The organism is Mesorhizobium waimense, from assembly GCF_003601975.1.
In the GTDB taxonomy this organism is placed as follows: domain Bacteria; phylum Pseudomonadota; class Alphaproteobacteria; order Rhizobiales; family Rhizobiaceae; genus Mesorhizobium; species Mesorhizobium waimense.
In genome coordinates, this window is record NZ_QZWZ01000033.1 from 1 (window position 1) to 57671 (window position 57671).

A 57671-nucleotide genomic window follows, 5' to 3' on the forward strand; every position below is an offset into this window, starting at 1 on the left:
GATCGGCATCCTCACTCATGGCGCGGCTGTGACCTTTATGACCCGCCTTAGCGCCGCCAGGCTTTGCCCTGTCCCGACGCGCCTTGCGATCGCTCGAAGGTGGCTTGGACGACGTGCGCGATGTCTTCTCTGGCCGCTGTATCCGCAGCACCAGATCGATCAACTCTTCCTTCGTCAGACGCTGCAAATCAGTGCGATCCATATCCCCATAGATTCAGGGATTCTTGCCCCTGACAAGGGCGTGAGTAATTACGGGAAAACGAACCCGAGGCAGTTGTGGAGCAGCGCCATCTTGCGCGGCTCGGTCACCTCGCCAAGAAAGATCACATTGTCACGGCGCAGTGTCTCAGCCTGGAGCTTGAGTTGCCGTTCAATCGGCCCGGATCCGGCGATGACGATCTTGCTTCGCACCTGGTCGGCAGCCTGGATCAGGATATCCAGTCCCTTGTAGTAGCGCAGGACACCGACGAACAGCACGAACGGTTCCGGGATCATCGATCGGCACCAGTCGTTGTCGGCTTCGGTTGGCGCAGGATAGGCGTCTTCGTCGATGCCAATGGGAATGACTTTCGACTTTGCCTTGAATGCCCTGAGAACCGGGCTCGATTCCAGGTAGTCGGGCGATGTCGCCACGATCGCATCGACATCCCTGAGGAAGCGCGTCATCAGCGGTCGGTAAAAGGGCAGGATGAGCTTCTGCTTGACGATGTCGGAATGATAGGTGACGAGCGTCGGCTTGCCGTGACCGGACTGAAAATGGACTACGTCCATGAGCGGCCATGGAAAATGATAATGGATCAGGTCGGCTGTCTTCGCTAGCGCGGCGAATTTCCGGAAAACGTCGCGAGAAAACCCGGTCGACGCCAGCTCGAAATCCAATTTGGCTTTTCGGGCTAAATGTCCGTCGAGGTGTTGAGTGGCCTCTTCGGGCGTCCGGCTCAGCGAAAGCACTTCGGTTTCGATGCCATGGCGGGCCGTGCTTTGGGCGATGGCGTGTATTGTCCGCTCTACGCCGCCAAAGGAATCCGGCCAGTATGTCTTGAAGAAGTGCAGGACTTTCAAGCGAGGGTCTTTCGTCTTTGCTCGATGGCCCGTTCAAAAATATGAAGCATGCCCTTGGCGTGATTCTCCCAGGTGAAGCGTTCCGCGTTTTTGCGCGCTCCGGCCGCGATCTTCTGGCGCAATTGCGCATCGACGCAGAGCTGATCGAATGCGCCGGCGATTGCCTCGGGGCTGCCCGGGTCGACAAGAATGGCACTGTCGCCGGCGACTTCCGGCATCGACGATGTGTTCGATGTCAGAACCGGCTTGCCGAAAGACTGCGCCTCGACGATCGGAAAGCCGAAGCCTTCATAGAGCGACGGCATCGCCAGAAAAAGACAATTCGAATAGAGCGTGGCAAGCTTTGCGTCGTCGACGAACCCGGTGAAGATAATATTTTTTTCGAGCCCGCCGAGACGCACATCATCGGCTAGGCTCGTTTGCTTCCAGCCGCTGCCGCCGACGATGACCAGGTCGCAGCCCGACCGGGTGCTTGCCGGCAGCAGGCCGTAGGCCTTTATCAGATTGCGCAGGTTCTTTCTTGGCTCGAGCGTGCCGACAAAAAGCGCATAGGGCCTGGTGATGCCGAGATGCTCCAGGCTTGAAAAACTGCCCGGAGCGGGCAGGGGGGACGTGCCGGGGGCAATCGTCTTGATCGGCGATCTCAGCCAGGGAAACTCTGTCGTCAGCGCGGTTGCCATGGCAGTCGAATCCGTCGCCACGACGTCGGCTTTTCGCAAAGCAGGTTTCATCAGCAGGCGTTCGCCGACCCAGGTCCGGACGCGCATGGTTTCCGGCGCGTGCATCCAGACAAGATCGTGGATTGTGACCACGCGAGCTATCCGGTCATCCAGGATAAGGGGCAGGCGGTGCGCCGGGCCCCACAAGACCTCCACCTCGTCGCGCGCGGCCCAGGAAGGCAGCACGGCTTGCCCCCACAGCGCGCGCGCAGGCAGCGCCTTGAAGCTGCCTGTTCGCAAGGCTACGTCGCGCGGGAACTCATAGTTGGCGTTGATCTCAGCGGGAGCGTAGACCAACACCTCGGCGCCGAGCGCCGAAAGTGCTTTGATCGACTTGTGAACGAACCTGCCGATCCCGTCAGTGGCTGATCCCAGGTTCCTGCCGTCGATCCCGATTCTCAACCTTTTTCTCCAGAAGTGGATTTAAGCAAAGGATTCCGGACTTTTGTAGGGTGAGGCAGGCAAGCGCTTCGATGCGTGATCGGCCTTCAAAAGTAACCTATCACGCGTTTCGCCAACTCGGGAATTCGTAGTGGGAAAGACTGTGTTGCGCCGGGAAAACCGCTTGCACCTTAGCCTGATGATGGTAGATGCACGGAAGTGTCAGACCTCCCTATTTCGAGAGAGAAAGCTGCTGCCAAAACTGTTTATCCAGATTCCTTGCTATAACGAAGCGGAAACGCTCGCGATAGCGCTGAATGATCTGCCGCGGACCGTCACTGGCTTTGACAGCGTCGAGTGGTTGGTCATCGACGACGGAAGCAGCGACGAAACGGTCAGGGTCGCCGAGGAAAACGGCGTCGACCATATTGTGCGTCATACAAGCAATCGTGGTCTTGCCTACGCCTTCATGACGGGTGTCGAAGCCTGTCTCGCACGCGGCGCAGATGTCATCGTCAACACCGATGCCGACAACCAGTATCAGGCAGCCGACATTCCGGCCCTGACCAGGCCGGTTCTGGAGGGGCGTGCGGATATGGTCATCGGCGCCCGGCCGATATCGGAAATAGAGCATTTTTCCCCGGTCAAGAAGCTTCTGCAGAAGCTCGGCAGCTGGGTGGTTAGGGTCAGCAGCGGCACCGATGTACAGGACGCGCCGAGTGGATTTCGCGCCATCTCGCGAAACGCGGCCCAACGGCTGATCGTGTTCAACAGCTACACCTATACGCTGGAAACCATTATCCAGGCCGGCCGCAAGAACATGCGCGTGGTTTCGGTGCCGATCCGCGTCAACGGCGATCTGCGGCCGTCGAGGCTGGTCAAGAGCATTCCTTCCTACCTCAAGCGCTCGATCTTCACCATCGTTCGCATCTTCGTCATCTACCAGCCGGCGCGGTTCTTCGGCGCGCTCGCGGCTCTTTTGTTCGGCCTTGGTTTTCTGATCGGCCTGCGCTTCCTCTATTTCTTTCTGACTGGAGAAGGCAGCGGCCACGTACAGTCGGTGATCCTGGCGGGTGTGCTCATGTCGATGGGCTTCCAGACCTTTCTGGTCGCCTTTCTGGCCGATGTGATAGCGGCCAACCGCAAGCTTCTTGAAGATATTCGCTATACGCAGCGTGCGACGCAGGGAGAGGCCGTCAAATACCCTCCCGCCCTGACCAGCAGGAAAGCAGGATAAGCGGATGAGGGTAGCTCGCGGACAGGCAGAGGACGGCATTGTCATAGGCAACACCTATGACAAATACGGCACGCGAAACCCGATCGCCCGCCGGATGGTCGAGGGCTTCGAAAGCGCACTGTCCGGTCTGGTGGCAAAGGTGAATCCATCCACCATCCACGAGGTCGGCTGCGGGGAAGGGTACTGGGTCATGAGCTGGCTTGGCCAATCCATCGACGCGCGCGGCACGGACTTCTCGACGCAAGTCATAGGCATGGCAAAGGAGAACGCCAGCGGGCGCGGTATGGACCCTGGGCGTTTTGCAGTCCGCAGCATTTATGAAGTGACGCCGGAACGCGACAGCGCCGATCTCATCGTATGTTGCGAGGTGATGGAGCATCTCGAGGAGCCGCAAAAGGCGTTCCAAGCCCTGCAACGCATCGTAACGTCGGACCTTATCCTCAGCGTGCCGCGGGAGCCGCTTTGGCGCGTGCTCAACCTGGCGCGCGGGAAGTATATTTCGGCCCTGGGAAACACGCCCGGTCATCTGCAGCACTGGTCGCAGCGCGGAATCGTCTCGCTGGCCTCGCAGTTTTTCGATGTGGCTGAGATACTGTCGCCGCTGCCGTGGACCATGTTGCATTGCAAGTCGATGAAAAGAGGCTGACGATGGCGCTCGGCCCGGGCGCCAGGACCTGGCTCAATCGCATGGGAACTCTCTTGGGATTGGCTGGCGTCGTCTTCGTGGGGACTAGGCTCCACGTCTATGCCGGCGAGATCGATTTCCGCCGAATGGGGGCCGGCGGCTACGTCGCAATCGCAGTCCTGGCCGGCCTGTATGGCGCGTCGAACCTGTTGCTGGCTCTCGGCTGGCGGCGGCTCCTGGCTCATCTTGGGGTTCCGGTTTCCTACTCTTGGGCGGTCCGCGCCTATGCAATTTCGCAACTCGCCAAATATGTCCCCGGCAACATCTTCCAGTTCGCGGGGCGGCAAGCCATTGGGCTGTCGGCTGGAATCGGCAACGCTCCGCTTGCTAAGTCGACGGCTCTTGAACTGGCTCTTCTCGTCGTAGGTGGGGCTCTCTTTTTAACGCTTCTGTTGCCCCTGATTGCGGCCGGCATTCCGGACTGGGTCGGTTGGATTTCTTTTGGCGCGGCAGTGGCTGTCGCGCTTTGGTTGGCCACCATTCTAGGCGCGAACTTCGGCGTGGCTGCTGTTTTCTACATCGCCTTTCTGATGTTCTCTGGTCTGGTTTTTGCGGGAGCTTATGATCTCGCCGGCGGTTCCGGCGATTTCGCGCTCTATCCGGCAATTGCTGGCGCCTACGTGCTGGCGTGGCTCGTGGGGCTTGTGACTCCAGGTGCCCCCGCCGGCATCGGTGTCAGGGAGGCCGTCCTGCTTTTCTTGCTTGGCGGGCTCAGCCCAGGCCCGATCATACTGCTGGCGGTGGTGATCGGACGGACGATCACTGTTCTGGGCGATCTTCTCTTTTTTGCTGGCGGGCAGATCGCCGGCCGACCTTTGGACAATCAATGAACGAGACTGACGGGACCACATTCTACAAGACAAGCCTTCGTCTACTTGCGGCGGCTGCGCTACTTATCGTGCTATTTGTGAATGGCGCACTTCCCGGCTTTATGGTGCCTACGACAGGCCAAGCCATCTGGACATTGGGTTTCGCGCAGTCCTTCGCCAATGGTTTCTCGATTTATGCGACAAATTTTGGCTTGCCGGCCCCTGCTGCAATCTCATTCGGACTTGCTGCGGCCTTGCCAACCGCACTTTTTCTAAAGATCGGCGTCCCACCGGCCGACGCATATGCACTGGCATTCGCGCTATGGTTCACCGTTGCATTTTACGGCGCGTACGGGTTTGTGCGCCTTATCGGAGGCAGGGGCGGGATTTCGCTTCTGTGCGCCCTGCTATGGCTCACGCTACCCGTCATATGGCAGCACGCAGATTATTCCATGGTATCCCTCGGATTCGCGCTTTTGCCGGCGTATTTCTACGCGGCATTGCGGTTGGTGCGCTACGAGCGAAATCTGCCATCATCCATCTTGTTCTTCGCAGCCACTCTGTCCGCAGCCTTCATGGATGGCTATAGCTTCATGATGTTTGCCTCGGGAGTGGCAATTTTGCTCCTCGTTAGTTTTGCGATCAGTTCGACTGAACGCAAGGAAATATTGTATAAATGTTTTCCAGTCACAGGAGCGGCATTTGCAATTTCTTATTTATTGTACACGGCCTACATCGGAAAGACGAGGTTTGAGGCGGAGGATTTAGATTTTTTCCGAGCGTTCGGGTCAAATATAGAATTCTTTTTCGTTCCTACTCAGGGGGGGCTATGGCTTCCTGATTTTGTCGGCCTCAGTGCTGTTCGCCAGGAGATCAACTATTTCGGCGATGGCTCAGTATTTAACGCCTCGTTCGCATTGGTGTTAATCATAGCTGCGATCTATGCCTTGGCGACTAGGTCATCCGACGTCAGGTTGAAGGTTGCATTCCTGCTTGTCGGCTTGTGCGGTTTCTATATGGCTTTGGGACCATCGTTCAAATGGAATGTGCTTAGGCCTGAGGGCGACTTCGGCCCCTTGATGCCTCTCCAGTACGCACCGTGGCGGACTGGGACGGAACTCCTTTCGACATATGTCCCTGGGTTTAACAACATGCGGGCCAGTTATCGTTGGGTGGCGCTTGGCATGTTTGGAGCATGGGCACTGCTCGCTCTGCATGTGGCAAGTCATCGCGTGCAGTCGGGTACTACAATTGCAATCATTTTGGCTGGTATCGCTTTCAACATGCCGACGCGTGCCGTTATTGCGGCTAACGTTCAAGCCCGAGAGACGACCGTCGAGATCGATCGCTACGTTGAAAGTCTGCGGCCAATCTTTCGGCCGGGGGAAAGGGTCGCCTTTGTGCCGTTTCGAAACGATTTTTTTGCCAACTATATGGCTAGCAAATTAGATATTCGGACGTACAACATTGGTGGTGACAAGAACCTTGCTGTCGCGATGGCCGGTTGGCCTGACACAATGCTTGCCTTTGAGCCCGGTAAGGCAGGACCTGAGTTCGGAAAGAAAGTTTTGCGGCTGCTCACGGAGCAAGACGCCGAGGTCGCAGCGATCCCATACATGGATCTGTTGTGGGCTGCGCATCAATGGCCGCGGGCGACTGAGTACTTCGATGAGATGCAACCCTATGTAGACGCGATCCAATCGTCGGGGGTGGTCGACATCATACGCAGTGAGAACTTCGCTTTTGTTCGTCTCAAGCCCGCGCCTCCTGTCTCTCCACCGATGCCATAAGCATAGTAGCATCCACCTTCGGATTCAGACGAGCGCCGGCGTTGCCTCTTGGAGTTCTGAAGATGTTGCGAAGCAAGACCCCCTATGCAAGGGATTGTCGCCCGACTGCGCGAAAAGGCAAACTTAGGGGGACGGAATGAACTGGCATCCTAAATCTTGGTGGTCAAAGCAGCCCCGTCAAATACCACTGGATGGCCCGACCCTGAAAGGTCCCGTGTGGCAGATGTGCACGGCGGCACAATTCGAAGAGGATGCGTACACTGAGGCATCGCAGGCCCTCTTCCTTCCAGCAGGGGTGAAGCACAGGAAACTATGGGAATGGGCCTACATCCGCTCTGCCCTGCTTTCTCACTTCGGGTCCCTTGAGGGCAAGCGCGGTCTTGGTTTCGGAGTGGGCCGTGAGCCTCTAGTAGCAAACTTCGCAGGCGCGGGGGCCTCAATTGTCGCCACGGATCTGGGCGGAGAAGAGGCGGCTGCTGCGGGGTGGATAGAAACTGATCAACATGCTGCGTCCCTCGAAGCACTTCGCTATCCGGGGCACTGCCCAGCCGACCTGTTTAGCCAACGTGTCGCATTTCGTGCTGTCGATATGAACGCAATACCAGTCGACCTTGTGGGCTTCGACTTCCTTTGGTCAAGCTGCAGCTTGGAACATCTAGGCAGTCTGCAGCATGGAATGTCTTTCATAGAGAACTCAATGAGGTGTTTGCGCCCTGGCGGGTTGGCAGTACACACAACGGAATTTAATGTCTCATCGAACGGCGCAACCATGGAGAGCCCGACCCTCTCTATCTATCGTCGCCGCGACATCGAGGCGCTCGCTACGTCGCTTACATCCAAAGGTCATAGCGTCCCCGCCATAAACTTTTCCCCTGGCGATCAGCCGCTGGACCTGCATATCGACTTGCCCCCGTACTCTTCAGACCGGCACCTAAAGCTCCGTGTGGCGAAGTTTGATACCACCTCGTTTGGAATGAACATATGTGCGGCGCGCTAAACTAATTGTTGGCAACCTTGAGCTGGTCCTCCAGTTCATGAACCAAGCCAACTGTCGTGATGGTGCTTGTTGTGAAGTGCCTTGAGCATCCCCTCCAGCCGCGCCGACAAGCGTTCTTGTTGGTGCGCCGCGCGCCAACGCTCCGCATCACTGGCTTTCTGTTTGGCCGAGTTAGAATTCGTGGAAAGCTCGCCGAGAAGGTTTCGAATTCCGAGCGAGATCGAGGCGGGATCGTGACCAGGCAATTCAAATACCGCCTCACGCACGTCATCGAAAATTGGGAGCGGAGTAACGGCCACCGGCCGCTTCGCCGCAATTCCATGACGAACGGCCGCACTTGAGGATTCGCCAGTATTCTCGTACGGAAAAACAATTAGATCCGAGTCGGCCAAAAGTGCGAGGCTTTCTTGGTCATCCAGGAACTTGGTATGAAGTTCCACGTGCTGATCCAGTCCCAAGTCGTTGATCAATTCCCGTGCTTGATCAATGAGCTGGCGCGATTGTGGATTGGCGTACTCTGCATTCACCATCCGGAGTTTCACATCGACACCATTCTTTCTAAGTAGCCCTACAGCTCGGATAAGAGTGTGAAGCCCTTTGTGTGGCAGGAAAAATCCATATGAGGCGAGGACATACGACCGACTGGAAGCGCGATGAGACTTATGGCGTGTAGCCCCTTCGGACATCTCGATCAGCCCGTGCGGAAACAGTGTGACATTGTCGACTAAGCCAACGTCCTTTAGACGGTTCATGTCGTCTACAGAATGAACGAGAATTCTATGGCAGCATGACAAAGCTTCAGAGATGAACATAAGTTTCTTATCGGGAGTCAAAGAATTATCATGAGTTGAGTGAAGTACAACAACAACGATCATTCCACTCGCAATTTGCTCGTTGATGAATCTTGAAAATTCGGCAAATTCAAAAAAAGCATAGTTAAATTGAACAACGAGTACATCTATCCTATTCTCTTGGGCTGCCCTGGATACTTCGTCCAAATTTCCGCCTTCTGACCAGCAGCGAATTATGTTTTCGCCTGGAGCATTGATGGCTGAATCGATCGTGCCGAAGATGATTGGCATCTTCGAGAATTCCGCCAGTAGGTGCTCCGAGTATCCTGCAATACCGCAGGTTTTTTTCCACGTGGACATCCACCCGATCGAGGGCTCCGTCCGCTTTGTCCCCGCTAAGGATCGGCCAGCACCTTCCACGAGCCGTTGAGCAACTCCTGCCCATCGAAATTCGCGTAGGAGTTTGTTCCGGCCGAGGGCGGCACGGTGCCTCAGTTCTTCCTTCGGAAATTCGAAGGCGCCGCGCATCGTATCGGCCAAATGATGAATATCCGCAGTGGCCCAAACGGAATCACTCAAGCCGAAATGCGTTTGTGTTCGTTCGAATTGATAGTCGACCAGCCAAGCTATTTCCGGTTTGCAAAAATCAAGTTGCCCGCCCCAGGCCGTCGTAATCACGGGGAGCCCTGACATCATGGCCTCGGCCATAGGCAGCCCAAACCCCTCGGCGCGACTTGGGGCTACCAGCACGTCGCAGGCTTCATACAGCGCCTTTAGACGCGAGTTATCAAAATCCTCGATGATTATTTCAACTCTCGGAAAGTCAGTGCGATCGCCAACCGCCTCTCGAAGCCAGCGGTCAATCTCATTGTGCGGATTTGGGAACGTCTTTATGATCAGGACGACATTGTCGCGGGGCGAAAAGGCTCGACCGTAGGCCTTCAACAACAGATCTGCGCCTTTCCTAGGAAAGCAAGATGAGACGTGTAGAAACTTGAAGCCTGTCTGTGGCAGCCGAAATGTCGGATCGGCGACGATACGATCCCAATGATCTATACCGCACCCTGAAACCGATAGTGGCACTATGACGCCGTGATCGATTAGGATTTTTTCCACATGAGGCGATAGACACGTGATCGCCTGCAAATGTCTGTTGAACTTTTCGACCCATTCAAGAGGGAAGCCCGATTCCTCCCAAGCATAGTGGTGAAGCATGTTGATGGGGCTTGCCATGTCGTCGACACGTGGCGGATAGAGAATTCGGCTGGTTACGTCGGCATCGCGTTGGCCGAGTTCTTGGGATCGAATCCACATCGCATTGAGATCCGGATTCTGGCCCAGGTAATGTGGGTTTGGCGGGAAGTCACCCGGTCCTTCTGTCGAGAACAATGCAACATCGTGACCCAATTCCGCTAGCGCGCGCGCCGTTTCGCGATTGAGTAGCGCCAAACTATAGCTGCTGTCGAACGGTCCTTCGACGCGCCACTTTAGCTTCTTCGACAAATCGAAAGATGATTCACGCCTTTTTGTCTCTCGGAAACTGACCTCTATAGCTTCTGCAGTAGACAAAAGGTCCTCGTCCGTAGCGCCGTCTACCGACGCAATTGAGTCGATCAAAGCCCGATATTCAGCGTTAGTCCCAACCCCACCCGCGGCTCGGACTGAATGACTCGATACGGTCTCGAATGCTTTGATCGCTTTTTCCGCAGATTGATCCCAGGAAAATAAGCGCGCACGCTCCAATCCGCGCTGTGATAGCTCCGCGCGAAACTCGTCGTCAGTGAGAGCGGCCAGCATCTTGTCGGCAATGGACCGTTCATCCATCGGGTCGAAGAGTGCTTTATCCCAACCTACCACTTCCGGAATACTGGTTGTTCCTGCGGCGATCGTTGGCGCACCGCATTTCATCGCCTCCAGAGCGGGCAGGCCGAACCCCTCGTGCCAAGACGGAAATACAAAGAGCCGGCAACTATTGTAAAGCTCAACAAGGTCGTGATCGCTCACATATCCAAAAAGTCGGAAATCTGCGTCGTTTAGGCCTAAAGATTTAGCTTTCGCTTTTATTTGTATTGCAGGTATTTCTCCAATTTTTCCAACGATACCCAAGACGTGACGGCGACGGACGTCCGGCGGAAGGTTAGCAAAGGCGCCAAGCAAACGATCAATATTCTTACGGAAATCGATGCCGCCAGTATACAGGATCAACTCTCGATTTAAGGAAAATTTCCTAGCCGCTTCCCTCCTATCGAAATGAGGAATTGGTCTGAATTCGTCTGAGGTGGATCCTGATATATTGAACACATTATTCTTATTTAGTGAAAGAAGAGAAACAGCCTCTTCGGCCGTATAATCGGATATAGCCAAGCATATATCAGATCTCTTAAGGTAATCTATCTTCTCAAGGTAGAATTTCTCCGAAGGTGTGCCGGACGGAAGGTACATATCTCTATAAATAAAGGGGATTAAGTCATACAGAGTAGTGGCTATAAGAGACGATCTTGGAAGCTGGCCTATGCTTGAAGCAGAATGATCGCTGAAACCCTCAAACAGGCTGCTGATGTGGACAACGTCCGCGTGGAGTGACTCGGTGAAGGCTTCAAATATCTTTTCGCTGGCTGACTTTCGCCATCCGATATCATACCAGTCGTCGCCGAGGCGGCGATCGGGGCCGTTCCAGACGTGAAAAGAGTGAAGCGGCGCCACATTGCTTAGAGAGTCAAATATAAGGTCAACCGTTTCCGGCATGTTTCCGTTCAGGACAAAGCACACCTCATGATGCCCACGGTTTCGATAGATGGCCTCTGCAAGGGATATGGTATAGCGGCCAATCCCACGAAATCGGCTTTCGGTTTGCGCTCCCTGGAGATCTAGGGCTATACGCATCAGATTTCTCTTCTTCTTTTTGAATACTGTTCAAGGTCCAGGAGAATTCTGTTAATGTCAGAAGAAGTCAATATCCGTTTGTCGACGTTGGAATTGGTCCTGGACCGATATAAATGGTGTTTAGAGGAAGTCGGAGAGGAGAAAAACGTGTTGCGTGAGCGATTCTCAGATAAAATTTTTGCGATAGTGAAATCGCGGAAGCGATTGAATAAGGTGGGGTAGCGCCTCATCTGTTGAGATAAGAAACTCTTCAATCGTGGCCGCAATATAACAAATTTTATTGCATGAATAACAAGAGAGTCCCTTCTTGATTTAAAGTTACTAAAATTTGCGCTAGCAATAGCGCGTCTCGATATTCTACCAATTCGGCGATAGGGGCCCGTAAGTTTCCATGATCTGCTCTTATAAATTTCTTCAATTCGCTTCCGGTGAGTTTCGGAATGTAGCCACCATTCGTGAGAGCGCGATTTTTCTAGCCACAACTCATATTTCAAGTCTGATATAGAGTTGCTGTTTTCCAATGCGTTGGAAACGAGGCGAGCGATTTCAGTATCCCGCGCCTCAATAGCAGCTTGTTTATCAGCCAGCTGCTTCGTGGCTGCGGCATCTGCGTCGGCTATGCGTTGGTGGAGGCGAGCAATTTCGGCATCACGCTCCTCGACGGAAGCTTGTTTAACAGTCAATTCCTGCCGCATCGGAGCAAGCATATCAGATCTGCTGAAAGCCGAAAAAACGAACTGATCGAAATGGTTCGGCCCCGGTCCGAATGAATCTTTCAGCTCCGGATGTTCTTCGCTGACATAAAAGCGATTCAAACCGTCGAAATAGACGAATTCATAACCGCGCGCTGTGAGATGGGGTTGCCATTCGCTATGACTCTTTTCCGTCGAAAGCGGCAAGGTGCTTTCCACTACCACGATCCACGGGCGCACCGCGGAAGTCCCCCAGCTTTCAATGACTGCAGTTTCCATGCCCTCGACATCGATCTTGAGCCAGTGAACCTCCCTCTCGACGTAACTGTCCAAGAGGCTCTGAAGGCTAACGAGCGGAACAGGTCGCTCCTTCATTTCGAATCCAGCCTCGACATGCTGCTTGGCAATGGCAGGGTCCCCGGTGCTGAGGCCCGTTCCTGGAAATTCATGAAGAGTTAGGAGGCCTGTGTCCGTACCGATTGCTGCCTCGATCACTTCCTCGTCCGGTCGCGCATCGCGAATTTTGGCGGCATAGGTGGGTGTAGGCTCAACGTGTACTCCGCGCCAGCCTTGCTCGTAAAAGGAGAGACTTACGGAACTCTCAACCGGATCCTGGGCCCCGATGTCTATATAGAAGCCGTGCTCAACGGATTTGAGGGCGCGCCACAGTATGACGTCTTCGAAATTCTGCGCGTATGAGGTGATCATCAGAGTTCAGGAAACAGTGAGGAATGAGCTTTGTTCAGCGACACAGGCGGGAGTTCGATGCGCCGATCTTCGGGAAAGAAACTCGCCGCGATCAATCCATCGCCGCTGTAAGACTGCTGCACGTCATGCTCGGCCAGGATGATGGCTCCCAACTCCAGCAACGCTTGCCTGCAATCAGCATGCGTGGTTCGCGAGCCGGATATGCTGCTGTGGTGAGTCGACACGATCACAAATCGCAACTGGTTGCGCTGCGCCGCTGATGCCATCGAGCGAATGAAGGGCAACTCTGCTCCCTGTACGTCTAGATGCAGGACTTCGATGGTCCGCTCGTTGGCCAATTTGGACACCGCAGCCATATCGAAACAAGGCAACGATCGAATCTGTCCGTCTGATTCGCAACGCAATTCCAAGCTTTCGAGCGGCTGACCCCCGACACAGCCATTGTGAAAGCTGATTCGATTTTCCAATTGGTTCAGGCTCGCATTGTCCCGCCCCAATTGAAGATTGTTCGGGTCTGGTTCGATGCAGATCGCCGAAGCATTGGCAATTTCATGCAAGTACCACAGCGTATAGTAGCACCAGAAAGCGCCCACCTCCACGACCAGCGAATTGTGGCGCACGTAGCGCAGGATATGGTGAAAGACCAATTCTTCCTGCGGCTCATGATGCCCCTGCAGCGCGCGAATGATCTGCGCCATCCAGTCGCCATGATATCCGCCCGCCTTTACCCGTATGCCATTGTGCATGATCTGGATCGGGCCGTTGGGTGTATCCAGAATGCGACCAGCATCCGGCACTTTCGCTATGCCGGCACAGTCCATGCAACTGCTCGTCATTATGGCTCGTTCCAGTTCGTTCATGCACCAACCCCACGGATGACGAACCGCGCGTCAAGCGCGGATGTCCCGATGAAAAACGGTTGGGTCGCATTTATCACATCGAACACCAGCGCATTGTCCTGCCACTCATAGTTGTCTTCGAGATGCGTGTCCGAACTGGCAAGCGAGGGTGAGAAGGAATATGAGCCTTGGCCCAAGGTGCATGTGAAGGGCAGCTGAAATTCAATCTCTTCGCCTGCTTTCACGTTCTGGAGGGCCTGCTGCGTGTGCCAAGTGTTTGTACCCCAGACGATATGGCCGGTGCGGTCACGCAGCATAAAGCCGAGCACCAGGCGGGACACATCAGTCTCGGCTTTTGCCACCAGTCTTAGCACCAGGGACTGCCCTATGCTGGCGACCTTGACCGGTTCGCCGCTCTCGGCATCGAGAAGTTCCAGCGTTGACGCCTTGACCTGAAATGTCCCCGACCTGGTGAACGCCCAGCCGTCTTTTTCCCGCCGCTGCTCCACTTTCAGCTTCTCGTTCTCCTTAGTCGCGATCATGGCGTTGTAATAGTCGACCACCTCATCGGGCGACCCGTCTTTGAGCACATGGCCTTTGTCCAGCAGGATCACCCTGTCGCACAGTGATCTGACGTCGCCCAGGCTGTGGGTGACGAGAATGATCGACGTGCCCGCTGCCTTGAAGCTGCGTATCCGGTCGAAGCTCTTATGCTGGAAATAGCTATCGCCAACCGAAAGCACCTCGTCGACGATCAGCACCTCCGGCCGTTCGGCGGTGGCAAGCGCAAAAGCCAAGCGCGCCTGCATACCGCTCGAATAGGTTCGAACCGGCTGGTCGAAGAACTCACCGATTTCGGCGAAATCCTCGATATGCGGCATGAGTTCGGCTAGGCGCGCTTGTGAAAGGCCCATCAGCCCGCCGGCATGGTAGGCGTTCTGCCGTCCGGTAAATTCGGGATTGAAGCCGAGTCCGAGTTCCAGGATGGCGCTGATACGACCGCCGACATGCGCCGTGCCCTCGGTCGGCCGCACGGTGCCGGTGATCAGCTTCAAAAGGGTGCTCTTGCCGGCGCCGTTCTGCCCGATCAGCCCGAGCGCCTCTCCGGCCGCCAATGAGAACGAGATATCCTTGACCGGCCAGAATTCGTCGGTGGGCTTGACCGGCGCGCCGAACCAACCCGCAAATCTCTCGAGGCTGCTCGCATAGTTTGCATAGCGTTTCGACAGGTGACTGACGGAAAGCACGGTCATGGCTACAACACGTCGATGAGTTCAGGGCTTGCGCGACGAAAGAAAATCATCGCGAAGGTCACGCTCAGGAGCCCCAAGACCGCCGGCATGACCAAGCTTTCCGGGTTCGGCCAGCGGTTGAACAACAGCGCATCCTGATACAGCGCCACCAACGGCGCAACCGGATTGAGACCGATCACAAAACTGTACTTTTCAGGCAGTACATTGGCCGGGTAGACAATTGGCGTCAGCCAGTACCAGAGCTGCAGCATGATCGTCATCACCTGCGCGATGTCTCGGATGAACACGTTCATCACCCCGAGGATGACGCCGAGACCGAAGCCGATCGCCGCAATCAGGACGATCCCAATCGGCAGCAGGATCAACGCGCGGCCCGGAATATGTCCCAGGAAGATGAAGATGATGAACAGGGCGACGAGCAGCAGCAGATGATTGATCAACGCCGTGCCCCCCACGATCACGGGCAGGCACAGACGCGGAAAGGCGATCTTCTTCATCACCGATGCCTGCTCGATGAAGACCGTCATGCTGCGAGTGAGAATCTCGCTGAACAAATTCCACGCGGCCATGCCGGACAGAAGATAGATCGGATAGGCTGCTGGGCTGTCCGTATCCGGAAGCCGAGCCTTGAGAACTTCCGAAAGGACAATCGAGAAGATAAGCGCCTGTGCAAGTGGATGAAGGATGAACCAAAGGCCGCCCAGGCGTGAGCGCACGAAACGTCCCTTCAGCTCGCCTCTGATGGAGGAAATTATAAAATGGCGATACTGCCATAAGCTTCGGAACATGTGCTCGGTCCTTTGCGCCCTGCCGCGACGGAGTCAGCGGGCGTTACATAGCCGGTGCCAATATCCGAAAACTTCGGCGATTGTCTGCTCGAATGGCACCAAAGGCTGCCAATTCAGCTTGGCGCGCGCCTTTGACGCATCACCCCAGGCAACAGGGATGTCGTTGGAGCGGAATTTTTCCGGATCGGCACGGACTTCGATGTCGATGCCCGACTGCGCAATAAGCGCATCCAGGATATCCCGGATCTTCCGCGGCTGTCCGGATGCCAAGTTGTAAACATGGTCCGGCCCGGCATCCAGATCGAGAATCGCGGAACTCGCATATGCGCGCACCACGTCGCGAACATCCAGGAAATCGCGCTCGGCTTCAAGATTTCCTACGTGAATGATCGGTTCGCTTTTGCCGGACACGATCTCGGCGATCTGGCGTGCGAAGTTGGAGACCACGTAGGTATCGGACTGACCAGGGCCGGTGTGATTGAACGGGCGAAAGCGGACAGCGCGCAGACCGTCATATGCCATTTGCCCGATCATCAGGTCTGCGGCCGCCTTGGTGGCGCCGTAGACGTTCATCGGCCGAAGCGGCGCGCTTTCCGTCACCGGGCCGGCTACGTTGAGGAACGAAGCGCCATAGGCCTCCGAACTCCCAACGTAAATGAACCGTGCCGTCGGCGCGTGTCGCAGCACAGATTCGGCAAGATTCATCGTTCCCGTAACATTGACGTTCCAGGCGTGTCGTGGCGCGTTGCGTGCATCGGAAGGTGCGGCGACCGCTGCCAAATGGATAAGCGCAGTCGGCTGTACCTCGCGGACGGCGGTGTCAACCGCTTCCCGGTCCAGCAGGTCGATTGCGTTTTGTTGCTCTTTGCCGTGACCAAGCGCGAACACCTTGCAGTCGCCGTGGTCCCGTTCCAGCAGCTGCAACAGTGCCGAGCCGACGAACCCGCTTGCCCCGGTTATGAGGATGCGATGCGTGAACCTATCGACCATAACGCAAATGCGGCTTTCTGCTCAACTCAGCCTCTCGACGGGTTGGTATGGCGTTCGAGGTCGGCGTCCACCATCTCACGGATCATCTCTTCCAGCGAGATCGTCGCTTCCCAGCCCAGCTTCTGCTTTGCCTTTGCCGGGTTGCCAAGCAGAATTTCCACTTCCGCCGGCCTGAACAATGCAGGATCGATGACGAGGTGATCCTCGATGTTGAGCCCGACATGGTCGAAGGCAATGCGGCACATGTCGCGCACGGTTGTTGTCCTGCCCGTGGCAATGACATAGTCGTCTGGCTGGTCCTGCTGCACCATCAGCCACATGGCGCGGACATAGTCCTTCGAGTGGCCCCAGTCGCGCTTGGCGTCGATATTGCCGAGCCGCAACTCCTTGGACATGCCCTTCTTGATGCGCGCAACCGCATCCGTGACCTTGCGGGTCACGAACTCGATGCCGCGAAGCGGTGATTCGTGATTGAACAGGATGCCGCTCGAGGCATGCAGGCCAAAACTCTCGCGATAGTTGATGGTGATCCAATGGCCGTAGAGTTTCGCCACAGCATAAGGCGAGCGGGGATGGAAGGGGGTGGTTTCCGACTGCATCGGCTCCTGGATAAGACCATACATCTCCGACGATGAGGCTTGATAGAAGCGCGCCTCTGGGGCTTCGAGCCGGAGAGCCTCCAGGACATTGGTCACGCCTATGCCGGTAACGTTGCCCGTCAGGATCGGCTGCTGCCATGATGATTTGACGAAGGATTGGGCCGCGAGATTGTAGACTTCGTCCGGCCTTATGTCGCGCATGGTTCGAGCCAGGCCGGACAGATCCGTCAGGTTTCCATCAACGATCCGGACGTCCTTCTCGATGCCAAGCCATTTCAGGCGCGTGGTGTTGACGTCTGCGGTGCTCGATCGCCGCGCCAATCCGTGGACTTCATAGCCCTTGGAGAGCAGCAGCTCAGCCAGGTAGGCGCCGTCCTGCCCGGTAACGCCGGTTATCAGTGCTTTCTTTGTCATCAATTCTCTCGATTGTGTCTGATGATTGCCCCGCCCCAGCCCAGAATGAATTGTCAGGTGCGACCGTATACGTCGTCGAACCGCACGATGTCATCCTCGCCTAGATACTCGCCGCTTTGGACCTCGATCATCACCAAGCCGATATTGCCGGGATTCTCCAGCCGATGCTTGTGGCCGCACGGGATATAGGTGGATTGGTTGGTGGTCAGGAGCAATTCCTGGTCCCCGTTGACTATCTTCGCCGTGCCGCTGACCACGACCCAGTGCTCCGAACGATGATAGTGCATTTGCAGGCTCAAGCGCCCACCCGGCTTCACCTCGATGCGTTTGATCTTGAAGCGTTCGCCTTCCTCCAGGACCGTGTAAGTGCCCCACGGTCGGTGCACGGTGCTGTGAAGCAAATGCGCCTCATGTCCGGAAGCCTTGAGGGACTCGAACAACTTCTTGACGTCCTGAACGCGGTCGCGGGACGCCACGAGCAAGGCATCCGGAGAATCCACGATCACCAGGTCGCTGATGCCGACCGTGCCGATGACGCGTTTGCCCGAACTTATGTAGCTGCCCGTGGTGTCCACCATGCGAACGTCGCCGCGAATTCTGTTCCCGCTCTCGTCGGGGGCGACCAGTTCGGCCATCGCGTTCCACGATCCAATGTCGTTCCATTCCATGTCACAGGGGACGACCGCCAGGTTTTGGGCCTTTTCCATCACCGCGTGGTCGAGCGAAATACGCGGAGCCAAGGCGAAATGTTCTGATGAGAGTTCGATGTTCGCAAAGCCTTCGCCATGGCTGACGCGACCGTCCTCGTAACTGGCGAGAACGGCCTCGATCACGGCAGGACAATGCGAAGCCATTTCATCAAGCATGACCTGCGCTCTGAAGCAGAAGATGCCGGCGTTCCAGAAGAAGCGCTTGGACGCGACATAGGCCTTGGCCGTCTCGATATCCGGTTTTTCGACGAAGCGGACAACTTTTTCGCCGTCTGCCTCGATATAGCCGAATGCCGTGTCCGGCCGGGTCGGGTTTATGCCCAGGGTTGCGATACGTCCTTGTTTCGCATGTTCGATGGCCCTGGCCATGACGCTTAGAAATGCCGGCACGTTCCCGATCATGTGATCGGCGGGAAAGATGCACAGAATGGCGTCGGGACCTTGCGTTGCCTTGGCGTGGATCGTGGCCGCTGCCACAGCGGCGGCAGTATCGCGCCCCTCTGGTTCAAGCAGAAAGGTGCGCGGCAGGATGACTGATTCCAGCTCGTCGAAATCGTCTTTCGTGAGGAAAATGTGTTCCCTGGACGTCACGGTGACAAGCTCGACGACATCCGGGATCGAGGCAGCGCGCAACACAGTATGCTGTATGAGCGAATGTCCGTCCGCCACCTTGAGGAAGGGTTTGGGATGCGACTGCCGGGAGGCCGGCCATAGTCGCGAACCAGCTCCACCGCTGATGATGACCGGAACAACTTTCATGGAACGACCTCAGTGTCCGTGGACGCGGTTGCCCGCAGCTTCTCCAGTGTCTGCGCTACGAGCGCAGTCGCCCTGTCGAAGTCCGCGGCCTCCGAATAGCAGCGCAATTCCGGCGCATTTCCGGACGGCCGCAAGTGTATGATCTCGCCTGTATGCATCCGCGCCCTGATGCCGTCGGTTTCATCGACGTCGGCAACAGTGCCAAACGGGGCTAGAAACTGCTGAAGCGAATCCAAGCTCGCGAGCTGGCGCATCAGTTTGCGGGAGCTCTCAAGCGGAAAGTTCTCGAGACGTTCGCTCGCGCAGAATGGAAGCTTCCACTTCTCGCGTAGGCGGGACAGGGGTCTTTTTGTCGATGCCACGGTGCCGAGCACGGCCAGGATCGGGAGGATGGCGTCCCGTGTCGGCAGCGCCGCCAATGTCTTCCCATTCAGCCGGCAATCCGTCCCCAGGAGAACGCCGCCATTAGCCTCAAAGCCGACGACAATCTTGCCCTCGCGGTACGACGCTTCCATGGCTTCGATGACAAATGGGGACCCGACCTTCGTTCTCACCACCTCAAAACCCAGAGCACCTGAAATACCCGAATTGGAGGTCACCGGCGTGACGACAGTATCTGCGGCTACGAAAAGAGCCGTGGCGAGCCCGATCAGGTCGCCCCGAAATAGATCACCGTTGTCGTCGGTGATAAGGGGGCGATCGGCATCGGCGTCCGTGGACACAATGGCATCGAGCTTGAACTCGTGAGCCCAACCCTTCAGCTTCGCAAGCGTGGCCTTATCCACGGCTTCGGTGTCGACGGGCACGAAGGTTTCAGTTTTGCCGACGGGAACTACATCGGCCCCGTAGGATTGAAGAACCTCCACCAGCAGCTCCGCTGCGACCGAACTGTGCTGATAGACGCCGAGCCTCATATCGGAAAGAGCGCCCGGCTCCAATATCTCATTGGCGCGGTCTCGATAGGCCGCGACCGCCTTGTCATGACAAACCGGCCACGTTCCGCGAGCAGGCGGCCAAGGGTACACATTTGACCGTTCGGCGACATAGTTCGTGATCGCTGCCTCGTCCGCTTTGTCGATCTCACCTTTCAGGCCATAAAACTTGATACCGTTGCGATCTGCAGGGATATGCGAACCCGTCACCATGAGGGCCGCGGCCCTGTACTTCCGGGCATACAGAGCGAGGGCAGGCGTAGGGATGGTGCCGCAATCCATGGGCCGAAACCCGCTTGCGACCAAGGCTGCCATGCAGTCGTCGGCAATTGCTTGACTGCTATCGCGCCGATCTCGGCCTACGAAGACCTGACCATTCGGCTGAAATCCACTAGAAACCAAACGTCGAGCAAAGGCTTCGGTATAAAGTCCGCTTGGCTTTCCAACCAATTCCGAAGCCAAACCTCGGACGCCGCTTGACCCGAATTTCATCATTCTGCTTTTGCCGTTGGAAAGTCGGGCTGCTACTTATTGGAGTGAGCCCGCCTGTCAACAGGCAAAATGGCTTCGAAATCTACATCCTTCCTAATATCCCCATACCGCCATCCCATTGCCGGCCGGATCGACGAAATGGAACTGCCGGCCTCCTGGGAACGAAAAAGATCGGCCTGACGATCGTACCGCCGGCATTTTTCGACGGCATCCAGGGTCTCTTCCAGATCTCGGAATCAAGCACGGGCAGCAGCTTGGCGGGCGCTTCCGCGGCGTCCGCCTGAAAGCCTCCGTCGAGCCCCGGAAATAGGTCAGCCCGCCATCGGTGAACCACCATGAAAAGGCAGCTGTAGAACGCCTTGAACCTGTCCAATGTCGCACCCGTTGCCGGCTGGCCGCCAGTGCTCCTGGATCGCCAATGGCTTGTAACATCGGATGGAATCCATTAGAGCAGCCGCCATTCGTCTCTGCCAAATGCCCGGCCGCTGGGCCTTTCCTGTGCTACCTTGACTGGACTGCGGGAGGCTGGCTGACTTGGGTAACTCAAGGAGATTAGGTTGAAGGGGATTATCCTTGCTGGAGGCAGCGGAACCCGCCTTTATCCCATAACATTAGCGATATCTAAGCAAATCCTTCCGATACATGACAAGCCGATGATCTACTATCCGCTGAGCGTATTGATGCTCGCCGGAATCCGCCAGATCCTGATCATTTCAACGCCTCGCGACTTGCCGATATTTCGCGATTTGCTCGGCGACGGTTCCGAGTTCGGGCTCGACTTCTCCTATGCAGAGCAGCCGCATCCCAACGGCCTTGCCGAAGCCTTCATCATCGGCCGCGACTTCATCGGCAAGGACAGCGTGTCGATGATCCTTGGCGACAACATCTATTTCGGCGAAGGGCTGTCGCAGCTCTGCCGCACGGCGGCAGCCCGCGATAGCGGCGCGTCGGTGTTCGCCTACCATGTCGACGATCCGGAGCGCTATGGCGTGGTGTCGTTCGACAAGCTCACCGGCACCGCTCTGACGATCGAGGAAAAGCCGCAGAAGCCAAAATCCAACTGGGCCGTCACTGGCCTTTATTTCTTTGACAATGACGTCGTCGATATCGCCTCGACGATCCGACCCTCGGAGCGCGGCGAGCTCGAGATCACGGCGGTCAACAATGTCTATCTCGAACGCGGGCACCTGCACGTCCATCAGCTCGGCCGCGGCTATGCCTGGCTTGACACCGGCACCCATGACAGCCTGCATGAGGCCTCATCCTTCGTGCGAACCATCGAACATCGCCAGGGCATCAAGGTCGCCTGCCCGGAGGAGATCGCCTTCGAACAGGGCTGGCTGACGGCGGACAAGGTGCTGCAGCGCGCCGCCCGCCTCGGAAAGAACGAATATGCCGCCTATCTGCGCAGGCGCGTCACCGAACTGACGGAGAACTAGGTGCTGGAGGTAAGGCAACTCGGTCTCGACGGCGTGCTGGAGATCGTACCGAAGCGGCACGGCGACGCGCGCGGTTTTTTTGTCGAAACCTGGAATGCCGAGCGCTTCGCCGAGGCCGGCATCGACCTGCGCTTCGTGCAGGACAATCATGCTTATTCCGCCGCCGCGGGCGTGGTGAGGGGTTTGCACTACCAGCTTCCGCCGCGTGCCCAGGACAAGCTGCTTCGCGTCATCAAAGGCAAGATCCTCGACGTCGCGGTCGACATCCGCCGCGGCTCGAAAAGCTTCGGAAAATGGGTCGCCCTCGAAGTCTCGGCCGAGAAGGGCAACCAGATCCTGGTGCCGAAAGGCTTCGCCCACGGCTTCATCACGCTCGTGCCGGACACCGAGGTTCTCTACAAGGTGACCGATACCTATTCGCCCGGGCATGACCGGTCGATCCGTTTCGACGACGCCGCGATCGGCATTGAATGGCCGGCGATATCGGGCGGGTTCCAGCTTTCGGACAAGGACCTCAAGGCGCCGCTGCTTGCTGGCGCGGAGGTGTTCCCGTGAGAACTGTTCGCGTAAGGAGGGCGGCATGAATTTCCTGGTGACTGGCGGCGCCGGCTTCATCGGCTCGGCCGTGTGCCGGCATTTGTGTGCCAATCCGGCCTACCGGGTGACCAATCTCGACAAGCTCACCTACGCCGGCAACCTCGCCTCGTTGCGGCCGATCGAGAACGCGCACAATTACCGCTTCGAGCAGGCCGACATTTGCGACGAGCGGGCGGTGCTCGACATATTGCGCCGCGACGACATCGACATCGTCATGAACCTCGCCGCCGAGAGCCATGTCGACCGCTCGATCGACGGTCCGGGCACCTTCATCGAGACCAACATCGTCGGCACCTACCGGATACTGAATACGACCCTGGAATACTGGCGCGGCCTGCCGGAGGACCGCAAGACCAGCTTCCGCTTCCATCATGTCTCGACCGACGAGGTGTTCGGCGATCTTCCCTTCGACGGCGGCATGTTCGTCGAGGAGACGCCCTATGCGCCGTCCTCGCCATACTCCGCCTCCAAGGCGGCCTCGGACCATCTGGTGCGGGCCTGGTACGAGACCTATGGCCTGCCGGTCGTGCTTTCCAACTGCTCGAACAATTACGGGCCCTATCACTTTCCCGAAAAGCTCATTCCGCTGGTCATTCTGAACGCGCTCGACGAAAAGCCGCTGCCGGTCTACGGCGCCGGCGCCAATGTGCGCGACTGGCTGTTCGTCGAGGATCACGCGCGCGCGCTCGAGCTTGTCGCGACAAAGGGGCAAGCGGGCGAGAGCTACAATGTTGGCGGCAATTCCGAGCGCACCAATCTGAGCGTCGTCGAGACCATTTGCGATCTTCTCGACCTGAGAAGGCCGCGCGCTGGCGGCAAGCGCTACCGCGACCTGATCTCCTTCGTCACCGACCGCCCCGGCCACGACCGCCGCTATGCCATCGACGCCTCCAAGATCAGCCGCGATCTCGGCTGGTCGCCAAAGGAGAATTTCGACAGCGGCCTGGCAAGGACGGTCGACTGGTTCCTCGACAACAAATGGTGGTGGGGACCGATTCGCGAGCAGCGCTATGCCGGTGAGCGGCTGGGCCAGAGCCCGCTTGAAGACAGGCAGGGCGCCGCATGAGGCTTGTCGTCACCGGGCGCGAGGGCCAGGTCGCTGCCAGCCTGCTGGAGGCCGGACGAGTGCTGGCGGGTATCGACGTCGTCGCCGTCGGCCGGCCGCAGCTCGATCTGGCGCGGCCCGAGACGGTGTTCAAGGCGCTCGAAGCATCGAGGCCCGACATCATCGTCTCTGCAGCGGCCTACACCGCCGTCGACCAGGCGGAAGACGAGGCGGACCTTGCTTTTGCTGTGAATGCCGAAGGCGCCGGCGCGGTCGCCGAAGCCGCCGCGCGGCTCGGCGTTCCCGTCATCCATCTGTCGACCGACTATGTCTTCGACGGCACCAAGGACAGCGCCTATGTGGAGACCGACCCTACCGCGCCGCTCGGCGTCTACGGCGCCTCCAAGCTCGCCGGCGAATTGGCGGTGGCGGCAGCCAATCCGCACCATCTGATCCTGCGCACGGCCTGGGTCTACAGCCCCTTCGGCAAGAATTTCGTCAAGACCATACTCGGGCTAGCCGCTGATCGCGACGAGATGAAAGTGGTGGCCGATCAGTGGGGAAATCCGACGTCGGCGCTGGATATCGCCGCTGCTATCCTGCATGCCGCCGCCATGCTCGATCGCGACAAGGGTTTTGACGCCTGCGGCGTCTACCATCTGGCAGGGACGGGCGAGACCAATTGGAGCGGCTTTGCCCGCCATATCCTGGATATCAGCCGGGTGCTTGGGGGGCCGCATGCGCGAATACGCGACATCGCCACCGAGGACTATTCGACCAAGGCGCGGCGCCCCTGCAATTCGCGCCTGTCGACTGTGAAATTCAGGAGCGCATTCGCTTGGCAAGCCCCGGATTGGCGCATCTCCACGCAAAGGACGGTATCTCGACTGTTGGCCAAGGAAACAGTAATTTTGGCAGGTCCTTCGCAGACTCGGAATTGCAGCAGCGATCGCTAATGTATTATGCCCGCTCGCCAGTCTAGCAGGGTTCGTGCGCGCAAAACAATTGGCCGGCTGAAAAGTATGTGATCGCCCAACCACGTGCGGTTCCAAAAAATCTCTGGCGATGCCCCCAACTCCGCGCTATGCGATAGGAGGCGGCAGGGTTGAAGATTTGGCACTCTAACAGGTGGCCGGTCACGGTTGAAAGTCGATCTGGCGCCACTTTAGCGTTACTATCTTCGCGCCTGGAGTTCAGTACTACCCAATGACCTCATACGTAGAAGCCGTGTCCGGACTTCGGCCGAAGATACGGCGCGCCATCATAATGCTTCAGGACATCGTCATGGTCCTGATCGCGGTGGCGCTCAGCCTGGTTTTGTCGCGCTCGGGCCTGTCGTTCGGGGCGCTGTCTCCCACGGGCCTGGCATGCTGGGCGAGCATCGTCGTTCTCAGCCATCTGCTGTTCAGATATTGCGGTCTCTACAACACAGTGTGGCGGTTCGCCTCGACGCCCGACTTCTTCAACATCCTGAAGAGCTGCGCGACTTTGACTGTGCTGCTCTATGGCGCCTCGCTGACGTTTCGTGCCTTCCAGCCGGTGATCGGCCTTAACGAGCGCCAGTTCATCGTCTTCTTCCTGGTCTCCTTCACCATCATATCGGCGCCTCGGCTCTACTACCGGTTCCTTCGCGACGGCGCGAGCTGGCGCATCCTGGGCCGCGGTACCAACGACGAGCTGATCAAGCAGGCACTGTTCATCGGCAGGCTGAGCGAGGCCGACGTGATCATCCGTTTCACGCGCACGGCGCAGCCGGCCGAGTATGCCATCGCCGGCATCATGGCCATCGAGAGCGAGGCGCCGCGGGGTACGCGGATCCAGGGCGTTCCGGTGGTGGCGCTCCGCCCGCGCCTTGTCGAAGTGCTGGAGGAATACGTCAAGGGCACCGAGAATCTCGACCTGCTGATTTTCGGCAACGGCGTCGAACGCGAGATCGAGGAGTATTCGGAGCTGGTTCGCGTCGCCCGCCACAGCGGCATCGCCGTCGTGCAGTTCTCCGGCTTCTCGGAGCTTGGGCAGGGCAGCAAGCTGGTTCTCGACGCCGTCGAGATGGAAACGATCCTGCGCCGCTCGACCGTACCTCCCGACATCGAGCGCATCGGTGCTTTCGTCAGCGGCAAGCGCGTCCTGGTGACCGGGGGCGCCGGCTCCATCGGCCGCATCCTGGTAAAACGCTCGCTGGAGCTCGGCGCCGAGGCCGTTCTGGTCGCCGACATCTCGGAGTTCGGCATTTTCCAACTCGACCAGTCCATCGACGAAAAGGACCATGATCGGCTGAAGTGCCGCATCATCGATGTCACCGACCGGCGACAGATGACGCGCATCGTCAGCGATTTCAAGCCCGCCATCATCTTCCATGCCGCGGCGCTGAAGCACGTGCCGCTGCTCGAGGAAAACTGGGAATCGGCAATCCAGACCAACATTTTCGGAACGCTCGCCTGCGCCGAGGTCGCCGCCAAATGCGGAGTGCCGCAGTTCCTGCTTATTTCGAGCGATAAGGCGGTGGACCCGACCTCGGTGCTCGGTATCACGAAAAGGGCCGCCGAGCAGATCGTCAGTTCCTTGCACGAGACGCACGCTGCCGGGCTCGGCGGGCGCCGCTCCGGCACCAAGTTCATCGCGGTGCGGTTCGGCAACGTGTTTGGCTCCAACGGCTCCGTGGCGACCATCTTCCAGGCGCAGATCGAGGCAGGCGGCCCCGTCACCATCACCGACCGGCGCATGACGCGCTATTTCATGACCGTCGCCGAGGCCGTCGACCTTGTCATCATGTCGGCCGCCGATTCCGAGCGGCGCGAGGGCAAGGACGACTATGCCATCTATATGCTCGACATGGGCAAGCCTGTGCCGATCCTCGAGGTCGCCGAAACCATGATCCGCATGGCCGGCAAGAGCCCATACACCGACATTCCGATCCGTTTCACCGGCATCAGGCCCGGCGAGAAACTGCACGAAACGCTTCAGGGCGAGAACGAGCAGATCGTCACGCTCGACATCGCCAAGGTTTTTGGCCTGGGGACCGATATCGTGGAATGGTCGAGGATCCAGGCCGCTCTGACGGCGTTGCAGGCGGCGATGCGGTACCAGGACAAGGCTGCCGCGCTTGCCGTGTTGGCGGGACTGCATGAGGCTAGAAAGCCTCCGGTCGAGGCACTGCAGGAAAACAGCCCGAAAACAGTTGGACAAGTAGGTTAGACCTGTTCCGCGCGACGACGATTGGCTATTGAAGCGCGCATTGGTTTCTATCTGGCATTCGATTGCGCCGGATCTCTCGGCTATCGACCGCGGAGCAACATCGAATGACCCTGAAAGTGCCAAAGCGGGTCTTCGATCTCGTGATTGCAGCCTCGATGCTGGTGGCGACATCCCCTGTCCTGCTTATCGCCATGCTGGCTGTTAAGGCATCGTCGCCAGGGCCGGCGCTGTTTTCCCAGGTCCGGGTCGGGCAGGGCGGTACGCCTTTTCGCTGTCACAAGCTGAGAACGATGCATCAGGGAACGCCGTCCTTACCCACACATGAGGCGCCGGCGCATTCCGTCACCGCCGTCGGCAGGATTTTGCGCAGGACCAAGATCGACGAGTTGCCGCAGCTCTGGAACGTGCTGAAAGGCGAGATGAGCCTGGTCGGGCCGCGCCCGTGCCTGCCCACGCAGACGGAACTGATCGGGCACCGCGAGGCGTTGGGCGTGCTGCAGGCGCTCCCCGGCATAACCGGCCTCGCCCAGGTCATGGGCATCGACATGTCGGACCCGAAGCTCTGCGCCGAAACCGATGCAGCCTATCTCGATACGGCCTCGATCGGCGGCGATCTCGGGATATTGTTTCGGACGATCTATCGGGGCTGATCACCAACGCAGGTTTGGATCAGGCTCCGAACCTGCTGCGCCTGGCCATCTCGGCCAGCTGTTCGAGCGTGTCGGTTTCCGGCGCCCAGCCTTGCGAAACAAGCAGCGACGGATCGCAGATCTGCGTTGCGGTCATGGTCTCCCAGGCGTTGCCCTTGCCCAACAAGGACTCGGCCGCCCGCATCGGCGCTCCGGGCATGGAAAACAGGCGCACCGGCCGTTCGAAGCCTCGCCGAAAGGCGGTGATGATCTCCGAAATCCGGCTGGGGCGGTGATCGCCGGCGACATAGATGGGGTCAAGCGGTGTGTCCCTGGCCAACAGGTGCAGCACCGCACGTGCGGCCGCTTCACAGGATATCAGCGAGCGGACCCCCGTCAGTGCGGCCGTTGGCAGCGGCAGGGCGGTGTCGGCCAGCCGCATCAGCGCCGCCAGGTTTCCCTTCATGCCCTCGCCATGGACGGGCGGCAGGCGCAGCATAGCGGCGTCGGAGCGGCCTGCCGACCTATAGGCGTCCAGCGTCCTGATCTCGCCTTCGCGTTTCGAACGCCCATAGGCGCATTGCGGGGCAGGGGTTGTTGTCTCGCCTATGGTGCCGCTGAAGCCGGGACCAGCCACCGCTCGGATCGACGACAGATAGATGAAGCGTCCGCCGGCCTGAAGGGCCGCGGCGCGCGCCAGCCGTCCGGTCAGTTCCGCGTTGGCCTTCAGGTAGTCGGCATCGCTTGCGTTGCGGTCATTGTTCAGGGCGGCACAATGAACGACATGCGTGACGTCCTGCATGATGGCCAGGAACGCTTCGGCCGGCGCGTCAGGGTCCGGCAGCAGGACGGCATCGCTTGTCGGTTCGCGATGACGGGAGGCGATCCGCACCTCGAACCCGGCTTCGCGTAGCTGTTGCACGACGGGGCGTCCGATAAACCCCGTCGCGCCCGTGACCAGCACTTTCATTGCTTTGTCCGAAATTTGTCAGCCAACTGCTGTTGCCGCGGAAAGCGCAGGTTCCTCGGGCAATGCCTGCTGGCGCCCCGAGGCAAGATATGTCCCGCAGACCAGGAACACCATCAAGGTCGAATCGAGGATATCATGGCCGATCAGGATGCCGGTCAGCCCGCCGATCAGATAGGTGATCACGGTAACAACGATCATCGTTGCGCCAAAGCGCTCCAACGGATCGGTGCTGATGCGCAACACCCTCGCCGCATTTCTTGCGGCAACCACGAATATGGCCGCGAGCGCGATGGCGCCCAGAATTCCAGCCTCGACCATGACCGTCAGGAAGCCGTTGTGGAAATGGCTGAAGCCGCGGTCCATGCCGAACTGGTCCTGGAAACCCTGATGCATGAGGTCACGGCTGGCGGCGATGCCATGTCCGAAAATCGGCATCTCGCGGAATGCGCCAAGGCCGATCTGCCAAAGCGCCACGCGCAGCCCAAGCGCCGTCGAGTGGTCGCCCTTGGTGTTCAGCGCATCCCAGTCGCTGAACAGGAAATCGGTGCGCTCCAATATGATGGGAAAGCCGACCACCACGATCACCAGGCCGATCCCGGCGGCGATCAGCAGCAGGCGCATCGAATTCTTGCCGGTGAGCTTGCGCCGGTTGATCAGAAGTACGGCAATGCCGGCTATCAGCATGGCCAGCCAGATGATGCGCGAACCCGAACAGACAATCGCGACAGCGCCAGCCAGCGCCGCTAAGATCAACGACTTCCAAGCCCTCTCTATGCCCGACACGGCGCCGGCCAGGCACATCATGACGCTGAGACAGGCGACGGTCGCGAATACGATCGCATTTCCCGCCCCGCCTTCAGCCCTCATGCCAAGCCAGTAATATTGCACGATGGCCAAGGCCAGGGCGCCAAAACATGCCGCCAGGCTGGCCAGCACGACAATGCGCACAAGCGTGGCTTTTTCGGTAATGCTCCAGGTCGAGTAGGAGATGGGGAAAAACAGCAAGGTTATCAGCGGCAGGAAATAGACCGCGTCGGCCCTGAGCGTGTTGTTGACGATCGAAGCGAGGATCATCGCAGCGCAATAGGCATAGATCGCTACGGTCATGGCCAGCATCGGCCGGTCGACGTTGAAGCGCCGACGCTTCACGGCGAGCAGCGGGACGGACCACAGGGCGCCGCCGCTGAACACGAAGCTGACCACCGATCCCAGAACCGGCGGAGAAAAGAAGCAGACGATGGAGAAGTAGATGTTGATCTGCGAAGGCGTGAGGTGACGTCTTATGGATGAAAGCCGGTTCAATGCTCTGGTTCACAATTGCGGGGGTTGGGGAACGCTGCTTTCTGGTGGCAGCAAACAAGATCACCTTCGAAAATCCACGCGCCACGGGGCGGCCGCTGGCCATCTTCTACGTCCGGTATAGCGGCTGGGTCCGATCTTCGATAGTGCGGCGAGGCCCGGCTCCTCATCAAAAATCGCCTGCATGGCCTTTACGCCCCGTGACATCAGCCTGTCGCCGGGTGGCATCTTGCGGCGGCAATAGTTTTTCGCTGCCTTTCAGGCTCATCAACCAGTTAGGCAGGAATTTCCGGTTTTTAAGCTTTGTGTGGAAAATTCATTCTCTATCCGCCCGGTAGCGGACCTCTACGGCATTGTTCCCGGCAATGGCGATCTGCTAGAACGCCGGCACGAAATCATAATGTCCAGACGTGAAGCTTGAACCGGGCTGTTGAAAAACTGCGCCTGACGCGTCGATGCAAGGTCTGGATGGCACGAGAGAACGCTCACAGTCCATGAATATCACGCTAACGCACCTGCAGCGGCTTGAGGCCGAATCCATCCACATCTTCCGCGAGGTCGCGGCGGCGTTCAGCAAGCCGGTCATGCTCTATTCGGTGGGCAAGGATTCCTCGGTGCTGATGCATCTGGCGATGAAGGCGTTCTATCCCGCCAAGCCGCCTTTTCCTTTTCTCCACGTCGACACGACCTGGAAGTTCCGCGAGATGATCACCTTTCGCGATCAAATGGCGCAAAAGCTCGGCTTCGACCTTCTGGTCCATGTCAACGAAGACGGCGTGCGCGACAACATCAATCCCTTCGACCATGGCTCCAACACCCACACCCATGTGATGAAGACCGTGGCGCTGCGCCAGGCGCTCGACAAATACGGCTTCGACGCGGCCTTCGGCGGCGCCCGCCGCGACGAGGAGAAGTCGCGCGCCAAGGAGCGCATCTTTTCCTTCCGCAACGCCCAGCATGCCTGGGATCCGAAGAACCAGCGGCCGGAGATGTGGAAGATATTCAACACCCGCATCGCATCAGGGGAATCGATCCGCGTGTTCCCGTTGTCGAACTGGACCGAGCTCGATATCTGGCAGTACATTCTGCAGGAAAACATCCCGATCGTGCCGCTCTATTTCGCCAAGGAGCGCCCGGTCGTCGAGCGCGACGGCATGCTAATCTTGAAGGACGACGACCGCATGCAATTGCGACCGGGCGAAACCGTGGAGAACCGGCTGGTGCGCTTCCGCACCCTTGGCTGCTATCCGCTGACCGGCGCCATCGAATCCGACGCCGACACACTGGAAGCCATTGTTGGCGAGATGCTGACGGCGCGTACCTCCGAGCGCCAGGGCCGCCTCATCGACCGCGATGAAGCCGGCTCCATGGAAAAGAAGAAGCGCGAAGGGTATTTCTGAGCATGCGCCACCTCCTGGCCAAGAGCCTCGCCGCGACCGACAGCATCCGCGAATACATGGCGGCGCAAGAGAAGAAGTCACTGCTGCGCTTCCTCACCTGCGGCTCCGTCGACGACGGCAAGTCGACCCTGATCGGCCGCCTGCTGTCCGACACCAAGCAGATTTTCGAGGACCAACTCGCCGCTCTCGAGCGCGATTCGCGCAAGCACGGCACCACCGGCGACGACATCGACTTCGCGCTCCTGGTCGACGGCCTCGAGGCCGAGCGCGAGCAGGGCATCACCATCGACGTTGCCTATCGCTTCTTCGCCACGCCGAAGCGCAAGTTCATCGTCGCCGACACGCCCGGCCATGAGCAATACACGCGCAACATGGCGACCGGCGCCTCGACCGCCGATCTCGCCATCGTGCTGATCGACGCACGCCAGGGCGTGCTGCGCCAGACCAGGCGCCATTCGATCATCGCCTCGCTGCTCGGCATCCGCCACATCGTGCTCGCCGTCAACAAGATCGACCTCGTCGGTTTCGACCACGGCGTCTTCGATCGCATTGTCGAAGACTACAGGCAATTCTCGCAAGAGCTCGGCTTCCAAACGATCGTGCCGATCCCGATGTCGGCGCGCTACGGCGACAACGTCACCGGCCGCTCCGACAAGACGAAATGGTATTCCGGCCCGACGCTGATCGAGCATCTCGAAAACGTGTCGGTCGACGAAGCCGCCGCCGAACTGCCGTTCCGTTTCCCGGTGCAGTACGTCAACCGCCCCAATCTCGACTTCCGCGGCTTTGCCGGTACCATCGCGTCCGGCACGGTTGCGCAGGGCGACGAGGTCGTCGTCGCCAAATCCGGCAAATCGTCGCGTGTCAGGCGCATCGTCGCGCATGGCGGCGATCTCAGCCAGGCGGTTGCCGGCCAGGCCATCACCTTGGTTCTCGACGACGAGGTCGAGGTCTCGCGCGGCAACATGCTGGTGTCGCCCGCGGCGCGGCCGCAGGTCGCCGACCAGTTCGCCGCCAACATCGTCTGGTTCGATGAACACGCTCTGCTGCCCGGCCGCTCCTACATCCTGCGCACCGAGACCGACCAGACCAGCGCCACCGTCACCGACCTGAAGTACCGCGTCAACGTCAACGATTTTGCCCATGAGGCGGCGAAGTCGCTGGAGATGAACGAAGTCGGTATCTGCAACATCTCGACCCGGTCACCGATTGCCTTCGACACCTTTGCCGAGAACCGCACCACCGGCGCGTTCATCCTGATCGACCGCATCACCAACGCCACCGTCGGCGCCGGCATGATCCTGCATTCGCTGCGCCGCGCCGAAAACATCCACTGGCAGTCGCTCGATGTCGGCAAGCATGGCCGCTCCGACCTGAAGAACCAGCGCCCCGCCGTGTTCTGGTTCACCGGGCTTTCTGGCTCGGGCAAGTCGACCATCGCCAATCTGTTCGAGAAGAAGCTCTTCGCCTCGGGCCGCCACACCTACATCCTGGATGGCGACAATGTTCGCCACGGCCTCAACCGCGATCTCGGTTTCACCGATGCCGACCGCGTCGAAAACATCCGCCGCGTCGCCGAAGTCGCGCGCCTGATGGCCGACGCCGGGCTGATCGTCATCGTATCCTTCATCTCGCCCTTCAGCGCCGAGCGGCGCATGGCGCGCGAATTGATGGCCGACGGCGAATTCATCGAGGTGTTCGTCGACACGCCGTTCGAGGAATGCGCCAGGCGCGATCCGAAGGGCCTTTACGCGCGGGCGCTGAATGGCGAGATCAAGAATTTCACCGGTGTCGATTCACCGTATGAAGCTCCGGAAAAACCCGAAATCCATCTCAAGACACTCGGCAAGTCGGCCGAGGAGATGGTAGAGGCCCTGGAACTCTGGCTGAACGAGCGCGACATTGCCGAAGACCAATACGACAACGGTGGCGGTATCTGACGACGAAGCAATGCTCGGCGTATTCGAGCGCCTTGCGCTTGCAGCCGGTCGCGAGGTTATGCGCGTCTTTCATGAGGGCTGCGCCGTCGATCGAAAGTCCGACAGTTCGCCGGTGACCGAAGCCGATCGCGAGAGCGAGAAGATCATCCTCGCCGGCCTGCGCGCCGCATTTACGGAAATTCCTTGCGTGGCCGAGGAGGAAGCCTCGGCCGGCGTCATGCCGGGCGATCTCGGCGACGCCTTCTTCCTGATCGATCCGCTCGACGGCACCAAGGAATTCGTCAACCGCAGGACCGATTTCACCGTCAACATTGCGCTCATTCGCCACGGCGTGCCGGAAGTCGGCGTCGTCTTCGCGCCCTGCACCGGGCGCTTCTTCTCGGGACGGCCGGGCAGGGCGGAAGCAATCGAAGTCGATGGCGACTACAAGATCGTCGGCCGCCGGCCGATCTCGGCACGACCGGCCGCTGATCCGCCGGCCGTCGTTGCCAGCCGCTCCCACAACACGCCGGAAACCGACGCCTTCATCCGTGATCTCGGCGCCGCGGAGATCGTCTCGGTCGGCTCGTCGCTGAAATTCTGCCTCGTCGCGGCGGCCGAGGCCGATATCTATCCGCGCTTCGGCCGCACCATGGAATGGGACACGGCCGCGGGCGATGCAGTGTTGCGCGCCGCCGGCGGCGTGACGCGTACGCTGGACGGCAAGCCGCTGGCCTATGGCAAACGCAGGCAGGCTGACGACGCTGATTTCGCCAACCCGCATTTCATCGCCAGCGGGAAGGGCGCCGGCGCAGCCTGAAGGTTAGGCCGCGGCGACGTGCGCCGAATTCGAGCCGATATAGTTGCGGATCGTCTCGATGATCCGGTCCTGATCGGCTTCGCTGAGATAGGGATGCATCGGCAGGCACAGGATGCGCTTCGGCAGTTCCTCCGAAACGGCAAGGCCGGTCGGCGTGCGCGGATAGTCGCGATAGGCGATCTGGCTGTGCAGCGGCTTCACGTAATAGATTACCGAGGGGATGCCCTTTTCGCCCAGATGCGCCTTCAGCCCGTCGCGCTTCGGCGTTTCGATGGCATATTGCGCCCAGGCCGAGCGGCTGCCATCAAGGTTGCGCGATGCCTTGACGATGTCGCCTAGGCCCTCGGCGTAGCGCTTGGCCACCGCTTGCCGGGCAACCATCTCATCCTCGAGGATGGCGAGCTTCTCGATCAGGATCGCCGCCTGCAGCGTGTCGAGCCGCGAATTGATGCCGACGCGGACATTGTCGTACTGCGTCTCGCCCTTGCCGTGGAAGGCGAAGGAGCGGAGCTTGTCGGCCATCGCGTCATCATTGGTGAACATCGCGCCGCCGTCGCCATAGCAGCCGAGCGGCTTCGCCGGATAGAAGCTGGTCGAGCCGACATGGCCGAACGCGCCGCACATCTTGTCGTCGAGCGAGCCGCCCATCGACTGGGCGGCATCCTCGATCACCAGCAGCCCTTCACGGTTGGCGATCGCCATGATCGCCTCGTAGTCGGCGGCGAGCCCGAACAGGTCGACCGGAATGATCGCCTTCGGCTTCAACCGGCCTTCCTTCTTGATCATGGCGATCGCCGCTTCGAGGCTGGCGATGTCGATGTTGTAGGTCTCGGGATCGACGTCGACGAACACCGGCTCGGCCTTGGCCAGCGCCACCACTTCCGCCGTCGCGGCAAAGGTGAAGCTCGGCACGAACACGGCATCGCCCGGCCCGATGCCGGCGGCAAACAGTGGCAGCAGCAGCGCGTCGGTGCCGTTGGCGCAAGCCACGACATGCTTGGTGCCGACATAGGCGGCGAGCTTGTTCTCGAATTCGGTGACCTGAGGCCCGAGGATGTAGCGGCCATCCTCGACGACATGGTCGATCGCGGCTTTCAGCCGGTCGCGGATTCGTTCGCGCTGCGCGCCAAGATCGATGAATTGCATGTCGGCCTCAAACGGGTTGGTGTGTGTCGCCCAGACTCATGCAACAGTTTTGGGACAACGACACCCACAGAAACAACAACTTAACCGGCCGCTGGTACCAGACTTGGGCCAGCCGAGAAAGCCGGGCCGGCCAAACTGCGACCTGCGTAGGTGTCGCAGCTTGTTACCGCCGATATGAAGTGCATTGCCGGAAGATGCCGGAAATCCGGCCTTCACGGAACGCGATCAGGGGCCATCTTCGCGCCTTGGAAACATAAAGTGATCGGCCCGCGGAGCGGCTTTCCGGCCAGATGGACAACGGATCAGGCGATTTCATGCCGCCAGGGCGGATTGGCGCCGGCCCGCGATACGGTTACCGCCGCGGCCTTGGCGCCGAGCGCCAGCGCCTGGCGGATCGCGTCCTCGGGCAGGCCGCCGATCGCCGCCTTGGTGAGCAGGCCCTGTTCGTGCAGCGAGGCGAGGATGCCGGCGTTGAAGGTGTCGCCGGCGCCGACCGTGTCGACCACCGTGACTTTCTGAGGCATGACCGTAACCTTGTGCTCCCGGCTGTAGCCGACAGCGCCTTCGCTGCCATGGGTGACGACGATCAGCTTCGGCCCGCGATCGAGCCAATTGCGGATGACGTCCTCATGCGAGCCGGCTTCGCCGAACCAGTTCAGGTCTTCGTCCGACAACTTTACGATGTCGGCCATCGCCATCATCGAGCGAATGCGCCTGAGGTGCTTGGCCTTGTCGGGGATGAAATTCGGCCGGATGTTGGGGTCGAGCATCATGACGCGGCGCTCTTGCTCGCGCCGCATGAACTCCTCATAGGCCGATCCGGCCGGCTCCGAGATCAGGCTGATGGCGCCGAACAGCATGGCCTCGATCTCGGCGCCGAGTTCCGGCAGATCCTCGATGGTCAGCATGCGTCCAGCGGTGTTTTCGTCATAGAAGGTGTAGGTCGCCTGGCCGTTGTTCAGGCGCACGAAGGCAAGCGTCGTCGGGCGGGGCGAGGTGTGCGCGTAGGTCGAGCTGACCTTGCTTGCCCCCAGCGCCTCCCGGAACTGGCCGCCGAACAGGTCGGACGACAGGCCGGAAAAGAAGCCCGCGGGCGCGCCCAGCCGGCCGAGCGCGATGGCCGTGTTGAACACCGCGCCGCCGACATAGGGCGCAAAGGCCGGCTCGCCCTCGGTCGTCGTGCGCGGCAGCATGTCGATCAGGGCTTCGCCGCAGCAGAGGATCATTGTTTCTTGGTCTCCGGCGGATAGATCACGCCCTTGCGGATGATGATGTTGGCGTAGAGCCTGGGTTCGCTGGTCGCCACGATCGCGTGCGCGGCCTTGACCCGTGAATAGAAGTCGGGCCCGGCCAGCGCAACCACCTTGCGGCCCGGCACGCACCTGGCGCAGACCGCCTCGATCTCATGATGAACCGGATCTGCCAGCGCCGGGTCGCCCTTGACCGAGGCGCGAAACAGCGCTTCCGGCACGGCATCGTCCACCGGCAATACGCTCAATATGGCCTCGAGCACCGGAACCAGATGATGACCGTCGGCGCGGATCAGCCGGTTCGCCTGTTCCTCTGCCGGGTAGTTTCCGTCGACAAGCGCGATCTCGTCGCCGTGGCCCATGGCGCGCAATGTCGCCAGAAGCTCCGGGCCGAGCAGCGCCGGGATGCCGATCAGCATTCAGGTGCTCCTGGAAATCGTGGTCGAGCCGATCAGGAAACGCTCGGACAGCGGCAGGCTGGCGCCGCCCAGCGCCCGCGCATGGATGCCGACGGTCCCTTCGCGCACGGCGGGAAGCTTGAGGCCTTCGCCGTCGATCATGCCGATCGCCTCGATGACGGCATCGACGAGACGGCGCCGTACGGTGAGTGGCATCCAGCCGTCGATCACCGCCGCTTCGAAATCGATCACCGAGGATGCCGCGACGATGGCATAGGCGAGAGCCTGGGAGGCGGTGGCGATCCACGTGTCGAGTTGGTCGCCGATGTCGCCCCAGTCCTGCGGCGAGGTCCACAGATGCGAGGCCTCGACGCCGCGCGCGTTGAGTGCCTTTTCCAGAATGGCGATAGAGGCGACGTCGATCAACTGCGTCGGCTTGCCATCCGGCCCCGGCACCGGCATCGAACCCAGCGCGCCGGCGTTGCCGGTCGGTCCACCGAAGAGCCGGCCGTTGAGCACGATGCCGCCGCCAGCAAAGGCGCCGATGTAGAAATAGACGAAGTCGCGCGCCGCCGCCTGGCCGAAGACGAGCTCGGCGCCACAGGCCGAAGTGGCGTCGTTCTGCAGATAGACCGGAAAATCGCACTGCGCCTGGATGTCGGCGCGGATGTCGCGATGGCGCCATTCGTCCATGATCTCGCGCGGCGCACCCGCCGTGTCGGCCCAGTTCCACAGTTCGAACGGCATGGCGATGCCGAGCCCGGCAATGCGCTTGTCCTGCGCCGTCGTCAGTTCGCCGCGCATCGTCTTCATGCCGGCGCTGACGAATTCCACCGTCTCGCGCGGCGCTGGATAGCGGTAGGAGTGCTGCAGCATCGAGCGCACAGTGCCGAGGAAGTCGATCAGCACCAGCTCGGCGCTGCGGCGGCCGATCTTGAGGCCGATGAAGAAGGCGCCTTCGGGATTGAGCGCCATGGGAATCGAGGGTTGGCCGATCTTGCCGCGCAGCGGTGCCTGGCGCACGAGCAGGCTGTCTTCCTCCAGTTCGCGCATGATCACCGAGACGGTCTGCGCCGAAAGGCCGGTCATGCGCGCTATGTCGGATTTGGCCAGGCTGCCATGCTGGCGCACGAGCGACAGCACCAGCCGCTCATTGTGGTCGCGCATGCCGCTCTGGTTGGTGCCACGGTGCAGACGACTCTCGGCTGCCTCGGGCGAACCGTGCCTCGCAATGCCGGTCTCCACCCTTGTTCCTCCCGTCGTTTCCCCACACTGCTTTTGGGCCAGAATGAGCGAACGAGGCAAGTGTGTCAATAATAAATAAGAGTGATTTAATTATTGACACACCGCGCGGACTGGTGTCTGTTGTTCCGGCGTCCACGCTGGGAGAATATCGTTGGATGCGCTTGAGATGCCGGTTGGCCGGCATCCTGAATGGTTCCCATGGGAGGAAGATCGTGACCAAGTCGAAACTGTTGAAATCCACCGTGTTTGCCGCGGCCGGACTCGGCCTGATGGCATTTGCCTCGACGGCATCGGCCGCCGGTGTCGGCGCCTGCCTGATCACCAAGACCGACACCAATCCCTTCTTCGTCAAGATGAAGGAAGGTGCCGCCGCCAAGGCCAAGGAACTCGGCGTCGATCTCAAGACCTACGCCGGCAAGATCGACGGCGACAGCGAGAGCCAGGTGGCGGCGATCGAGAGCTGCATCGCAGACGGTGCCAAGGGCATTCTGATCACCGCTTCAGACACCAAGGGCATCGTGCCGACGGTGAAGAAGGCACGTGACGCCGGCCTGCTGGTGATCGCGCTCGACACCCCGCTTGATCCGATCGATGCGGCCGACGCGACCTTCGCCACGGACAATCTGGAAGCCGGCAAGCTGATCGGCGCCTGGGCCGCCGCGACACTCGGCGACAAGGCCAAGGACGCCAAGATCGGCTTCCTCGACCTGACGCCGTCGCAGCCGACTGTGGACGTGCTGCGCGACCAGGGCTTCATGATGGGCTACGGCATCGACGTGAAGGACCCCAACAAGATCGGCGACGAGGACGATCCGCGCATCGTCGGCCATGACGTGACGAACGGCAACGAAGAGGGTGGCCGCAAGGCGATGGAGAACCTTCTGCAGAAGGACAACACCATCAACGTCATCCACACCATCAACGAGCCAGCCGCTGTCGGCGCCTACCAGGCGCTCAAGGCTGTCGGTCTCGAAAGCCAGGTGCTGATCGTCTCGGTCGACGGCGGCTGCCCCGGCGTGAAGTCGGTGACCGAAGGCGTGATCGGCGCCACCTCGCAGCAATATCCGCTGCAGATGGCGGCGCTCGGCATCGAGGCGATCGCCGCTTTCGCCAAGGACGGCACCAAGCCGAAGCCGACCGAAGGCAAGAACTTCTTCGACACCGGCGTCAACCTCGTCACCGACAAGCCGGCCAACGGCGTGAAGTCCATCGACACCAAGGAAGGCCTCGCCAAGTGCTGGGGCTGATGCTGGCCTGACCGGCTAATAAACCGTGCGGTCGGGGGCTTGATCCCCGGCCGCATCAGGTGGACGATGTATCACTGTAAACGCGAATAATCCCGGCAGCAGACCGGAAAGGCGTGGACGCGCGTCGGCATGTGGCCGAAGCCCAGGGGAGAAAACATGGCTCAAGCTCAGGAATTCGAGAAGGTCCTCTCGGGCAGCGACACAAGCGTTGCCGCCTTTGACGAGCATAAATCTGCCGTCAAACGCGCCCAGCATTTCCTGCATTCCACGCCGGCCGCGGTGCCGCTGATCGTGCTGGTCCTGTCGATCATCATTTTCGGTATCACCATCGGCGGACGCTTCTTTTCATCCTATACGCTGACGCTGATCCTGCAGCAGATCGCCATCGTCGGCATTCTCGGCGCGGCGCAGACGCTGGTCATCCTGACCGCCGGCATCGACCTGTCGGTCGGCGTCATCATGGTGATTTCGGCCGTCATCATGGGCAATTGCGCGGTCACCTACGGCATGCCGGCGGTGCTCGCGGTAACCATCGGCCTTGCCGCCGGTGGCGCCTGCGGGCTGCTCAACGGGGTGCTGGTCGCCTACATGAAGCTGCCGCCTTTCATCGTGACGCTTGGTACCTGGAACATCGTCATGGCCACCAACTTCATCTATTCGGCCAACGAGACGATCCGCGACACGGATGTCGACGTCCAGGCGCCGCTGCTGCATTTGTTTGCCCTGAGTTTCAAGGTTGGCACGGCCGTGCTGACGCTCGGCGTCATTGCCATGGTCGTGCTGGTGATGGTCCTCTGGTACGTGCTCAACCACACGGCCTGGGGCCGTCATGTCTATGCCGTCGGCGACGATCAGGAGGCCGCGAAACTGTCGGGCATCCAGACCAAGAAGGTGCTGATGACGGTCTACGCCCTTGCCGGGCTGATCGCCGCCTTCGCGGCCTGGGTCTCGATCGGCCGCAATGGCTCGATCTCGCCCTCCGCCGCCGTCACCGACTACAATCTGCAGGCCATCACCGCGACGGTGATCGGTGGCATTTCTCTGTTCGGCGGACGCGGCTCGATCCTCGGCACGCTGTTCGGCGCCATGATCGTCGGCGTCGTCTCGATGGGTCTCAACATGCTCGGCGCCGATCCGCAATGGAAAGTGCTGCTCACCGGCGTGCTGATCATCGGCGCCGTGGCGATCGATCAATGGATCAGAAAGGTTTCGGCATAACCATGACCCAGGAACCCATCCTCACCGCGCGCGGTCTGGTCAAGCGCTATGGCCGCGTCACCGCCCTCGACAATGCCGATTTCGACCTCTATCCGGGTGAAATCCTGGCCGTCATCGGCGACAACGGCGCCGGCAAGTCATCGCTCATCAAGGCGATTTCCGGCGCGGCCGTGCCCGACGAAGGTGAAATCCGGCTTGAAGGCAAACCCGTTGCTTTCAAGTCGCCGATGGAGGCCCGCGAAGCCGGCATCGAGACCGTCTATCAGAACCTGGCGCTGTCGCCGGCACTGTCGATCGCCGACAACATGTTCCTCGGTCGCGAGATCCGCAAGCCGGGCCCGCTTGGCAGCTGGTTCCGCATGCTCGACCGTCCGGCCATGGAAAAACGCGCCCGCGACAAGCTGACCGAACTCGGCCTGATGACCATCCAGAACATCAGCCAGGCGGTGGAAACGCTGTCGGGCGGCCAGCGCCAGGGCGTGGCGGTGGCGCGCGCTGCTGCCTTCGGCAGTCGCGTGGTGATCATGGACGAGCCGACGGCTGCCCTTGGCGTCAAGGAGAGCCGCCGCGTGCTGGAACTGATCCTCGACGTCAAGAAGCGCGGCCTGCCGATCGTGCTCATCTCGCACAACATGCCGCATGTCTTCGAGGTCGCGGACCGCATCCACATCCACCGGCTCGGCCGACGCCTTTGCGTCGTCGACCCGAAGCTGATTTCCATGTCGGATGCCGTGGCCCTCATGACCGGCGCAAAGAAGCCGCCGGAGGACGCGCTGGCGGCCTGATCTGCCTCGACGGGTAAAATTGCCGCAGGTGAACCGGGTGGCGTCCCGATCTAAATCGATTGAACATATGCTGCAATGCACTAGGATGGGCTGGGAGTAGCGGTGAAAGCCGGTATGATCGCGGCACGATCACGAGAGGCATTATGACGCGTACGATGACATCCGAAGCCCCCGTCCTCGAAATCCCCGACCCCAAGACGCTCGCCGACGAAGTCTTGCTGGCCCTCAAATACAGGGTCGGCAAGGGCACCAACGTCGCTACGCAGTACGACTGGCTCACTGCTTCGATCAAGGTCGTGCGCGACCGCATCGTCGATCACTGGATGCAGGCGACGCAGGAGGCCTACGCCCAGCAGGAAAAGCGCGTCTACTATCTGTCGCTGGAATTCCTCATCGGCCGCCTGATGCGCGATGCCTTCTCCAATCTCGGCCTGATGGACAATATGCGCGAGGCGCTCAAGTCTCTCGGCGTCGACCTCGACCTCATCGCCGGGCTCGAACCGGATGCAGCACTTGGCAATGGCGGCCTCGGCCGGCTTGCCGCCTGCTTCATGGAAAGCATGGCCACCGTCGACATTCCCGCGCACGGCTACGGCATACGCTATGCCAACGGCATGTTCCGCCAGGAGGTACACGACGGCTGGCAGGTAGAGCTGCCCGAAACCTGGCTCGACCACGGCAACCCCTGGGAGTTCGAGCGCCGCGAACGCTCCTTCGAGGTCGGCTTCGGTGGCTCGGTGGAGTCGATCACCTCGAAGGACGGCCGGCTCGAGCGCCACGTCTGGAAACCGACCGAGCATGTGCTGGCTGTCGCCTACGATACGCCGGTCGTCGGCTGGCGAGCCAACCGCGTCAACACGCTGCGCCTGTGGTCCGGCATGCCGATCGATCCGATCCTGCTCGACAAGTTCAATGCCGGCGACCACATCGGCGCGCTTGCCGAAAGCAACAAGGCCGATGCCCTGTCGCGCGTGCTCTATCCGGCCGATTCCCACAAGGCCGGGCAGGAACTGCGGCTGCGGCAGGAGTATTTCTTCTCCACCGCCTCGCTGCAGGACATTCTCCAGCGTCATCTCAGCCAGTATGGCGATCTGCAGTCGCTGCCCGACAAGGCGGCGATCCATTTGAACGACACCCATCCGGCCATCGCCGTGCCGGAACTGATGCGCCTCCTGATGGATGTCCACGGCATGGATTTCGACCAGGCCTGGGACATCACCAAGCGCACTTTCGGCTACACCAACCACACGCTGCTGCCCGAGGCACTGGAAAGCTGGCCTGTGCCGCTGTTCGAGCGGCTGCTGCCGCGCCACATGCAGATCGTCTACGCCATCAACGCCGAGGTGCTTCTGGAGGCGCGCGCCACCAACAAGTTCTCGGGCGACCAGATCAGCCGCATCTCGCTGATCCAGGAAAACGGCGACCGCCGCGTGCGCATGGGCAACCTCGCCTTTGTCGGCTCGCACTCGATCAACGGCGTTTCGGCGCTGCACACCGAATTGATGAAGGAGACGGTCTTCGCCGATCTCCACAACCTCTATCCTGGTCGTATCAACAACAAGACCAACGGCATCACGCCAAGGCGCTGGCTGATCCAGTGCAATCCCGGCCTCACCGCGCTCACCCGCGAGGCGATCGGCGACCGTTTCCTCGATGACATCGATGCGATTAAGGGGCTTGACGCTTTTGCTGACGATGCGGCCTTCCGTGACAAGTTCGCCGCCGTCAAGCGGGCGAACAAGGCCAAGCTCGCCAATCTGGTCGCCGACCGGCTCGGCATCAAGCTCGATCCCTCGGCACTGTTCGACATCCAGGTCAAGCGCATCCACGAATACAAGCGCCAGCTGCTCAACATCCTGGAAGCGGTCGCCCTCTACGACCAGATCCGCTCGCACCCCGAGCGCGACTGGATGCCGCGCGTGAAATTTTTCGGCGGCAAGGCGGCACCCAGCTACCACAACGCCAAGCTGATCATCAAACTCGCCAACGACGTCGCCAGGGTCATCAACCGCGACCCGGCGGTGCGTGGCTTGCTGAAAGTGGTGTTCGTGCCGAACTACAATGTCAGCCTGGCCGAGATCCTGATGCCGGCTGCCGACCTTTCCGAGCAGATCTCGACCGCCGGCATGGAAGCTTCCGGCACCGGCAACATGAAGTTCGCGCTGAACGGCGCGCTGACCATCGGTACGCTCGACGGCGCCAATGTCGAAATCAAGGACTGCGTCGGCGACGACAACATCTTCATTTTCGGCCTGACCACCGCCGAGGTCGCCGAGCGGCGCAACAACGGCTACGATCCACGCGCGGTGATCGAGGCATCGCCGGAACTGTCACAAGCGCTCGCCGCCATCTCGTCGGGCGTCTTTTCGCCTGACGATCCCGAGCGCTATCGCGAGTTGATCAACGGCCTTTATGGCAGCGACTGGTTCATGGTGGCGGCCGACTTCGACACCTATGCCGCCACCCAGCGCGACGTCGACACCGTCTGGCGTAACAGTCCCGACTGGTACGCGCGGGCGATCCGCAATGTCGCTCGCGTCGGCTGGTTCTCGTCCGATCGCACGATCCGCCAATATGCGAAAGACATCTGGAACGTGCCCGCCTGATATGATTGCATGAGACCACGAACAATGTGGTCCAGCTCCCTGGGAGGGACACCGCCTGATGAGGAAACCGCGCGCGACCGCTGCGACCAGCGGGCCGAACGGACTGGCGCCAGCCAGCGATGTCGCGGCGATTGTCGCCGGCACGCATGGCGATCCATTCGCGGTGCTGGGCGTACATGAGGCAGGCAAGGGCTTTGTCGCCCGCTGCTTTGTGCCGCATGCCGAGTTCGTCACCGCCTACACGCTGACCGGCAAGAATGCCGGCGAACTGTCCCGGCGCGACGACGGCGGCTTCTTCGAGGGCAAGCTGTCGCTCAATAAACGCCAGCCGCTGCGCTATCACGCCAGGAATGCCGGCGGTGACTGGTGGCTGACCGATCCCTATTCCTTCGGTCCGGTGCTCGGCCCGCTGGACGATTACTACATCGCCCAGGGATCGCACCTCAGGCTGTTCGACAAGCTCGGCGCTCATCTCATCGACCATGAGGGCGCGTCGGGCGTGCATTTCGCCGTCTGGGCGCCCAATGCGCGGCGCGTCTCGGTGGTCGGCGACTTCAACGAATGGGACGGTCGCAGGCATACGATGCGCGACCGCCGCGACACCGGCATTTGGGAACTGTTCATTCCCGACATCGGCGCCGGCCGGCCCTACAAATACGAGATCATCGCGCCCGATGGCGTGCGCCTGCCGCTCAAGGCCGATCCGTTCGCCTTCAAGTCCGAGTTGCGCCCGGCCACCGCTTCGGTGACGGCGGTGCCGCCGGCGCACGAATGGGGCGACGAAGCGCACCGCAATTTCTGGCGCAACGCCGATCCCCGCCGCGAAGCGATTTCGATCTACGAAGTCCATGCCGGCTCGTGGCAACTGCGCGACGACGGCACCTTCCTGTCATGGGACGAACTGGCCGACCGGCTGATCCCTTATGTCGCCGAAACTGGTTTCACCCATATCGAATTCATGCCGATCTCCGAGCATCCCTATGATCCGTCATGGGGCTACCAGACGACCGGCCTCTACGCGCCGTCGGCCCGCTTCGGCGATCCTGATGGTTTTGCCCGTTTCGTCGACGGCGCCCACCGCGCCGGCATCGGCGTGATCCTCGACTGGGTGCCGGCGCATTTCCCGGTCGACGCGCATGGGCTGGCCAATTTCGACGGCACCGCGCTCTACGAGCATGCCGACCCGCGCAAGGGTTTTCATCCCGACTGGAACACGGCGATCTATAATTTTGGCCGCCGCGAGGTGGTGTCGTTCCTCGTCAACAACGCGCTGTTCTGGGCCGAGAAATACCATGTCGACGGTCTTCGCGTCGATGCGGTGGCCTCGATGCTCTACCTCGACTATTCGCGCAAGGCCGGCGAGTGGATCCCCAACGAGAAAGGCGGGCGTGAGAATCTCGAAGCGGTCAGCTTCCTGCAGAAAATGAACAAGGAGATCTATGGCCATCATCCCGGCGTGATGACCATCGCCGAGGAATCGACCTCATGGCCGAAGGTGTCGCAGCCGGTGCATGAAGGCGGCCTGGGCTTCGGCTTCAAGTGGAACATGGGCTTCATGCACGACACGCTGGAGTATTTCTCCAAGGAGCCGATCTTCCGCAAGCATCACCACAACGACATCACCTTCGGTCTGGTCTACGCCTTCTCCGAGAATTTCGTGCTGCCGCTCTCCCATGACGAGGTCGTGCACGGCAAGGGCACGCTGCTCGGCAAGATGGCCGGCGACGACTGGCAAAAATTCGCGACGCTGCGCGCCTACTACGCCTTCATGTGGGGCTATCCCGGCAAGAAGCTCTTGTTCATGGGCCAGGAATTCGCCCAGCGCCGCGAGTGGAGCGAGGCGCGCGCGCTCGACTGGAACCTGCTCGATTTCCGGCTGCATCGCGGTGTCTGGCAGACGGTGCGCGACCTCAACTATCTCTACCGTTCGCGTCCGGCGCTGCATGCGCGCGACTGCGAGCCGGAGGGGTTCTCGTGGTTGATCGTCGACGACAGCGCCAACTCGGTCTTTGCCTGGCTGCGCAGTGCGCCCGATGGCAACCCAATCGCCGTCATTTCCAACTTCACGCCGGTGCCGCGCGACAATTACCGCGTGCCGTTGCCGCGGGCCGGAAAATGGCGCGAAATCATGAACACGGATGCTTCGGACTATGGCGGTTCGGGCACGGGCAATGGCGGCGAGGTCGAGGCGCGGGCGGAAGGAGGCGGCATATCGGCGACGATGCTGTTGCCGCCGCTGTCGACGATCATGTTCGAATTTGCTCCGGCCTGAGCGATGTTTCAGACTGAGTGACTTGGGAGGGTAAAAATGGCAGACACGAAACGAACCCAGCCGCTGGCACGCGACGCCATGGCCTATGTGCTGGCCGGCGGGCGCGGCAGCCGCCTCAAGGAATTGACCGACCGGCGCGCCAAGCCCGCGGTCTATTTCGGCGGCAAGACGCGCATCATCGATTTCGCGCTCTCCAACGCACTCAACTCAGGCATTCGCCGCCTCGGTGTCGCCACCCAGTACAAGGCGCATTCGCTGATCCGCCATCTGCAGCGCGGCTGGAACTTCCTGCGCCCAGAGCGAAACGAGAGCTTCGACATCCTGCCGGCCAGCCAGCGCGTTTCGGAAACGCAGTGGTATGAAGGCACCGCCGACGCCGTCTATCAGAACATCGACATCATCGAGGCCTACGGCCCCGAATACATGGTGATCCTCGCCGGCGACCACATCTACAAGATGGACTACGAGTTGATGCTGCGCCAGCACGTCGACGCCAACGCCGACGTCACCGTCGGCTGCCTCGAAGTGCCGCGCATGGAAGCGACCGGCTTCGGCGTCATGCATGTCGACGCCAAGGACAACATCATCGCTTTCGTCGAAAAGCCCGCCGACCCGCCCGGCATTCCCGACAAGCCGGAATTCGCCCTGGCCTCGATGGGCATCTATGTCTTCAAGACCAAGTTCCTGATGGAGCAATTGCGTCGCGACGCCGCCGAGGCAGGCTCGAGCCGCGACTTCGGCAAAGACATCATCCCCTACATCGTCCAGAACGGCAAGGCGATCGCCCACCGCTTCGCCAAATCCTGCGTGCGCTCGACCGCCGAGAACGAGGCCTATTGGCGCGATGTCGGAACCGTCGATGCCTATTGGGAAGCCAATATCGACCTCACCGACGTGACGCCGGAGCTCGACCTCTACGACCGCGACTGGCCAATCTGGACCTATGCCGAATTGAAGCCGCCGGCAAAGTTCGTGCACGACGAGGATGGCCGCCGCGGCTCGGCCGTGTCCTCGCTGGTGTCGGGCGATTGCATCGTCTCGGGCGCTTCGCTGAAGCGCAGCCTGATCTTCACCGGCGCTCGCATCAATTCCTATTCGACGCTGGAAGAAGTCGTCATGCTGCCCGACGTTCATGTCGGCCGGAACGCAAAGTTGAAGCGCGTGGTCATCGATCACGGCGTAAGGATACCGGAAGGGCTGGTGGTCGGCGAAGATCCCGTGCTCGACGCCAAGCGTTTCCGCGTTTCGGAAAAGGGCATCTGCCTTGTTACGCAGGACATGATCGACAAGCTGAAGCTATAGGCAGGATCGGATTTTAGCGCATGCAGGTTCTGTCGGTCACGCCCGAGATCTTTCCGCTGATCAAGACCGGCGGGCTTGCCGACGTGACCGGCGCGCTGCCCATTGCGCTGGCGGACAAGGGCGTTGCCATGCGCACGCTCATTCCCGGCTATCCCGTTGTCATGGGCGCCTTCAAGAAAAAGAAGGCCGTCTATCAATATCCGCTGCTGCAGGGCGGCAAGGCTTCCGTCCATGCCGTCCAGATCGCCGGGCTCGATCTGTTCGTGCTCGACGCGCCGCATCTGTTCGACCGTCCGGGCGGCCCCTACGGCAATGCGACGGGCGCCGACTGGCCAGACAATTGGCGGCGCTTCGCCGCCTTGAGCCAGGCCGGCGGCGACATTGCCGGCGGCGCCATCTCCGGCTACCAGCCCGACATCGTGCATGCCCATGACTGGCAGTCGGCGATGACGCTGGCCTATATGCGTTACGGCAAGGCGGTTGGCATACCGTCGCTGATCACCGTGCACAATCTCGCCTTCCAGGGCCAGTTCGGCGCCGGCATCTTCGGCGAGCTTGGCCTGCCGGCCGTGGCGATGGCGCTCGACGGCGTCGAGTACTATGGCGGCGTCGGCTTCCTCAAGGCCGGCCTGCAGGCTGCCTGGGCGATCACCACGGTGAGCCCGACCTATGCGCAGGAGATCCGTTCGGCCGAATTCGGCATGGGTCTCGACGGCTTGATCAACATGCGCTCCACCGATCTCTACGGCATCGTCAACGGCATCGATGTCGACATCTGGAACCCGGAAACCGACAAGCATCTGGTGTCCAACTATTCGGCCGCGACGCTTGAGGCGCGCCGCGCCAACCGGACGGCGGTCGAGGACCGCTTCAGCCTCGAGCGCGACGACAGCCCGATCGTCTGCGTCGTCAGCCGGCTGACGTGGCAGAAGGGCATGGACATACTGGCTGCGGTCGTTGACGGCGTCGTCGCGGCAGGCGCGCGGCTGGCGATCCTGGGCTCTGGCGATGCCGGCCTCGAAGGCGCGCTGCTCGCCGCCGCCGCCCGTCATCGTGGCCGCATCGGCGTCGTCGTCGGCTATGACGAGGGGCTCTCTCACACCATGCAGGGCGGCTGCGACGCGATCATCATCCCGTCGCGCTTCGAGCCTTGCGGGCTGACCCAGCTCTACGGCCTGCGCTATGGCTGCGTGCCCATCGTCGCCCGCACCGGCGGCCTTGCCGACACCATCATCGACGCCAATGAAGCGGCGATTTCGGCCGGCGTGGCGACCGGCTTCCAGTTTGCGCCGAACAATGCCGGCGCGCTGCTGCACGCCATCCGCCGGCTGGTCGACGCTCATGCCAGCGCTGCAACCTGGCAATCGATCCAACGCCAGGGCATGAAGGCCGATGTCTCGTGGGACAAGAGCGCCGAAAAATACGTCGAACTCTATCGCTTGCTGCTATCGAAAAGGGCTGCCTGAGGCATGATCAGAACCGTCGCCACCAAACCTTATCTCGACCAGAAGCCCGGCACCTCCGGCCTGCGCAAGAAGGTGCCGGTGTTCCAGCAGGAGCATTATGCCGAGAACTTCATCCAGTCGATCTTCGACGCACTGGAGGGATTTGAGCGCAAGACGCTGGTGATCGGCGGCGACGGCCGCTTCTACAACCGCGAGGTCATCCAGAAGGCCATCGCCATGGCCGCCGCCAGCGGTTTCGGCAAGGTGATGGTCGGGCAGGGCGGCATATTGTCGACGCCTGCCGCCTCGCACGTCATCCGCAAATACAAGACCTTCGGCGGCATCATCCTGTCGGCCAGCCACAATCCGGGCGGCCCGCACGAGGATTTCGGCATCAAGTACAATGCCGGCAATGGCGGCCCAGCGCCGGAAAAGCTGACCGACCTGATCTTCGAAAAGACCAAGACGATCGCGAGCTTCAAGATCGCCGATATCGGGCCGATCGACATCGACAAGATCGGTACCGTCAAGGCGGACGGCATGGCCGTCGAGATCATCGACCCGGTCACCGATTATGCCGAGCTCATGGAAAGCCTGTTCGACTTCGACGCCATCCGCGCCAATTTCAAATACGGTTTTCGCATGCGCTTCGACGCCATGCACGCGGTCACCGGCCCCTATGCCAAGGAGATCCTCGAACGTCGGCTCGGCGCTCCCAACGGCACCTGCCGCAACTTCAAGCCCTTGCCGGATTTCGGCGGCCATCACCCCGACCCCAACCTGGTCCATGCAAAGCACCTCTATGACGAGATGATGGGACCGGACGCGCCGGATTTCGGCGCTGCCTCCGATGGCGATGGCGACCGCAATCTGATCATCGGCAAGGGCATCTTCGTCACGCCATCGGATTCGGTGGCCATGCTTGCCGCCAACGCGCATCTGGCGCCGGGCTACAAGGAAGGCCTCAAGGGCATCGCACGCTCGATGCCGACAAGCGGTGCGGCCGACCGCGTTGCCGAAAAGCTTGGCATCGGCATCTACGAGACGCCGACCGGCTGGAAGTTCTTCGGCAATCTGCTCGATGCCGACATGGCGACGATCTGCGGCGAGGAAAGCGCCGGCACCGGGTCCAACCATGTGCGCGAGAAGGACGGGCTGTGGGCGGTGCTGCTGTGGCTGAACATCCTGGCCGTACGCGGCGAGAGCGCAAAGCAGATCGTCACCGAGCACTGGGCGACCTACGGCCGCAATTACTACTCGCGCCACGACTATGAGGAGGTCGAGACGGATCGCGCCAACAAGCTGGTCGACGAGTTGCGCGCCAAGCTTGGCTCGCTGCCGGGCACCAGTGTGCGCGGCATGACCATCGCCAGCGCCGACGATTTCGCCTACCACGATCCGGTCGACGGATCGGTGAGCAAGAACCAGGGCATCAGGGTGCTGTTCGAGGGCGGCTCGCGCGTCGTCTTCCGCTTGTCCGGCACCGGCACCTCGGGCGCGACGCTGCGCGTCTATATCGAGCGCTACGAGCCGGACAAGGCGAGGCACGATCTGGACACCCAGGAGGCGCTTGCCAATCTGATAGCGGCCGCCGATGACATCGCCGGGATCAAGAGCCACACCGGCCGCAACAAGCCGAGCGTGATTACTTGAGGCTGGCGGATTGCCGGTCGCCTGAGTTCGGCCTGCGTCGCGGGGCTCCACCTTCTCCCCTTGTGGGAGAAGGTGGCCGAGCGAAGCTCGGTCGGATGAGGGGTGCTCCAGCTTGGCCTGCGTTCAAATCACCGATGCCTCGTTCCTTCCAGCACTCCTCATCCGTCTCGGCGCTGCGCGCCGATCCACCTTCTCCCACAAGGGGAGAAGCCCACTCGCGACCCGCCCCACAGGGTCGGGAGGCGTGCACATGAGCCAGCTCGGCGCAACCGTCAGCCGCGAGGGCATTCGCTTCGCCGCCTGGTCGTCGTCGGCAAGACGCCTCTGGGTCTCGATCTTCGACGAGACTGGAAACCGTGAAACCGATCGGCTCGAGCTCCAGCCGGAAGGTGAGGGGGTGCATGCGCTGTTCGTCGCCGGCCTTGGCGCCGGCACGCGATATGGCTTTCGCGGCGATGGCGACTATGCGCCCGAGCGCGGCTTGTGGTTTGATCCGGAGAAGTTGCTCGTCGACCCCTACGCTATCGAGATCGACCGGCCCTATGCGCACCATTGGCGGCTCTCCGCGCGGCGCAACGAAGGCGCCGACACGGCATCGTTGATGCCGAAGGCCGTGGCGAAAACCTTGCCGAAGCCGCTGCCCATTTTGCCGCCGCTGTTTCGGCCCGGCGGCCTGGTCTATGAGGTGCCGGTGCGCGCCTTTACCATGCTGCATCCGGATATCCCCGAGAGACAGCGCGGTACGATTGCGGCCCTTGCCCATCCTGCAATGATCGAGTATCTGCAAAAGCTCGGCGTCTCCGCCGTCGAACTGATGCCGGTCACGGCCTCGATCGACGAGCGGCATTTGCCGCCGCTCGGGCTCAGCAACGCCTGGGGCTACAATCCCGTCACCTTCATGGCGCTCGACCCGCGCCTGGCGCCCGGCGGCCTGGCCGAATTGCGCGACACGGTCGCAGCACTGCGCAAAGCCGGCATCGGCATCATCCTCGACCTCGTCTTCAACCACACCGGAGAAAGCGACCGGCTCGGCCCGACGCTGTCGCTGCGCGGCCTCGACAACCGCGCTTATTACCGGCAAGAGCCGGACGGCAGGCTGGTGAACGACACCGGCACCGGCAATACGGTTGCCTGCGACCACCCGATCGTCGCGGAGTTGGTGCTGGACACGCTCCGTCACTTCGTCCGCCATGCCGGGGTTGATGGTTTCCGCTTCGATCTCGCACCCATTCTCGGCCGGGTCGACGGCGTGTTCGACCCGGCCGCGCCGCTGCTCAAGGCCATCGCCGACGATCCCGTTCTCGCAGATAGGGTGCTTATATCGGAGCCCTGGGACATTGGCCCGGACGGCTATCAGCTCGGCAATTTTCCGCCGTCATTCCTTGAATGGAACGACAAATACCGCGACGATGTCAGGCGTTTCTGGCGCGGCGACGCCGGCATGGTCGGCGCGCTGGCGACAAGGCTCGCCGGCTCGTCCGATGTCTTCGCCAAGGCAGATCAGCCGCTGAGTCGCACGGTCAACTTCATCGCCGCGCATGACGGCATGACGGTGGCCGACCTCGTCGCTTACGAGCGCAAGCACAACGCGGCCAATGGCGAGCAGAACCGCGACGGCCACAACGAGAACCTGTCGTGGAACAACGGTGTCGAAGGCGAGACGTCGGACGTGGCGATTGCCGAAGCCCGTTTCGACGACCGCTGCGCGCTGCTCGCCACGCTGTTTGCCTCGCGCGGCACGATCATGCTGACGGCGGGCGACGAATTCGGCCGCACGCAAAAGGGCAACAACAACGCCTATGCCCAGGATAATGAGATCACCTGGCTCGACTGGGGCGGACGCGACCTGGCGCTGGAACGCCATGCGTCGGCGCTTGCCGCAATGCGCCGCGCCGCGCCAGTGCTTTCCAGCACAGATTTTCTGACCGGAGAGCCGCTGGCGGGTTCGGACTTTCCCGACGTCGCCTGGCTGACCGAGACGGGAGCACCGCTAAGCGAGGTGGACTGGCACGATCCGCGGCGGCATCGCCTGGTCATGCTGCTCGGCGCCGGCGAGCGCGATTGCCGCTTTGCCGTCATCGTCAATGGCGACCGCCGCCAATCGATGTTCACGCTGCCCGAGCGTGAGGGATTTCGATGGGTTCCAGCGATCGAGGCCCAGGCCGGCGCCGCCGACATCGCGCGGCTGGTGCCGGGGCGGACGGTGATTTTCATGACTGAGCGCAAGGCCGGGCAGGCGCGCGCCGGGAAGGATTTATGATGGCTGACAGAAATGCCGAATGGTGGCGCGGCTGTGTCATCTACCAGATCTACCCGCGCTCCTTCCAGGATACGACGGGCGACGGCAGCGGCGACCTGCGCGGCATCACCATCCGTTTGGAGCATGTCGCATCGCTTGGCGTCGACGCCGTCTGGCTGTCGCCCTTCTTCAAGTCGCCGATGGCCGACATGGGCTACGACGTATCCGACTATCAGGACGTCGATCCGATGTTCGGTAGCCTCGAGGATTTCGACGCGCTGATCGCCGAAGCGCACCGGCTCGGGCTTAAGATCATCATCGACCAGGTGCTGTCGCATTCCTCCGACAAGCATGAATGGTTCGTCGAAAGTCGCGCCAGCCGGGATAATGCCAAGGCCGATTGGTATGTCTGGGCCGACGCCAGGCCCGATGGCAGCGCGCCCAACAACTGGCTGTCGCTCTTCGGCGGCCCGGCCTGGGAATGGGATGCCACCCGCCGGCAGTACTATATGCACAATTTCCTGGCCTCGCAGCCGGACCTGAATTTCCACAATCCCGAAGTTCAGGACGCGCTGCTGGACACGGTGCGGTTCTGGCTGGAGCGCGGGGTCGATGGCTTCCGGCTGGACACGGTCAACTACTATTTTCATGACCAATGGCTGCGCGACAACCCGCCTTTGGCGGCAAGTGTCGCCGGCACCAACGAGGCCACCACCACCTATGCCTTTCAAATGCATCTGTTCGACAAGACGCAGCCGGAAAACCTGACTTTCCTCGGGCGCTTTCGGGCGTTGCTCGACGAGTACGGAGGCCGCGCCGCGGTCGGCGAGGTCGGCGACGAAGACCGATCGCTGCAGACGCTCGCCGCCTACACCTCCGGCGGCGATAAGCTGCAGATGTGCTACACGTTCGACCTGCTCGGCCCGCAATTCTCCGCCGCGCACATACGCGGCTGCGTCGAGGCGTTTGAGACCGCGGTTGCCGACGGCTGGGTCTGTTGGGCCTTTTCCAACCATGACGTGGTGCGCCATGTCAGCCGCTGGACGCGTCCGGCCGGTGACCCAGAAATGGTAGCGAAATTCTCGATCGCGCTGCTCTCCTGCCTGCGCGGATCGATCTGCCTCTATCAGGGCGAGGAACTCGGGCTGGAGGAGGCGGAACTCGCCTTCGAGGATTTGCGCGATCCGTTCGGCATCCGCTTCTGGCCGGGCATCAAGGGCAGGGACGGCTGCCGCACACCGATGGTCTGGGAAGCGGGGGCCGACAATGCCGGCTTCACCTCAGGCAAGCCCTGGCTTCCGGTGCCGGCTGGTCACCGCGCCCGCGCCGTTGACATCCAGAACGGTGAGCAGGCGTCGGTGCTTGCCGCCTACCGGGCGATGCTCGGCTTGCGCAAGCGGCACCCGGCGCTGATCACGGGCTCGATCCGCTTCCTCGATACCGAAGGCGATGTTCTTGCCTTTATCCGTGAAGGCGGCGGCGAGACGCTGCTCTGCGTCTTCAACTTCGCCGACGAGCCGGCGAGCTGGCCGTTGCCGCAGGAAATGCATGCCGTCGCGGCGATCGATCCGGATGGCGCCGCGGCCGCTCTACAGGAAGAGGGCCTGTCGCTGCCGCCGCTCGGATGGTTTCTCGGAAGGGCAGGCTGATTGTTGATCGTCAGCGCAAGCTGATCACCTGGCGTCCTATTGAACGAGAACGGAGCGCCCGCAGGTAGCGCCTGTGACGCGGATATCGGCTTCGCCGACATGCACGCCGAGCGCTGCAAGGGTGTTGTAGACCAAGTCGTCGACCGGCGAGGTCACGCCGTTCAGCACCGTCACCACGGCCGGCTTCACCGTGCCGAGCAGGGCGGTGATGTCGAGGCCGAGGCCCAGCGCTTTGACCGACAGCGACAAATTGTTGACCAGCGACGTGGTGAGCGACTGCGTCAGGTTCTTCGTCGACACGGTCTTGATGGTCTTGCCGGCAATGTCGGTGGCGTTGAAGGTCAGGTTCGTTGGTGCCGTGTTGGTGACCGAAAACGCCGAGGATCCGTTGATCTGCAGCAGGCTGAGGTTGATCAGCAGCAGCTTGACGCTGACATCGGCGATTTCGGCGTCGCTGAAGGATTGCGGCTTGGTGAAATCGGCGAAGCCTGCGGCGTTGGCATTGGCCAGATGCGCGGCAACGACGCCAGGCTGCGCCGCGATTGTGACCTTGAGACTGTCGGGGCGCCCGGTCGGGCAGCTAATGTCGGTCAGCTTGGCTTCGGCATAGGCCACTTCGACATGTAGCGGCACGTTCACGGCGAGCAGCCTGATGCCGCCGCCGAGATTCATGCTTCCGCCATTGCCATTGCCATTGCCATTATTCCCGATGCCGACGCTGGCCAGGAGCTTGATCCGCGTCTGCGCGGTGCGCACGACGGTGCCGGTCCCCCCCACTGTCAGCCAGGGCGAGGATTGCGGCGGCTCGCCGATGGCGATGCTGAGCGAAGTGGACGTCAATCCCGGCACGGTGGCGCCGAGATTGACCTGGACCTGGTTGGTGCCATTGGCCAGCGCGGCCGCCGCTGTCACCATGCTCATCGCGCTCGCGGCGACGGTAAGCCCGGCCGGTTTCTGGCCAACGCCAAGGTTGCCGACCGAACCCAAATTGATGAATTGGCCGAGCGGGATCTTGACTTTGTTGGTGGCGCCGGAGGCCATCGTCTGCAGCGCGATCCTGGCTGTGCGGTCGAGGCCGGGGACATTGGCCATGGCAGTGGCGATCTGGCCGACCGTCGCCTTCGAGGCCAGCACGTCCGAATAGCTCACGCCTGTCAGCTTCAACTCGGTCGCGAGTTGATCGGTAAGGTCGATATCGGCCGAGATCAGCGCATTGTAGTCCATCACGCTGAGCGAGATGTTGCTGCCCAAAAGCCCGCCGAGAAGTGCGTTGAGGATGCCGCCATTGACGCTGGCCAACCGCGATCCGACCGAAAACGCGGCCTCGGCTTGGGCGCTGGCGGTGGCTGTCGTGCCGATGACAGGCGCCTCCATCATCGAGGCCGAGAAATAGAGCGTGCCTCGCTTCTTCAGCGACACATGGACGGCGTTGTAAGGCAGCTTGCCGGCCTCGAACCGGCTTCCGGCGGCAATCGAGCTGATCCCGGAATAGCGGCCCGGCACCACCTGGATGACCGCCTTGCTGGCTGTGGGATCGACATTTGTGCCCTGTTTCTGGACGGCGACCGAGTTGAACCCGTTATCCTTCAGTGTCGTCAGCACCGCCAGTTCGGCGTTGTTGATGTTGGCCGCCGCCGTGATCGCCGCCAGGTCGACGATCGACTGCGCCGCGCGCCGCTCGTTGAACAGCGCGCCTTCGTCGATTGCGAAGGCTGCCAGCGCCAGCGCAACAGGCGCGCTCACTGCCGTCATGATCGCGAAATTGGCGCGCCTGTCGGCGATCAGCCGCCCGATCGATCCCACTATTCCGGCGCTGGCAAAGCCCATCATATGCCCCCGACGCGGATCGTCGATTGACGCTGGATTGTCACCGACGGCATCGGCAGGCTCTGAAAGAGGTTCCAGATCGGCAGCTCCCGCGCATCGTAGCTCACCGACACCACGAATTGACTGCCGTCGATGACGCTGTCCTTGGCATCGACCGTTAGCTTATTGGCGTTGACGAAAGGATAGCCGGTGACGTCGTGAGCGATGAAATCGGTGACAAGAGCCTTTCGCTCCGTCTGATCCAGTCCTGCAATTGCCGTTCGCGCCGCATCAGCGGCGATCTGCTGGACCGAGTGGCTTGCTCCGAAATAGATGCCGTATGCAACCATGCCGAGCAAAAGCAGGATGAAGATCGGCGCCAGCATGGCGAATTCGATTGCCGACGTTCCCGCGGCGTCTGTCCGGAAACCAGACCATGAAGGGCGGTTTTTTGGGTTCTGCAGCATAGTCGCAGCATGCCAAATCCCGACTGCAAAAACAGAAAACAGCCCGAGCAACCTTTGAGTGTACCAAGTTGAAAGGCGCCGGACTTTAGATATTGCTGTTTTAGCGCAAGGTTGCTCACTTTGCGTCAAGCAAGACTCGGTTGAAATCGCATTTCCGTCTGTCTAGTCTCCTGCCACCAGCCGCCGGAGAGGGAACCGGCGGCGCGCTCAAAAGGGGCCAGATATCGGTTCCGGGGCGTCAACACGTAAAGGCGCGCCGACGGCAGCGCCCACAGGGAGAACTTCATGCTGAAAAACATGCTGAAGGCGACGGTGTTCGCCACCACCATGGCTTTGACCGCCGGCACCTTCTACACGCCGGCCTTCGCCGAAACCGTCTACAACCGCGGCACCGCTGCGGAATCGGAGACGGTCGACCCGCACAAGACGTCGACGGTCTACGAAGCCAATATCCTGCGCGACCTGTTCCAGGGGCTGGTCATGCAGGACGAGAAGGCGAACCTCATTCCGGGCGCCGCCGAAAGCTGGACGGTATCGGATGACGGCACCGTCTATACGTTCAAGCTGCGCAAGGACGGCATGTGGTCGGATGGCAGCCCGGTGACGGCTGAAGATTTCGTCTACGCCTTCCATCGGCTGGAGGATCCGGCAACGGCCGCCGAATACGCCTCGATGCTCTATCCGGTGAAGAACGCCGAGGAGGTCAACACCAAGAAGGCAAAGCCCGAGGAGATGGGCGTCAAGGCGATCGACACGACCACCCTTGAGGTGACGCTGAAGGCGCCGACCCCTTATTTCCTGGAGATGCTGACGCACCAGGCGACCTATCCGGTCAGCAAGGCCTCCATCGACAAGCTCGGTGCCGAATGGATCAAGCCGGGCAATCTGGTCTCCAACGGCGCCTATACGCTGGCCGAATGGGTTCCCAACGACCACATGAAGCTGGTCAAGAATCCGAAATTCTGGGACGCCGCGAGCGTCAAGATGGACGTCGTCAACTATATCCCGACCGAAGACCGCTCATCGGCGATGAAGCGCTTCGAGGCCGGCGAACTCGACAGCTATGACGACCTGCCGACCGAACAGCTCGCCGATCTCAA

At 60.7% G+C, this 57671-nt stretch carries 44 protein-coding genes and 1 pseudogene (1 of these 45 running past the window's edge); 25 read left to right on the forward strand and 20 right to left on the reverse strand.

Annotation, left to right across the window (positions count from 1 at the left end):
- The 3 genes and pseudogenes from D3227_RS29425 to D3227_RS29435 form a co-directional block, all read right to left on the reverse strand.
- A pseudogene (locus D3227_RS29425) lies at positions 1-202 on the reverse strand (IS66 family transposase); the annotation flags it as partial.
- Between the two features lie 47 nt (positions 203-249).
- Entirely contained in the window at positions 250-1062 is an 813-nt protein-coding gene (locus D3227_RS29430) for a glycosyltransferase (protein ID WP_245451919.1), read from the reverse strand.
- Positions 1059-2183 (reverse strand): glycosyltransferase family 4 protein, encoded by a 1125-nt coding sequence (locus D3227_RS29435; protein WP_120017737.1) that lies wholly within the window; start codon positions 2181-2183, stop codon positions 1059-1061. Before D3227_RS29435 ends, D3227_RS29430 begins: the two co-directional genes overlap by 4 nt.
- A 145-nt stretch (positions 2184-2328) precedes the next feature.
- Between D3227_RS29435 and D3227_RS29440 the strand changes: the two genes are divergently transcribed.
- The 5 genes from D3227_RS29440 (at position 2329) to D3227_RS44450 (ending at position 7680) form a co-directional block, all read left to right on the forward strand.
- Positions 2329-3399, forward strand: coding sequence for a glycosyltransferase family 2 protein (locus D3227_RS29440; protein ID WP_245451920.1), 1071 nt, complete (start codon positions 2329-2331; stop codon positions 3397-3399).
- Between the two features lie 4 nt (positions 3400-3403).
- Positions 3404-4045, forward strand: a complete 642-nt coding sequence (locus D3227_RS29445) for a class I SAM-dependent methyltransferase (RefSeq protein WP_120017739.1) — start codon at positions 3404-3406, stop codon at positions 4043-4045.
- A complete protein-coding gene (locus tag D3227_RS29450) occupies positions 4021-4914 on the forward strand; it encodes a hypothetical protein (protein ID WP_245451921.1) in 894 nt (297 codons plus the stop codon). The genes D3227_RS29445 and D3227_RS29450 overlap by 25 nt, the downstream gene beginning before the upstream one ends.
- Entirely contained in the window at positions 4911-6683 is a 1773-nt protein-coding gene (locus tag D3227_RS29455) for a hypothetical protein (RefSeq protein WP_120017741.1), read from the forward strand. Before D3227_RS29450 ends, D3227_RS29455 begins: the two co-directional genes overlap by 4 nt.
- Before the next feature lie 223 nt (positions 6684-6906).
- Positions 6907-7680: a class I SAM-dependent methyltransferase gene (locus tag D3227_RS44450; protein WP_425374564.1), complete on the forward strand. Its 774-nt coding sequence runs from the start codon at positions 6907-6909 to the stop codon at positions 7678-7680.
- Between the two features lie 35 nt (positions 7681-7715).
- Here D3227_RS44450 and D3227_RS29465 read toward each other — a convergent pair whose 3' ends face one another.
- From D3227_RS29465 to D3227_RS29505, 9 genes are read right to left on the reverse strand one after another with little or no spacing between them, the layout of a single operon-like run.
- Positions 7716-11354 carry a glycosyltransferase gene (locus D3227_RS29465; RefSeq protein ID WP_120017743.1) on the reverse strand — a complete coding sequence of 1213 codons (3639 nt, stop codon included), beginning with the start codon at positions 11352-11354 and terminating at the stop codon, positions 7716-7718.
- Positions 11354-12754 carry an FkbM family methyltransferase gene (locus D3227_RS29470; RefSeq protein ID WP_120017744.1) on the reverse strand — a complete coding sequence of 467 codons (1401 nt, stop codon included), beginning with the start codon at positions 12752-12754 and terminating at the stop codon, positions 11354-11356. The genes D3227_RS29465 and D3227_RS29470 overlap by 1 nt, the downstream gene beginning before the upstream one ends.
- Positions 12754-13614 carry an FkbM family methyltransferase gene (locus tag D3227_RS29475; protein ID WP_120017745.1) on the reverse strand — a complete coding sequence of 287 codons (861 nt, stop codon included), beginning with the start codon at positions 13612-13614 and terminating at the stop codon, positions 12754-12756. Before D3227_RS29475 ends, D3227_RS29470 begins: the two co-directional genes overlap by 1 nt.
- Positions 13611-14846, reverse strand: a complete 1236-nt coding sequence (locus D3227_RS29480; protein ID WP_120017746.1) for an ABC transporter ATP-binding protein — start codon at positions 14844-14846, stop codon at positions 13611-13613. Before D3227_RS29480 ends, D3227_RS29475 begins: the two co-directional genes overlap by 4 nt.
- A 2-nt stretch (positions 14847-14848) precedes the next feature.
- On the reverse strand, positions 14849-15634 hold the full coding sequence (locus D3227_RS29485) for an ABC transporter permease (RefSeq protein ID WP_120017747.1): 786 nt from the start codon (positions 15632-15634) through the stop codon (positions 14849-14851).
- A gap of 33 nt (positions 15635-15667) precedes the next feature.
- A complete protein-coding gene (locus D3227_RS29490; RefSeq protein ID WP_120017748.1) occupies positions 15668-16624 on the reverse strand; it encodes a GDP-mannose 4,6-dehydratase in 957 nt (318 codons plus the stop codon).
- A 26-nt stretch (positions 16625-16650) separates the two neighbouring features.
- On the reverse strand, positions 16651-17637 hold the full coding sequence (gene gmd, locus D3227_RS29495; RefSeq protein ID WP_120017749.1) for a GDP-mannose 4,6-dehydratase: 987 nt from the start codon (positions 17635-17637) through the stop codon (positions 16651-16653).
- Positions 17638-17690: 53 nt separating this feature from the next.
- Complete coding sequence (locus D3227_RS29500; RefSeq protein WP_120017750.1) at positions 17691-19106, reverse strand: mannose-1-phosphate guanylyltransferase/mannose-6-phosphate isomerase; 1416 nt, start codon at positions 19104-19106, stop codon at positions 17691-17693.
- Positions 19103-20530, reverse strand: a complete 1428-nt coding sequence (locus D3227_RS29505) for a phosphomannomutase (RefSeq protein WP_120017779.1) — start codon at positions 20528-20530, stop codon at positions 19103-19105. Before D3227_RS29505 ends, D3227_RS29500 begins: the two co-directional genes overlap by 4 nt.
- A 557-nt stretch (positions 20531-21087) precedes the next feature.
- Between D3227_RS29505 and rfbA the strand changes: the two genes are divergently transcribed.
- The 6 genes from rfbA to D3227_RS29540 all read left to right on the forward strand — a co-directional run bounded on the left by rfbA (position 21088) and on the right by D3227_RS29540 (position 27456).
- The gene (gene rfbA, locus D3227_RS29515; RefSeq protein ID WP_120017751.1) at positions 21088-21969 is read left to right on the forward strand and encodes a glucose-1-phosphate thymidylyltransferase RfbA; all 882 of its coding nucleotides are present in this window, start codon (positions 21088-21090) and stop codon (positions 21967-21969) included.
- Positions 21970-22524, forward strand: a complete 555-nt coding sequence (gene rfbC / locus D3227_RS29520; RefSeq protein ID WP_120017752.1) for a dTDP-4-dehydrorhamnose 3,5-epimerase — start codon at positions 21970-21972, stop codon at positions 22522-22524.
- A 25-nt stretch (positions 22525-22549) separates the two neighbouring features.
- Positions 22550-23632 carry a dTDP-glucose 4,6-dehydratase gene (gene rfbB / locus D3227_RS29525; RefSeq protein WP_120017753.1) on the forward strand — a complete coding sequence of 361 codons (1083 nt, stop codon included), beginning with the start codon at positions 22550-22552 and terminating at the stop codon, positions 23630-23632.
- Positions 23629-24567 (forward strand): dTDP-4-dehydrorhamnose reductase, encoded by a 939-nt coding sequence (rfbD, locus tag D3227_RS29530; protein ID WP_120017754.1) that lies wholly within the window; start codon positions 23629-23631, stop codon positions 24565-24567. Before rfbB ends, rfbD begins: the two co-directional genes overlap by 4 nt.
- A 250-nt stretch (positions 24568-24817) precedes the next feature.
- Complete coding sequence (locus D3227_RS29535) at positions 24818-26806, forward strand: nucleoside-diphosphate sugar epimerase/dehydratase (RefSeq protein WP_167480902.1); 1989 nt, start codon at positions 24818-24820, stop codon at positions 26804-26806.
- Between the two features lie 104 nt (positions 26807-26910).
- Positions 26911-27456, forward strand: coding sequence for a sugar transferase (locus tag D3227_RS29540; RefSeq protein WP_208646473.1), 546 nt, complete (start codon positions 26911-26913; stop codon positions 27454-27456).
- Positions 27457-27475: 19 nt separating this feature from the next.
- Here the strand turns inward: D3227_RS29540 and D3227_RS29545 are convergent, their stop codons facing one another.
- Positions 27476-28405 carry an NAD-dependent epimerase/dehydratase family protein gene (locus D3227_RS29545; protein ID WP_120017755.1) on the reverse strand — a complete coding sequence of 310 codons (930 nt, stop codon included), beginning with the start codon at positions 28403-28405 and terminating at the stop codon, positions 27476-27478.
- Between the two features lie 18 nt (positions 28406-28423).
- Positions 28424-29707, reverse strand: a complete 1284-nt coding sequence (locus D3227_RS29550) for an O-antigen ligase family protein (RefSeq protein ID WP_120017756.1) — start codon at positions 29705-29707, stop codon at positions 28424-28426.
- A 491-nt stretch (positions 29708-30198) separates the two neighbouring features.
- Between D3227_RS29550 and cysD the strand changes: the two genes are divergently transcribed.
- From cysD to cysQ, 3 genes are read left to right on the forward strand one after another with little or no spacing between them, the layout of a single operon-like run.
- Entirely contained in the window at positions 30199-31104 is a 906-nt protein-coding gene (cysD, locus tag D3227_RS29555; protein ID WP_120017757.1) for a sulfate adenylyltransferase subunit CysD, read from the forward strand.
- Positions 31105-31106: 2 nt separating this feature from the next.
- Positions 31107-33044, forward strand: a complete 1938-nt coding sequence (gene cysN, locus D3227_RS29560; RefSeq protein WP_167480903.1) for a sulfate adenylyltransferase subunit CysN — start codon at positions 31107-31109, stop codon at positions 33042-33044.
- 10 nt (positions 33045-33054) lie between these two features.
- Entirely contained in the window at positions 33055-33843 is a 789-nt protein-coding gene (gene cysQ / locus D3227_RS29565; RefSeq protein ID WP_167480904.1) for a 3'(2'),5'-bisphosphate nucleotidase CysQ, read from the forward strand.
- Positions 33844-33846: 3 nt separating this feature from the next.
- Here cysQ and D3227_RS29570 read toward each other — a convergent pair whose 3' ends face one another.
- The 4 genes from D3227_RS29570 to D3227_RS29585 form a co-directional block, all read right to left on the reverse strand.
- Positions 33847-34989, reverse strand: coding sequence for a DegT/DnrJ/EryC1/StrS family aminotransferase (locus tag D3227_RS29570; RefSeq protein ID WP_120017760.1), 1143 nt, complete (start codon positions 34987-34989; stop codon positions 33847-33849).
- Between the two features lie 302 nt (positions 34990-35291).
- Complete coding sequence (locus tag D3227_RS29575) at positions 35292-36215, reverse strand: carbohydrate kinase family protein (RefSeq protein WP_120017761.1); 924 nt, start codon at positions 36213-36215, stop codon at positions 35292-35294.
- Positions 36212-36658 carry an RbsD/FucU family protein gene (locus tag D3227_RS29580; RefSeq protein ID WP_120017762.1) on the reverse strand — a complete coding sequence of 149 codons (447 nt, stop codon included), beginning with the start codon at positions 36656-36658 and terminating at the stop codon, positions 36212-36214. The genes D3227_RS29575 and D3227_RS29580 overlap by 4 nt, the downstream gene beginning before the upstream one ends.
- A complete protein-coding gene (locus D3227_RS29585) occupies positions 36659-37882 on the reverse strand; it encodes an ROK family transcriptional regulator (protein WP_120017763.1) in 1224 nt (407 codons plus the stop codon).
- 269 nt (positions 37883-38151) lie between these two features.
- Here D3227_RS29585 and D3227_RS29590 point away from each other — a divergent pair, with 269 nt between their 5' ends.
- The 10 genes from D3227_RS29590 to bglA all read left to right on the forward strand — a co-directional run bounded on the left by D3227_RS29590 (position 38152) and on the right by bglA (position 54298).
- Entirely contained in the window at positions 38152-39129 is a 978-nt protein-coding gene (locus D3227_RS29590; protein WP_167480905.1) for a substrate-binding domain-containing protein, read from the forward strand.
- Between the two features lie 156 nt (positions 39130-39285).
- Entirely contained in the window at positions 39286-40347 is a 1062-nt protein-coding gene (locus tag D3227_RS29595) for an ABC transporter permease (protein WP_120017764.1), read from the forward strand.
- A 2-nt stretch (positions 40348-40349) separates the two neighbouring features.
- Entirely contained in the window at positions 40350-41132 is a 783-nt protein-coding gene (locus D3227_RS29600) for an ATP-binding cassette domain-containing protein (protein ID WP_167480906.1), read from the forward strand.
- Positions 41133-41275: 143 nt separating this feature from the next.
- The gene (locus tag D3227_RS29605; RefSeq protein WP_120017765.1) at positions 41276-43738 is read left to right on the forward strand and encodes a glycogen/starch/alpha-glucan phosphorylase; all 2463 of its coding nucleotides are present in this window, start codon (positions 41276-41278) and stop codon (positions 43736-43738) included.
- A gap of 58 nt (positions 43739-43796) precedes the next feature.
- Positions 43797-46010, forward strand: coding sequence for a 1,4-alpha-glucan branching protein GlgB (gene glgB / locus D3227_RS29610; protein WP_120017766.1), 2214 nt, complete (start codon positions 43797-43799; stop codon positions 46008-46010).
- A gap of 36 nt (positions 46011-46046) precedes the next feature.
- Positions 46047-47312 (forward strand): glucose-1-phosphate adenylyltransferase, encoded by a 1266-nt coding sequence (gene glgC / locus D3227_RS29615; RefSeq protein WP_120017767.1) that lies wholly within the window; start codon positions 46047-46049, stop codon positions 47310-47312.
- Between the two features lie 20 nt (positions 47313-47332).
- Complete coding sequence (gene glgA, locus D3227_RS29620) at positions 47333-48778, forward strand: glycogen synthase GlgA (RefSeq protein ID WP_120017768.1); 1446 nt, start codon at positions 47333-47335, stop codon at positions 48776-48778.
- A 3-nt stretch (positions 48779-48781) separates the two neighbouring features.
- Positions 48782-50410 (forward strand): alpha-D-glucose phosphate-specific phosphoglucomutase, encoded by a 1629-nt coding sequence (locus D3227_RS29625; RefSeq protein WP_120017769.1) that lies wholly within the window; start codon positions 48782-48784, stop codon positions 50408-50410.
- A 250-nt stretch (positions 50411-50660) separates the two neighbouring features.
- A complete protein-coding gene (gene glgX / locus D3227_RS29630; RefSeq protein WP_120017770.1) occupies positions 50661-52670 on the forward strand; it encodes a glycogen debranching protein GlgX in 2010 nt (669 codons plus the stop codon).
- Positions 52670-54298: a beta-galactosidase BglA gene (bglA, locus tag D3227_RS29635; RefSeq protein WP_120017771.1), complete on the forward strand. Its 1629-nt coding sequence runs from the start codon at positions 52670-52672 to the stop codon at positions 54296-54298. The genes glgX and bglA overlap by 1 nt, the downstream gene beginning before the upstream one ends.
- A 36-nt stretch (positions 54299-54334) precedes the next feature.
- Here bglA and D3227_RS29640 read toward each other — a convergent pair whose 3' ends face one another.
- Together D3227_RS29640 and D3227_RS29645 are read right to left on the reverse strand one after the other, a co-directional pair.
- The gene (locus tag D3227_RS29640) at positions 54335-56125 is read right to left on the reverse strand and encodes a Tad domain-containing protein (protein ID WP_425374563.1); all 1791 of its coding nucleotides are present in this window, start codon (positions 56123-56125) and stop codon (positions 54335-54337) included.
- Positions 56125-56571 (reverse strand): TadE/TadG family type IV pilus assembly protein, encoded by a 447-nt coding sequence (locus D3227_RS29645; RefSeq protein WP_120017773.1) that lies wholly within the window; start codon positions 56569-56571, stop codon positions 56125-56127. Before D3227_RS29645 ends, D3227_RS29640 begins: the two co-directional genes overlap by 1 nt.
- A gap of 285 nt (positions 56572-56856) precedes the next feature.
- Here D3227_RS29645 and D3227_RS29650 point away from each other — a divergent pair, with 285 nt between their 5' ends.
- Positions 56857-57671: the 5' portion of a peptide ABC transporter substrate-binding protein gene (locus tag D3227_RS29650; RefSeq protein ID WP_120017774.1), read on the forward strand. 778 nt of this gene lie beyond the right edge of the window; only the first 815 of its 1593 coding nucleotides appear in the window; it begins with the start codon at positions 56857-56859; its stop codon lies off the right edge, out of view.

Excerpts from the sequence above, each read along its gene's own strand:
- D3227_RS29445 (WP_120017739.1), top strand. The coding sequence starts at position 3,404 with ATGAGGGTAGCTCGCGGACAGGCAGAGGACGGCATTGTCATAGGCAAC.
- D3227_RS29455 (WP_120017741.1), top strand. The coding sequence starts at position 4,911 with ATGAACGAGACTGACGGGACCACATTCTACAAGACAAGCCTTCGTCTA.
- D3227_RS44450 (WP_425374564.1), top strand. The coding sequence starts at position 6,907 with ATGTGCACGGCGGCACAATTCGAAGAGGATGCGTACACTGAGGCATCG.
- D3227_RS29465 (WP_120017743.1), bottom strand. The coding sequence starts at position 11,354 with ATGCGTATAGCCCTAGATCTCCAGGGAGCGCAAACCGAAAGCCGATTT.
- D3227_RS29470 (WP_120017744.1), bottom strand. The coding sequence starts at position 12,754 with ATGATCACCTCATACGCGCAGAATTTCGAAGACGTCATACTGTGGCGC.
- D3227_RS29475 (WP_120017745.1), bottom strand. The coding sequence starts at position 13,614 with ATGAACGAACTGGAACGAGCCATAATGACGAGCAGTTGCATGGACTGT.
- D3227_RS29480 (WP_120017746.1), bottom strand. The coding sequence starts at position 14,846 with ATGACCGTGCTTTCCGTCAGTCACCTGTCGAAACGCTATGCAAACTAT.
- D3227_RS29485 (WP_120017747.1), bottom strand. The coding sequence starts at position 15,634 with ATGTTCCGAAGCTTATGGCAGTATCGCCATTTTATAATTTCCTCCATC.
- D3227_RS29490 (WP_120017748.1), bottom strand. The coding sequence starts at position 16,624 with ATGGTCGATAGGTTCACGCATCGCATCCTCATAACCGGGGCAAGCGGG.
- gmd (WP_120017749.1), bottom strand. The coding sequence starts at position 17,637 with ATGACAAAGAAAGCACTGATAACCGGCGTTACCGGGCAGGACGGCGCC.
- D3227_RS29500 (WP_120017750.1), bottom strand. The coding sequence starts at position 19,106 with ATGAAAGTTGTTCCGGTCATCATCAGCGGTGGAGCTGGTTCGCGACTA.
- D3227_RS29505 (WP_120017779.1), bottom strand. The coding sequence starts at position 20,530 with ATGAAATTCGGGTCAAGCGGCGTCCGAGGTTTGGCTTCGGAATTGGTT.
- rfbB (WP_120017753.1), top strand. The coding sequence starts at position 22,550 with ATGAATTTCCTGGTGACTGGCGGCGCCGGCTTCATCGGCTCGGCCGTG.
- rfbD (WP_120017754.1), top strand. The coding sequence starts at position 23,629 with ATGAGGCTTGTCGTCACCGGGCGCGAGGGCCAGGTCGCTGCCAGCCTG.
- D3227_RS29535 (WP_167480902.1), top strand. The coding sequence starts at position 24,818 with ATGACCTCATACGTAGAAGCCGTGTCCGGACTTCGGCCGAAGATACGG.
- D3227_RS29540 (WP_208646473.1), top strand. The coding sequence starts at position 26,911 with ATGACCCTGAAAGTGCCAAAGCGGGTCTTCGATCTCGTGATTGCAGCC.
- D3227_RS29545 (WP_120017755.1), bottom strand. The coding sequence starts at position 28,405 with ATGAAAGTGCTGGTCACGGGCGCGACGGGGTTTATCGGACGCCCCGTC.
- cysD (WP_120017757.1), top strand. The coding sequence starts at position 30,199 with ATGAATATCACGCTAACGCACCTGCAGCGGCTTGAGGCCGAATCCATC.
- cysN (WP_167480903.1), top strand. The coding sequence starts at position 31,107 with ATGCGCCACCTCCTGGCCAAGAGCCTCGCCGCGACCGACAGCATCCGC.
- cysQ (WP_167480904.1), top strand. The coding sequence starts at position 33,055 with ATGCTCGGCGTATTCGAGCGCCTTGCGCTTGCAGCCGGTCGCGAGGTT.
- D3227_RS29570 (WP_120017760.1), bottom strand. The coding sequence starts at position 34,989 with ATGCAATTCATCGATCTTGGCGCGCAGCGCGAACGAATCCGCGACCGG.
- D3227_RS29575 (WP_120017761.1), bottom strand. The coding sequence starts at position 36,215 with ATGATCCTCTGCTGCGGCGAAGCCCTGATCGACATGCTGCCGCGCACG.
- D3227_RS29580 (WP_120017762.1), bottom strand. The coding sequence starts at position 36,658 with ATGCTGATCGGCATCCCGGCGCTGCTCGGCCCGGAGCTTCTGGCGACA.
- D3227_RS29590 (WP_167480905.1), top strand. The coding sequence starts at position 38,152 with ATGGCATTTGCCTCGACGGCATCGGCCGCCGGTGTCGGCGCCTGCCTG.
- D3227_RS29595 (WP_120017764.1), top strand. The coding sequence starts at position 39,286 with ATGGCTCAAGCTCAGGAATTCGAGAAGGTCCTCTCGGGCAGCGACACA.
- D3227_RS29600 (WP_167480906.1), top strand. The coding sequence starts at position 40,350 with ATGACCCAGGAACCCATCCTCACCGCGCGCGGTCTGGTCAAGCGCTAT.
- D3227_RS29605 (WP_120017765.1), top strand. The coding sequence starts at position 41,276 with ATGACGCGTACGATGACATCCGAAGCCCCCGTCCTCGAAATCCCCGAC.
- glgB (WP_120017766.1), top strand. The coding sequence starts at position 43,797 with ATGAGGAAACCGCGCGCGACCGCTGCGACCAGCGGGCCGAACGGACTG.
- glgC (WP_120017767.1), top strand. The coding sequence starts at position 46,047 with ATGGCAGACACGAAACGAACCCAGCCGCTGGCACGCGACGCCATGGCC.
- glgA (WP_120017768.1), top strand. The coding sequence starts at position 47,333 with ATGCAGGTTCTGTCGGTCACGCCCGAGATCTTTCCGCTGATCAAGACC.
- D3227_RS29625 (WP_120017769.1), top strand. The coding sequence starts at position 48,782 with ATGATCAGAACCGTCGCCACCAAACCTTATCTCGACCAGAAGCCCGGC.
- glgX (WP_120017770.1), top strand. The coding sequence starts at position 50,661 with ATGAGCCAGCTCGGCGCAACCGTCAGCCGCGAGGGCATTCGCTTCGCC.
- bglA (WP_120017771.1), top strand. The coding sequence starts at position 52,670 with ATGGCTGACAGAAATGCCGAATGGTGGCGCGGCTGTGTCATCTACCAG.
- D3227_RS29640 (WP_425374563.1), bottom strand. The coding sequence starts at position 56,125 with ATGGGCTTTGCCAGCGCCGGAATAGTGGGATCGATCGGGCGGCTGATC.
- D3227_RS29645 (WP_120017773.1), bottom strand. The coding sequence starts at position 56,571 with ATGCTGCAGAACCCAAAAAACCGCCCTTCATGGTCTGGTTTCCGGACA.